At 49.0% G+C, this 57,671-nt stretch carries 46 protein-coding genes, 1 tRNA gene and 3 pseudogenes (2 of these 50 running past the window's edge); 15 read left to right on the forward strand and 35 right to left on the reverse strand.

All coding sequences use genetic code 11. The features are described from left to right. Nucleotides 1–585: the 5' portion of a magnesium transporter gene (gene mgtE / locus C7E00_RS11860; RefSeq protein ID WP_105304464.1), read on the reverse strand. Its footprint begins 828 nt before the window's first position; 585 of the gene's 1,413 nt are visible here — the first part of the coding sequence; it begins with the start codon at nucleotides 583–585; the stop codon falls past the left edge of the window. A gap of 176 nt (nucleotides 586–761) precedes the next feature. Then, nucleotides 762–1,838, reverse strand: a complete 1,077-nt coding sequence (locus tag C7E00_RS11865) for an endonuclease/exonuclease/phosphatase family protein (protein WP_105304951.1) — start codon at nucleotides 1,836–1,838, stop codon at nucleotides 762–764. 535 nt (nucleotides 1,839–2,373) lie between these two features. Here C7E00_RS11865 and C7E00_RS11870 point away from each other — a divergent pair. The 3 genes from C7E00_RS11870 to C7E00_RS11880 all read left to right on the forward strand — a co-directional run bounded on the left by C7E00_RS11870 (nucleotide 2,374) and on the right by C7E00_RS11880 (nucleotide 6,048). Continuing rightward, complete coding sequence (locus C7E00_RS11870; RefSeq protein ID WP_105304465.1) at nucleotides 2,374–4,092, forward strand: carbon starvation CstA family protein; 1,719 nt, start codon at nucleotides 2,374–2,376, stop codon at nucleotides 4,090–4,092. A 12-nt stretch (nucleotides 4,093–4,104) separates the two neighbouring features. Then, on the forward strand, nucleotides 4,105–5,130 hold the full coding sequence (locus C7E00_RS11875) for a branched-chain amino acid aminotransferase (protein WP_105304466.1): 1,026 nt from the start codon (nucleotides 4,105–4,107) through the stop codon (nucleotides 5,128–5,130). Between the two features lie 399 nt (nucleotides 5,131–5,529). Then, the gene (locus tag C7E00_RS11880) at nucleotides 5,530–6,048 is read left to right on the forward strand and encodes a hypothetical protein (protein WP_105304467.1); all 519 of its coding nucleotides are present in this window, start codon (nucleotides 5,530–5,532) and stop codon (nucleotides 6,046–6,048) included. Between the two features lie 48 nt (nucleotides 6,049–6,096). On the opposite strand, the gene C7E00_RS11885 is transcribed toward C7E00_RS11880, so the two are convergent. Together C7E00_RS11885 and C7E00_RS11890 are read right to left on the reverse strand one after the other, a co-directional pair. After that, the gene (locus C7E00_RS11885) at nucleotides 6,097–7,689 is read right to left on the reverse strand and encodes an ABC transporter ATP-binding protein (RefSeq protein ID WP_167836583.1); all 1,593 of its coding nucleotides are present in this window, start codon (nucleotides 7,687–7,689) and stop codon (nucleotides 6,097–6,099) included. A gap of 118 nt (nucleotides 7,690–7,807) precedes the next feature. After that, entirely contained in the window at nucleotides 7,808–8,320 is a 513-nt protein-coding gene (locus tag C7E00_RS11890; RefSeq protein WP_338022644.1) for a transposase, read from the reverse strand. Here C7E00_RS11890 and C7E00_RS11895 point away from each other — a divergent pair. Then, entirely contained in the window at nucleotides 8,255–8,746 is a 492-nt protein-coding gene (locus tag C7E00_RS11895; protein WP_105304470.1) for a transposase, read from the forward strand. The genes C7E00_RS11890 and C7E00_RS11895 overlap by 66 nt on opposite strands. 572 nt (nucleotides 8,747–9,318) lie before the next feature. Here the strand turns inward: C7E00_RS11895 and C7E00_RS11905 are convergent. The 5 genes and pseudogenes from C7E00_RS11905 to C7E00_RS11920 all read right to left on the reverse strand — a co-directional run bounded on the left by C7E00_RS11905 (nucleotide 9,319) and on the right by C7E00_RS11920 (nucleotide 12,843). Further along, entirely contained in the window at nucleotides 9,319–10,047 is a 729-nt protein-coding gene (locus C7E00_RS11905) for a rubredoxin-like domain-containing protein (RefSeq protein ID WP_476692367.1), read from the reverse strand. Next, nucleotides 10,027–10,293, reverse strand: a pseudogene (locus C7E00_RS16865) ([Fe-Fe] hydrogenase large subunit C-terminal domain-containing protein); the annotation flags it as partial. The pseudogene C7E00_RS16865 and the gene C7E00_RS11905, both read right to left, overlap by 21 nt. A gap of 36 nt (nucleotides 10,294–10,329) precedes the next feature. Next, nucleotides 10,330–11,355 (reverse strand): IS1/IS1595 family N-terminal zinc-binding domain-containing protein, encoded by a 1,026-nt coding sequence (locus C7E00_RS11910; RefSeq protein ID WP_105304167.1) that lies wholly within the window; start codon nucleotides 11,353–11,355, stop codon nucleotides 10,330–10,332. 103 nt (nucleotides 11,356–11,458) lie between these two features. Continuing rightward, on the reverse strand, nucleotides 11,459–12,406 hold the full coding sequence (locus C7E00_RS11915) for a [Fe-Fe] hydrogenase large subunit C-terminal domain-containing protein (protein ID WP_105304473.1): 948 nt from the start codon (nucleotides 12,404–12,406) through the stop codon (nucleotides 11,459–11,461). Nucleotides 12,407–12,585: 179 nt separating this feature from the next. Beyond that, entirely contained in the window at nucleotides 12,586–12,843 is a 258-nt protein-coding gene (locus C7E00_RS11920; RefSeq protein WP_105304474.1) for a hypothetical protein, read from the reverse strand. Nucleotides 12,844–13,168: 325 nt separating this feature from the next. Between C7E00_RS11920 and C7E00_RS11925 the strand changes: the two genes are divergently transcribed. Beyond that, nucleotides 13,169–13,354, forward strand: coding sequence for a hypothetical protein (locus C7E00_RS11925; protein WP_105304475.1), 186 nt, complete (start codon nucleotides 13,169–13,171; stop codon nucleotides 13,352–13,354). 144 nt (nucleotides 13,355–13,498) lie between these two features. On the opposite strand, the gene C7E00_RS11930 is transcribed toward C7E00_RS11925, so the two are convergent. From C7E00_RS11930 to C7E00_RS11940, 3 genes are all read right to left on the reverse strand, one after another. Further along, the gene (locus C7E00_RS11930; protein ID WP_105304476.1) at nucleotides 13,499–15,133 is read right to left on the reverse strand and encodes a putative manganese-dependent inorganic diphosphatase; all 1,635 of its coding nucleotides are present in this window, start codon (nucleotides 15,131–15,133) and stop codon (nucleotides 13,499–13,501) included. A gap of 109 nt (nucleotides 15,134–15,242) precedes the next feature. Further along, the gene (locus C7E00_RS11935) at nucleotides 15,243–15,779 is read right to left on the reverse strand and encodes a rhomboid family intramembrane serine protease (protein WP_105304477.1); all 537 of its coding nucleotides are present in this window, start codon (nucleotides 15,777–15,779) and stop codon (nucleotides 15,243–15,245) included. A 104-nt stretch (nucleotides 15,780–15,883) separates the two neighbouring features. Beyond that, nucleotides 15,884–18,676 carry an FAD-dependent oxidoreductase gene (locus C7E00_RS11940; protein WP_105304952.1) on the reverse strand — a complete coding sequence of 931 codons (2,793 nt, stop codon included), beginning with the start codon at nucleotides 18,674–18,676 and terminating at the stop codon, nucleotides 15,884–15,886. 140 nt (nucleotides 18,677–18,816) lie between these two features. Between C7E00_RS11940 and C7E00_RS11945 the strand changes: the two genes are divergently transcribed. Next, nucleotides 18,817–19,689 carry a LysR family transcriptional regulator gene (locus tag C7E00_RS11945; RefSeq protein ID WP_167836585.1) on the forward strand — a complete coding sequence of 291 codons (873 nt, stop codon included), beginning with the start codon at nucleotides 18,817–18,819 and terminating at the stop codon, nucleotides 19,687–19,689. On the opposite strand, the gene C7E00_RS11950 is transcribed toward C7E00_RS11945, so the two are convergent. After that, on the reverse strand, nucleotides 19,686–21,491 hold the full coding sequence (locus C7E00_RS11950) for an ABC transporter ATP-binding protein (protein WP_239928568.1): 1,806 nt from the start codon (nucleotides 21,489–21,491) through the stop codon (nucleotides 19,686–19,688). The genes C7E00_RS11945 and C7E00_RS11950 overlap by 4 nt on opposite strands. Beyond that, nucleotides 21,488–23,230, reverse strand: coding sequence for an ABC transporter ATP-binding protein (locus C7E00_RS11955; RefSeq protein WP_105304479.1), 1,743 nt, complete (start codon nucleotides 23,228–23,230; stop codon nucleotides 21,488–21,490). Before C7E00_RS11955 ends, C7E00_RS11950 begins: the two co-directional genes overlap by 4 nt. Nucleotides 23,231–23,331: 101 nt before the next feature. On the opposite strand from C7E00_RS11955, the gene C7E00_RS11960 reads away from it, so the two are divergent. After that, nucleotides 23,332–24,183, forward strand: coding sequence for a LysR family transcriptional regulator (locus C7E00_RS11960; protein ID WP_105304480.1), 852 nt, complete (start codon nucleotides 23,332–23,334; stop codon nucleotides 24,181–24,183). Here the strand turns inward: C7E00_RS11960 and C7E00_RS11965 are convergent. The 4 genes from C7E00_RS11965 to C7E00_RS11980 are packed head-to-tail and all read right to left on the reverse strand — an operon-like array spanning nucleotide 24,071 to nucleotide 29,874. Next, nucleotides 24,071–26,389 carry a DEAD/DEAH box helicase gene (locus tag C7E00_RS11965; protein WP_105304481.1) on the reverse strand — a complete coding sequence of 773 codons (2,319 nt, stop codon included), beginning with the start codon at nucleotides 26,387–26,389 and terminating at the stop codon, nucleotides 24,071–24,073. The two genes, C7E00_RS11960 and C7E00_RS11965, sit on opposite strands and share 113 nt — an antisense overlap. Before the next feature lie 10 nt (nucleotides 26,390–26,399). Next, nucleotides 26,400–27,734, reverse strand: a complete 1,335-nt coding sequence (locus C7E00_RS11970; protein WP_105304482.1) for an ATP-binding protein — start codon at nucleotides 27,732–27,734, stop codon at nucleotides 26,400–26,402. 1 nt (nucleotide 27,735) lies between these two features. After that, nucleotides 27,736–29,181 carry a TerB N-terminal domain-containing protein gene (locus tag C7E00_RS11975; RefSeq protein WP_105304483.1) on the reverse strand — a complete coding sequence of 482 codons (1,446 nt, stop codon included), beginning with the start codon at nucleotides 29,179–29,181 and terminating at the stop codon, nucleotides 27,736–27,738. A 30-nt stretch (nucleotides 29,182–29,211) separates the two neighbouring features. Next, nucleotides 29,212–29,874: a cyclic nucleotide-binding domain-containing protein gene (locus C7E00_RS11980; protein WP_105304484.1), complete on the reverse strand. Its 663-nt coding sequence runs from the start codon at nucleotides 29,872–29,874 to the stop codon at nucleotides 29,212–29,214. A 109-nt stretch (nucleotides 29,875–29,983) separates the two neighbouring features. Between C7E00_RS11980 and C7E00_RS11985 the strand changes: the two genes are divergently transcribed. The 3 genes from C7E00_RS11985 (at nucleotide 29,984) to C7E00_RS11995 (ending at nucleotide 32,776) form a co-directional block, all read left to right on the forward strand. Next, nucleotides 29,984–30,913, forward strand: a complete 930-nt coding sequence (locus C7E00_RS11985; RefSeq protein WP_105304485.1) for a nucleoside hydrolase — start codon at nucleotides 29,984–29,986, stop codon at nucleotides 30,911–30,913. Between the two features lie 106 nt (nucleotides 30,914–31,019). Continuing rightward, nucleotides 31,020–32,345: a class II D-tagatose-bisphosphate aldolase, non-catalytic subunit gene (locus C7E00_RS11990; RefSeq protein ID WP_105304486.1), complete on the forward strand. Its 1,326-nt coding sequence runs from the start codon at nucleotides 31,020–31,022 to the stop codon at nucleotides 32,343–32,345. A gap of 128 nt (nucleotides 32,346–32,473) precedes the next feature. Beyond that, a complete protein-coding gene (locus C7E00_RS11995) occupies nucleotides 32,474–32,776 on the forward strand; it encodes a glutaredoxin (protein WP_105304487.1) in 303 nt (100 codons plus the stop codon). A gap of 148 nt (nucleotides 32,777–32,924) precedes the next feature. On the opposite strand, the gene C7E00_RS12000 is transcribed toward C7E00_RS11995, so the two are convergent. Together C7E00_RS12000 and C7E00_RS12005 are read right to left on the reverse strand one after the other, a co-directional pair. Beyond that, entirely contained in the window at nucleotides 32,925–36,767 is a 3,843-nt protein-coding gene (locus tag C7E00_RS12000) for a Cna B-type domain-containing protein (RefSeq protein WP_105304488.1), read from the reverse strand. A 294-nt stretch (nucleotides 36,768–37,061) separates the two neighbouring features. After that, nucleotides 37,062–37,766, reverse strand: coding sequence for a hypothetical protein (locus tag C7E00_RS12005; protein WP_105304489.1), 705 nt, complete (start codon nucleotides 37,764–37,766; stop codon nucleotides 37,062–37,064). Between the two features lie 80 nt (nucleotides 37,767–37,846). Here C7E00_RS12005 and C7E00_RS12010 point away from each other — a divergent pair, with 80 nt between their 5' ends. After that, nucleotides 37,847–38,098: a hypothetical protein gene (locus C7E00_RS12010; protein WP_105304490.1), complete on the forward strand. Its 252-nt coding sequence runs from the start codon at nucleotides 37,847–37,849 to the stop codon at nucleotides 38,096–38,098. 88 nt (nucleotides 38,099–38,186) lie between these two features. On the opposite strand, the gene C7E00_RS12015 is transcribed toward C7E00_RS12010, so the two are convergent. From C7E00_RS12015 to agaV, 3 genes and pseudogenes are all read right to left on the reverse strand, one after another. Next, nucleotides 38,187–39,050, reverse strand: a complete 864-nt coding sequence (locus tag C7E00_RS12015) for a PTS system mannose/fructose/sorbose family transporter subunit IID (RefSeq protein ID WP_105304491.1) — start codon at nucleotides 39,048–39,050, stop codon at nucleotides 38,187–38,189. After that, nucleotides 39,040–39,834: a PTS mannose/fructose/sorbose/N-acetylgalactosamine transporter subunit IIC gene (locus tag C7E00_RS12020; RefSeq protein WP_105304492.1), complete on the reverse strand. Its 795-nt coding sequence runs from the start codon at nucleotides 39,832–39,834 to the stop codon at nucleotides 39,040–39,042. The genes C7E00_RS12015 and C7E00_RS12020 overlap by 11 nt, the downstream gene beginning before the upstream one ends. Before the next feature lie 52 nt (nucleotides 39,835–39,886). Beyond that, nucleotides 39,887–40,362 (reverse strand): annotated as a pseudogene (gene agaV, locus C7E00_RS12025) (PTS N-acetylgalactosamine transporter subunit IIB). 242 nt (nucleotides 40,363–40,604) lie between these two features. Between agaV and C7E00_RS12030 the strand changes: the two are divergent. After that, a complete protein-coding gene (locus C7E00_RS12030; RefSeq protein ID WP_105304493.1) occupies nucleotides 40,605–41,777 on the forward strand; it encodes an AraC family transcriptional regulator in 1,173 nt (390 codons plus the stop codon). Nucleotides 41,778–41,866: 89 nt separating this feature from the next. On the opposite strand, the gene C7E00_RS12035 is transcribed toward C7E00_RS12030, so the two are convergent. Together C7E00_RS12035 and C7E00_RS12040 are read right to left on the reverse strand one after the other, a co-directional pair. Beyond that, complete coding sequence (locus C7E00_RS12035; protein WP_105304494.1) at nucleotides 41,867–42,313, reverse strand: PTS sugar transporter subunit IIA; 447 nt, start codon at nucleotides 42,311–42,313, stop codon at nucleotides 41,867–41,869. A gap of 14 nt (nucleotides 42,314–42,327) precedes the next feature. After that, nucleotides 42,328–43,503, reverse strand: a complete 1,176-nt coding sequence (locus C7E00_RS12040) for an SIS domain-containing protein (protein WP_105304495.1) — start codon at nucleotides 43,501–43,503, stop codon at nucleotides 42,328–42,330. A gap of 193 nt (nucleotides 43,504–43,696) precedes the next feature. Here C7E00_RS12040 and nagA point away from each other — a divergent pair, with 193 nt between their 5' ends. Both nagA and C7E00_RS12050 read left to right on the forward strand, forming a co-directional pair. Continuing rightward, nucleotides 43,697–44,845 carry an N-acetylglucosamine-6-phosphate deacetylase gene (gene nagA, locus C7E00_RS12045; RefSeq protein WP_105304496.1) on the forward strand — a complete coding sequence of 383 codons (1,149 nt, stop codon included), beginning with the start codon at nucleotides 43,697–43,699 and terminating at the stop codon, nucleotides 44,843–44,845. A gap of 34 nt (nucleotides 44,846–44,879) precedes the next feature. Next, nucleotides 44,880–45,410 carry a hypothetical protein gene (locus tag C7E00_RS12050; protein ID WP_135358221.1) on the forward strand — a complete coding sequence of 177 codons (531 nt, stop codon included), beginning with the start codon at nucleotides 44,880–44,882 and terminating at the stop codon, nucleotides 45,408–45,410. A gap of 76 nt (nucleotides 45,411–45,486) precedes the next feature. On the opposite strand, the gene C7E00_RS12055 is transcribed toward C7E00_RS12050, so the two are convergent. The 9 genes and pseudogenes from C7E00_RS12055 to C7E00_RS12095 all read right to left on the reverse strand — a co-directional run bounded on the left by C7E00_RS12055 (nucleotide 45,487) and on the right by C7E00_RS12095 (nucleotide 55,661). Continuing rightward, entirely contained in the window at nucleotides 45,487–45,837 is a 351-nt protein-coding gene (locus tag C7E00_RS12055; RefSeq protein WP_105304498.1) for an iron chaperone, read from the reverse strand. Nucleotides 45,838–45,843: 6 nt separating this feature from the next. Beyond that, complete coding sequence (gene buk, locus C7E00_RS12060; RefSeq protein ID WP_105304499.1) at nucleotides 45,844–46,962, reverse strand: butyrate kinase; 1,119 nt, start codon at nucleotides 46,960–46,962, stop codon at nucleotides 45,844–45,846. 57 nt (nucleotides 46,963–47,019) lie between these two features. After that, nucleotides 47,020–49,347: a CocE/NonD family hydrolase gene (locus C7E00_RS12065; protein ID WP_105304500.1), complete on the reverse strand. Its 2,328-nt coding sequence runs from the start codon at nucleotides 49,345–49,347 to the stop codon at nucleotides 47,020–47,022. 188 nt (nucleotides 49,348–49,535) lie between these two features. Next, on the reverse strand, nucleotides 49,536–50,420 hold the full coding sequence (locus tag C7E00_RS12070) for a LysR family transcriptional regulator (RefSeq protein ID WP_105304501.1): 885 nt from the start codon (nucleotides 50,418–50,420) through the stop codon (nucleotides 49,536–49,538). A 23-nt stretch (nucleotides 50,421–50,443) separates the two neighbouring features. Next, nucleotides 50,444–51,886, reverse strand: coding sequence for an MATE family efflux transporter (locus C7E00_RS12075; protein ID WP_135358222.1), 1,443 nt, complete (start codon nucleotides 51,884–51,886; stop codon nucleotides 50,444–50,446). A 273-nt stretch (nucleotides 51,887–52,159) separates the two neighbouring features. Further along, nucleotides 52,160–52,303, reverse strand: a pseudogene (locus C7E00_RS16790) (hypothetical protein); the annotation flags it as partial. Nucleotides 52,304–52,417: 114 nt separating this feature from the next. After that, nucleotides 52,418–52,975 (reverse strand): flavin reductase family protein, encoded by a 558-nt coding sequence (locus C7E00_RS12080; RefSeq protein ID WP_105304503.1) that lies wholly within the window; start codon nucleotides 52,973–52,975, stop codon nucleotides 52,418–52,420. Between the two features lie 368 nt (nucleotides 52,976–53,343). Continuing rightward, nucleotides 53,344–53,416, reverse strand: a tRNA-Lys gene (locus tag C7E00_RS12090). 85 nt (nucleotides 53,417–53,501) lie between these two features. Beyond that, nucleotides 53,502–55,661 carry an LTA synthase family protein gene (locus C7E00_RS12095; protein ID WP_105304505.1) on the reverse strand — a complete coding sequence of 720 codons (2,160 nt, stop codon included), beginning with the start codon at nucleotides 55,659–55,661 and terminating at the stop codon, nucleotides 53,502–53,504. A gap of 86 nt (nucleotides 55,662–55,747) precedes the next feature. Here C7E00_RS12095 and C7E00_RS12100 point away from each other — a divergent pair, with 86 nt between their 5' ends. After that, the gene (locus C7E00_RS12100) at nucleotides 55,748–57,055 is read left to right on the forward strand and encodes a M18 family aminopeptidase (protein WP_105304506.1); all 1,308 of its coding nucleotides are present in this window, start codon (nucleotides 55,748–55,750) and stop codon (nucleotides 57,053–57,055) included. A gap of 265 nt (nucleotides 57,056–57,320) precedes the next feature. Here the strand turns inward: C7E00_RS12100 and C7E00_RS12105 are convergent, their stop codons facing one another. After that, on the reverse strand, nucleotides 57,321–57,671 hold the 3' portion of the coding sequence (locus C7E00_RS12105; protein WP_105304507.1) for a hydratase. It continues 1,899 nt past the right edge of the window; the window shows 351 of its 2,250 coding nt (coding positions 1,900–2,250); the start codon falls outside the window, past its right edge; it ends in the stop codon at nucleotides 57,321–57,323.

Genomic DNA, 57,671 nt, shown 5'->3' on the forward strand with positions numbered 1-57,671 from the left:
CTTGAGATCAATTTCACCACGATAGTTCTTACGCTCATCGACGACGAAGATCTCAGCAATATTATCATGATCTGCCGCCTGGGCAATGACTGACTTCATCGCTTCCGGCACGCTCATATGCATGTATACGGAGACGAAGTTCGTAGTCATGCGGGATCCGATGACATCTTCATCATATGCCGCCATCCGCCTGAGCTGTGCCCCGGTTTCCGGAGGCATCTTGCTGAGAACGCGGTCTGCATAATCCGGTCCGCATTCCTTCAGCAGGTCGACTGCTTCATCGCTTTCCATGCCAGCCAGAATATCCGCTGCTCTGGCATCATCGAGTTCCTTCAGGTAATCATCCGCATTGTCCACGTATTCCATGACTTCGGCAATACGATCTGCTCCGAGGATCTCAAGCAGATGGATGCGTTCTTCCTTCGTCAGCTGAGGAAGAACATCAGCGATGTCGTTTTCATGATATTCATCCAGCTTATCCCGGATTTCATCTTCCGGGAGATTGCTGCAGATAATCTTCAGAATGTCTTCTGAGTAATTATGATGGGTTTCCTGATTTACTTCCTGTTCGGTATTTTCTGCCATATTCCGTTCCTCTTTTCTTTCAGACAGAAACCGACGGTCTTTACCCTAATAAAAGGCGGTTTCTGCATGTATTGCTTATTCGACCCGACTCACCGCCAGCCATGCAGAAACCACCTCTCTTTCCTTTGTCAAAGGTAGGATATACTCGAACCAAGTCAAATTCAAGAAACAGATTGTCAGTTTAATGTAAAATCCAGGATCACCGGATTATGATCCGTATTCTGAAAGCCTGCATCCTCCGTATGACATGCATGAACCGTGACATTCGGGGAGACGATGAACCCATCAATCACATAGAACTGAAACTCATTCACATCAGCTCCATCGAGAGCCTTGTCCAGCGAACGGCAGGTCGGCACGGATGGATCCATGCACAGCTGCCACCCTTCATCAAAATCAGAAGCCTCGATGATACCAGGCTTCCACATCCCCTCTTTCAAGGGATAAGCAGAAAGATCTGCCGAAGAGAACGTCTGATTGAAATCTCCTCCGGCAATCACATAGTTTCCGGCTTCATACTGTTCTTCCAGGATTTCCTTCAGCATTGCTGTCTGAGCCGCTTTCCCCTCGCCATCGTCATACGCTTCCAGATGCAGGTTCACCAAGACCAGACTATGCGTGCTTCCGGAAATCGGAATCGTATTCACGACTGCACACCGCTTCAGATTGCCGAGCCGCTCCGGCCAGGAAAACGGAACCGGCAGCTGATGCCTCACTGCAGAAGTGATTTCTGAAGCAGACATCGACAGAATCCCGCTCTCGACTTTTCCCATCGGCGGAATCGGGTAGGGAATAAACGGAACTTTATAATTATAGGCAAAGTCAGAAATCGGATTTCCGAGCTGCTCTCTCAGGTATTCCTCCTCATTGATCGAATAGGACCGAGCAGAATTGCGATCCACTTCCTGAAGGATCATGAAATCCGCATCCAGATTCTTCAGCGTATCCGCAATTCCTTCCAGATTTTCCTGAACCCGCTCTTTGTCAGAAGGGAATACGCTTGTTCCTCCATCCATGAAGAAGTCCGCATTCGATCCCAGGGCTCCATAGCCGCAATTCCATGTCACCACCCTCAGCGTGCTTCCGGCTTCGATCGATTGCGATGCCTCTCCTGCTGTTTCCAGCGTTTCCTGTGCTTCCGGCTGGTATTCCGCGATCGTCAGCCAGGCAAACAGACAGGCAATGATCAGCACGAGAACCAGCACAATCCTTCCAAGAAGGCGCAGAACTCCTATCTGATGTTTCTTGTTCATATGATCTTTTTCCATCCATTCTGCTTTCAGAATAGCATGTAGTCCTTCTGTACAGGGCCGAACTTCTGGACATCTCTTCGGAAGTGTCCGCACCCAGAAAACAGTTTCGTGAAATATTTTCCATCTTTTTCATGCTGAAAATTTCATTTCATGAAAAATAGTGTAAGAATCCGTTGACTCGTTTCATCACCATGAGTATCATCTGAACTATCAGAAATGAAATGCGACGAACAGAACACGCTGCAGTCTTCTGATCCATAACAGAGAACGGTAGTCAGGTGAGAAACCGTATGGAGAGCGACTGTAAGTATCCTCTGCGAGCAGCAGCCCGAACAAAGTAGGCGTTGCCGGCATCCGGCCGTTATCCAGGAGCCTGTTGATAGACAGGTAAAAGTGCCATGTAAAACCCATGGAATGCAAAGTGGTACCGCGGAAGAGCTGAACGCTTTCGTCTTTGCGCACAGAAATGTGCCGATTTCGAAAGCGTTTTTGTTTACACGATCTCCATTTCATTTCTCAAGAAAGGGGAACTGTCATGAACAGTCTTGTGATCTTAGTCTTTGCAGTTGCAGTACTTCTCTGCGGATACACCTTCTATGGTAAGTGGCTCGCGAAAAAATGGGGCGTTGACCCGAAAGCACCGACACCGGCCGTCGTCCATAACGACGGCGAGGATTATGTTCCGTCTTCCCGTCTGACCGTATTCACCCACCAGTTCTCTTCCATCGCCGGTGCCGGCCCGGTCCAGGGACCGATCCTTGCGGCAGTATTCGGATGGGTTCCGGTTCTCGTCTGGCTGCTGGTCGGCGGAGTCTTCTTCGGTGCAGTCCAGGACTTCGGTGCCCTGTTTGCTTCAGTCAAGAATGACGGCAAATCCATCGGTCTTGTTATTGAGCAGTACATCGGCAAGATGGGCAGAAAATTCTTCACGTTATTCTGCTGGCTGTTCAGCTGCCTGGTCATCGCTGCCTTCACGTCCATGACTTCTTCCACGTTCAATGGATATGTCACCGCTGCAGATGGCACCGTCACGCAGAATTTCAATGGTGCTGCTGCCGCAACCATCTCCTTCCTGTTCGTCGGCTTTGCCTGCGTCTTCGGGCTCATGCAGAAAGCACTTGGCAAGAAGATGACAGAACGCTGGAAGTTCGTCACCGCCATCGTCTTCATCGCTCTGATGTTCGCACTTGGCATGAAGCTTCCGGTCTACCTCACCGCTTCTCAATGGAACCTCGTCCTGATGGTCTATCTGTTTGCAGCAGCTGTCGTTCCGATGTGGATTCTGATGCAGCCTAGAGACTACATGACCACATTCATGCTGCTGGGTATGATCCTCGGCGGAGTCATCGGGGTCGTCGTAGGCCATCCGGAAATGAAGCTGAATGCCTTCAACGGATTCGTTCTCACCTCTTCTACCGGTTCCAAGAGCTATATGTTCCCGACGCTGTTCGTCACGATCGCCTGCGGTGCAGTTTCCGGATTCCACAGCCTGGTTTCCAGCGGAACTTCTTCCAAGACCATCTCGAATGAAAAAGACATGCTGCCGGTCGGCTATGGTGCAATGCTCACTGAAACTCTGCTTGGCGTCATCTCTCTGATCGTTGTCGGCGCAGTTGCAGTCAACGGAACGGTTCCTTCCGGACTTACTCCGTTCCAGATCTTCTCTGCAGGTGTTGCCGGATTCATGGAACAGCTCGGTGTCCCGGAAACCTTTGCAAATGTCTTCATGACGATGTGCATCTCTGCCCTCGCTCTGTCCACACTTGATTCCGTCGGAAGAATCGGACGTCTCAGCTTCCAGGAACTCTTCATGGATGAAGACGAAGAACAGCCGGCATGGAAGAAATTCCTCACGAACCGCTATGTCGCTACCGTCTGCACGCTGGTTCTCGGCTATGCATTATGCCTTGGCGGATATCAGAATGTATGGGCACTGTTCGGGGCTGCCAACCAGATGCTCGCTGCCCTGGTTCTGCTTGGCATCGCAGTTTTCCTGAAAGCAACCAAGAGAGAGAATAAAATGGTACTTGTACCGATGGTGATCATGCTCGCAGTTACCTTCACGGCAATCATTCTGAATGTTGTGAACAATGTCCAGGCTTATATGAATGGCACAGCAGTATTCCTGGTCAACGGCCTGCAGCTGATCCTGGCGGTATTCCTGATCATCCTTGCAGTTGTCGTGGTAGTGACCTGCATGAAGACACTGCTCAAGCCGAAGCAGCAGGATGAGATGAGAAAGCAGACGGCTTAAGAAGGAGAAACTATGAGCAAGAAAGATCTGAATTGGAGCAACCTTGGATTTCAGTATCGGAAAACCGATGCACGCTATGTCTCGCATTTCAAGGACGGTGCCTGGGATAAAGGCACGCTGACCGCGGATGCGACGGTAAAGCTGAACGAATGCGCTGGCATCCTTCAGTATTGCCAGCAGGTATTTGAAGGTCTCAAAGCATATACCTGGGCAGATGGTTCCGTTGTCTGCTTCCGGCCGGATCTGAATGCTGAACGTATCTACAACTCTGCAAAACGCATCGAGATGCCTCCGTTCCCGAAAGAACAGTTCCTGGACGCAGTCGATCAGGTAGTAAAGGCAAATATCGACTGGGTACCTCCGTATGGCTCCGGGGCATCTCTCTATCTTCGCCCGTATGAATTCGCAATAAGTCCGGTCATCGGCGTAAAGCCTGCTGAAGAATATGAATTCCGTTTCTTCTGCACTCCAGTTGGTCCGTACTACAAGGGCGGTGCAACCCCGATTGCATTGCAGGTGTCTGACTTCGACCGGGCTGCTCCACATGGCACCGGTGCAGTCAAAGCCGGCTTGAATTACGCCATGAGCATGCACGCTTCCGTGCTCGCCCACGCAGCCGGCTTCGCTGAAAACCTCTACCTAGATCCGGCAACCAGAACCTATGTTGAAGAGACGGGTGGTTCCAATGTCCTGTTTGTTGACCAGGAAGGACGTCTGGTGGTTCCGAAGTCTGATTCCATTCTCCCCTCCATCACCAGACGTTCCTTCGTTTACATCGCAGAGCATCTGCTTCATATGACAGTTGATGAACGCCAAGTCGCATTCGAAGAAGTAAAAGGCTTCAAGGAATGCGGACTCTGCGGAACTGCAGCAGTGCTTTCACCAGTCGGCCGCATCGTCGATCACGACGAAGTCATCGACTTCCCTTCCGGCATGGAGCATGCAGGTCCTGTCATGGCAAAGCTCTACGAAACCATCACAGGCATCCAGGGCGGAACGATCGAAGCTCCGGAAGGCTGGATTCATCACGTCTGCTGATCATCATTACTCAGAAGACTGTGCGATCGCACAGTCTTTTTTTGCATACGTCAAATAGAGGATGCTCTGAAATAAGAATCCCCTCCAGGTAGAATGATTGTGATTATCAGTGTTAGTTGTAAAAACCGTTCGGGAATAAAACCAGCGGTCAGAGCTCTTTAACGCAATCAGCGTACCGAGACGCTTTTCAGACTTGCCGGTAAGTTCTTGGAATATGGTTATGTAGTGTCCAGTTTTTTTAGCAAGGCAAGAACGAAAGGCACAAGAGACATCAGTATTCTGTATGCATTTGATCTAGAGAAGGAAGAGCCGATCTGCTCCGTAACGAAGGACAGCTGAAAGGCCATGGAACAATCCTTTTCAAGCGGGTAAGAAAAAAGAAGCTGCTGTACTCCTGCTATGATATTACCCCAGGCGCATGAGGAAGCATTCGGGCGGCTGCACAGCACAAGCAAATCCGAAGACTACAGCCAGGAGACTTATGAAGAAGACAGGAAGAAGTTCGAAACGCTGCTTCTGGGAAGCGATCTGGAGATGGATGCAGAAACCGACTATCAGGCTTTTGCATGCAGGTGGATAATCGATCTAATCACGCTGTATTACAGGCAGGCGTGCGAACTGGATGAAACACATCTTCACAGTGATTATTCCGTAATCGGAAGTGAATTCTGCATCTTCCTTTCCAGTGTGATTACCCATCGCCTTCTCAATCGGTTTAAAAAAGAAGAACTGTTCGACACGCTCACCTGCAAGAAGATCATGCATGTACTGACACGGGCAAAGAAGGTGAACGCAGGCACTTCAGAATGGCAGCTGATCAAGATGAACCCTTCCCAGATAGACACATCCTTCAGAAACTGGGACTGCTTGAAACCGCCCAAAAAACGAGGCAGGAAGTATAAGAATCAAACGATCTAGTTTTACTCATTGGAAAAGTGGCAGTCTAACAAATTGGAAAATTTCATTTCAATGAAGCATTTCATTCGGTTTGTTTAAATTAATAAGTGTTGTACAGTTTTGTATTAGTGCTGGATCATGAGTGATTACAATAACCTTCCTGGATTTTGCAATATCTTTTATTAATTCGATAAGTATTGCTTTAATACGTTCATCCACAAAGTTAGTCGGCTCGTCATATATTATCATTTCCTGATTGCAGCTAAAGCTGCGGCATATTTCAATGATCTTCTTTTGCCCATTAGAAATATTACTGCCATTTTGTTTCAAGCATTCATCTTCATTTAGCCCAACTAACGCAAGCAATGAATTCACTCTATCAGAAAGTTCTCCTTCAGAGAAAAAGAGAATGTTGTCCCTTATCGTACCTTCAAATAAATAACTATCTGCAGGAACTAAAAGAATCCGGCTTTTTATATCCTGTTCAGGAATATCTTCATACTTTATATTGTTGTAATAAATATTTCCAGAAGTCGGAACTATACTTTTATTAATTAACTTAGCTAATGTGCTTTTTCCTGAACCGTTCGCTCCGATAATTCCAATGACTTCTGATTGACCAAAAGATATTAATGAAGAATAATTCGAAAAAATCAGTTGAGAATCAACCGCATAACTCATTTTTTCAAATCTGATGGCCTTTAATGCTGGAAGCAATCTCGATTCTGAATTTGGCAAATTTTCCTTACCCGAGTACAGAATTTCATTTATTCTTTTCAGGGAAACATTAGCGATTATTGTTTTTTTAGGCAAGGACATTATTGAATTGGCAATATCCCACAGTCTGTAGAAATACACAGTGTATGCAGTTAACATCCCAATTGTCATTTTTCCCAGAATAATATGATATCCGCCAATCCAATTAATCAGAATATCTGCTGCAGTTAAGACTGATGTCATCATGCCAATATCATAAAGAGTTTCTATGATTGTATTTTCTTTATATGATTTATAAAGTCTGATTTTTCTGTCACTGAACCTATTGAGAAAATTATTGCTTTTTTTATAATTGCGGATCGTCTCTTGCCCGCTAACATACTCCTCAAAAAAGCAATTCATGTTCTCATCGCTCTGAATAGTATTCGTCTGCCTTTTTTCAATTATGGGAAGCATTATTTTCTTGAGGATAAGGAAAAAGAATATGAGAATTATAATAATCAGCGACAGTTCCGGAGACATTAAAAACATTCTTAATAAGAGCAGTATCAGAAAAATTATATTGCAGATTTCGGTAACCGCTTTCTCATAGAATAGGAAGCGGCATTCCTCTAAATCTTTCGTGAATCTCTGATAATAATACGAGATATTATGGCTTTTATGCTTATCAAAAGGCTGATCACGGATACTTAGAATAATTCTTTCTTTAATACTTAATGTCGTTTCTTCCTGAGCCATGTCTAGCTGAAAGGAATAAAAAGCTTGCAGCAGAATGTTTGTAATAGAAAAAATACACATTAACACTCCATAATAATTAAAAGTACTAACGCTCTTTGACACTGCAGAATCAATCATTCTTTCTAAACAATATGGAGTGAAAATGACAAGAATTTTGCTTAACATATTAAGCAAGATCAGAATAACCAGTTTAGATTTCTTCTCCATGGAGTTTTTTTTGAATGAGTTCATTGATCATTTTCACTTTTTCATATTCACAAAATATTGTTTGTATAGAACCATAATAAATTAAAAAGCCGTATTTGCACAAGGGCTGAGGATCTTATCAATCTGGTTTACTCTTGCAATATAGCTCTCTGTAGCGAAGTGTTTTTGGGTTTTCAAAACTTAAATCCGGCAGCTGGTCTAATGGAGCATTGAAACTGAATGCAAATAAGTTAAGATAGCTCGGAAGTTCATCTCTCCTGAAGCCGCTGTGTGCTCTTAAAAACTTCTGCAGCCTATTATGAACCTGGTTGATGGGATTCATCTGATTCTTATTGTCGGGCAACCCTTTCATTTTCTTGGAATCATATTGGATGTTTACCAGTTCCAGCTTCCTGACAAGCATGTTATGGCATGGATCTTTATCAGTTATCAATCTTGATCCTTTCCTGATATGATCCTTCAAAGCTTCATATACCTGTCTTCCGGCTGGCTCGCCCAAGCTAATGTATTTTACAAACACGGTTTTACCATCTGTAATGGTCGCAATGCACATCTTATTGATAGAATGGCCTCGCAGTTTCTGGTTATTTTCAGCTATTTTTATTTCGAAAGTCTTCGGAAAACCTGGCAGTACGAAGTAGCCCGCTTGATGTCAGAACATTTCGGCACTCAGTTCAAGACCCTGAAAAACCTCGCCTATCGGAAAAACACAGATGGGTTTTACGTATATGCCAAGGAGCGCGATCCGGATGAAGAAGGACAGAAAGAACGCGATCATTCCAGAGACGTTCAGGGCTGTGTCAGTTATATGATGCGATATGCCTCACGGCCGGCAATGGCGGAAAGCCGTATTATTTCCTATAGCAAAGAAACCGATGAAGTGGTATGGCTCTATGATGACCACACGACCGGAAAGAGAATCACCGTTCACGAAACCGGTCTCGATCTTCTCAAGAAGATGATCATTCATATCCAGGATGAAAACTTCAGGACCGTACGCTACTATGGTTTTTACAATCCCAGATCAAAGGACCATCTGGATAAATCTATGCATTGATCAGTCAGAAACGAAATGATGCCAGGACTAAGGAACAGCGGAAGAAGCAGCTAACCTCCCGTCTTCATAAGCTTCGTTTCCGTACGATGTGCCTTGATTCTTATAATCGAGATGTTCTCCGCTGCAGATGCGGCGAGATCATGTTATATGCGGAAACTTATAATCCGCTGGAAGGAATATCCAATGACAGACAATACCGAGAAAACTGTATTGATGAAATGCGAGAGATGCGGTTACGAAGAAGAAGTACCGCAGAAAGATCTCGATCTCCTTCGTTCAGTTGATAAAGACCCTGAGCATTGTGAAGACCATCTTCTATGCCCTTTCTGCTTAAGCGACATGTACCGCAAAGATTCTTATCATTTCAGAAATCACAATCACTACTGACAAAGACAGATCAATCCTAGACATGTTTTTGTCGTACCGTCTCATTTTAGATGACCTTGTGGTCACCTTATTCGTTTTATCAAACCGAATTGAAATTCTTATAAGATCAGAAAAGCCGGAGAATCCTGAAGCTGATTCCCCGGCAGATCATAAACCGATCGTTTTTCTGAATCGACTAATGGCGATCACATCGCGATAAATACGCTGCTCCCCTGATGGCAGATCGGGCATTCCGCCGGGGGTGCCGTCGCGATTACCACTTCCTCGCACACGGTGCACCTCCAGGCACAGACCTGGGCAAAGTGGCTGCCATCCTGATGGCAGATATGACATTCAGAAGGGCGCTCCTCTCCTTCTGTCATATAATGGCAGACATCACACTGCCAGATCTTCCGGCCTGTTCCGTTTTTCCGCAATGTCACCTGATCAGTGATGTCTTCAAACACATCGCTTCCCTGATGGCAGAACGGGCATTCCGCCGGCGGCAGGATGCCGATATAGACATCACCACACACTCTGCACTTCCAGACCCTGACATTTCTGAATTCTTCCGGTCGGAAATGAGCAATCACCTCGCCTGCTGGGGCATTGTCTTTTCTGGTATTTTCTGTTTCTTCTGAAGGCTTCAGATCGCGGTACTGCCGATACTTTCCAGCTTCTTCGCCTAGCAGATCGCTGCGATCGGTATATTGCGTATGCAGCATCTTTTCAGCAAGATCGCTCAGCGGCTTGCCATAGAACTCCTGATAGAGTGCGATGATCTCCGGGTTTTCATGGCTTGACCGTCTTGCTTTTTCCATAGATGCATCTCGCCGATACAGCCCGTCAATCCGCTCCTGCAGCAGCGCATTTCCCTTTTCCTGGGTTCCCTTCGGCTGTCCGCCCCCGCCGATGCAGCCGCCCGGGCAAGTCATGACCTCAACAAATGCATAGTCTTTCGGTTCTTTCTTCTGCCGATCAAGGAACTTGCGGACATTCGCCGTCCCATAGATGACAGCAACATTAATATTCTTATCTGCAATCGAAAGAGAAGCTTCGCGGAACCCTTCCATTCCTCGAACCGGCTTAAGGTCATACAGCTTTTCAGGCGCCGGTGAGCCAGTCAGGTACGTATAAGCAGTCCGCAGTGCCGCTTCCATCACACCGCCTGTATTTCCGAAAAAATCCGTATTTGCAGCAGGGTGGTGCCAATAGGCTTAATCAGCGGACTTTTTTGACATCGCATCTCTGAATTTCACCACATGTGGCGACATTATTGCCCGTCTGATGAAAAGGTCGACCTTCTCATATCGATTACTAGGCTCTGACAGAACAAACCAGATCAGATTCATCCAGTCCTGAAGATTGTCCCTGTCATAACCGCCATGTGCACGCATATATTGCTTTGCCAGTGAATGCAGATTGTTAATCGGATCCAGAGGATTGTCTTTGTCCGATAATCCTTTGGTCTCACTCGTAGTATGTACTTCTTCTGTCAGATGGAGTCGTTCGACAAGTATTCCATGCGAATTATCTCCATCATGAATCAGTTTTGATCCAGGCTTGATATGTTTTCCGAGAGCTTCCCATGTTGTCTTTCTGGATGGCTTTGAGTTTCCCTCTACGGCCAGATACATATGCCCATGATCATCATAAGCAGCTGCGACACAGATTTTGTTACGAGAAATGCCTCTTAGCTTCTTCCCATCCACGATTTCTGTTTCGTGCTTGATTACCGGAAAGAACATCTCGTCAAAGTAGATGTTTCCTTCCAGCATTACCTCAGACTGTATTCCTTCAAGTACAGCAAATACCTTGATCAACCAGTATCTGCCTGTGCTCTCTGCATTTCTGTTATCGCGTGCTGCAGTGCTGATGGAATGGAATTCAAACAGATAAAGAAGATATTCAATCCACTCTGAAATCGGAATCTTCCGATCCTGAAAGATTGTCCCTGTAAGAACACTGAACTTATGGCCGCAGCTTATACAGCGATAGCACTTTGTTCCGTCTTTATAGAAGCCGTACCTGATAAAATGCTCGGATCCGCAGATCGGGCAATGACTGACTGGAAGAGAGTTCAGAAACTGAACTTCAGATCTTCGGACAGGAGGATGCTTTGCATCATACCATTCATGCACGGTATCTGAAATCAGCTTCTGGGATTTCGAAATATCCGGGTCTTTATCCCATGAAAGCGTACGCAGGGAATGACCCCACGCATCCTTATCATCATGATTCATTTGTTGGCGGCTTGGAGCTTCCAGGAGCCGAATGACGAAACCGCCAAGTCAGCGTCAATCGGTTCCTGGAAACTTCCTGATGTCCCTTTCTCGGACATAGGAATTATAGTCTATTTCCAGAAGACTGACGGGAATTTACCACCCTGGTGCAAATGACGATTTTTCCGAAAATGACCCCGGCACCGGATGCCTGTGACATCAGAGGATCATAAGGGCTGTCACTCAAGGACGGAAAATCAATATGCTCTTCCCTTGCCCATGCAGCAAGCTCCCTGGTTGTGATCACATAATCCATATCGCGCATGCCATCAATGCCAAGATATCTGCCTGCCGCATTCATTTCTTCGCGGCGGATCTCATACTTCTTTGCCGTGCACGGCGTCAGCGCGACATTGACAATTGCCTTCGGATCAATGCCCATCTTCTTTGCAAAATAGGTCTTGATGGTCGGCCCCTGCATGCCGATCGGGCTCTTGGCTGAAGAGATATGCGGAAGAAGCTCCGGATAATAGATCTCTGCGAATTTCACCCATGCCGGGCAGCACGAAGTAAACTGAGGCAGCGGCTTCGACGCATCCGCATGTGAAAGACGCTCCACCAGTTCGCTTGCCTCCTCCACGATCGTGAGATCTGCTGCAAAATTGGTATCCAGCACATAATCAGCCCCCAGACGGCGAAGCAGTGCAACCATCTTTCCTTCCACAAAGCTGCCATCCGCCATGCCGAATTCTTCTCCGAGCGAAACACGCACAGATGGCGACGTGCTGAAAATGACGATCTTCGAAGGATCCTTGATCGCCGCTTTTACATAATCAGCTTCCGGAATCTCCTGAATCGAACCAGTCGGGCATACATTTGCACACTGCCCGCAATGAATGCAGACTGCTGTGTCTCCTGTCTTAGCAAGATCGTAATATCCCAGAACTGAGATATAGTCTCTGCATACATCACGGCAGTTCCCGCACTTGATGCACTTCTCCTCAATCCGTTCAATCGAAGGATTTCCCGGCTCAATCGGAACACGAACTTCAGGCGATAAATGCTTGCTCATAAAACCTCCTCCTGTCAGCAGATCACATGCTCAGAACCCTGCATCTCTGCATGATTTGATTATGAAAACACATACTCTTCCAATGCAAGTATTTTCTTTGCATGATCATAAAAAACCGCAAAGAGCGAATACTCGATGCGGTTTCTGCAGAAATATGAATGGATTGTTCAGCGAGAAATTCAGTTCTTAGCTGCAGCAGAAGCAGTAGCCTCTGCAGATGCGCTTGCTTCAGCGGTTGCTTCAGCAGATGCTTCAGCAGACTCCTTTGGAGCAGCAGTCTCTTCCTTGACAGCCTCTTCCGTAGCTTCAGCGGACTCCGAAGCAGCCGGAGCTGAAGTTGCAGCAGATGCAGCACTCTTGGAAGCAGTATTGCTTCCGCAAGCTGCCAGTGACATCGTCATCACAGCAGCAGTAACAATTGCAACAATCTTTTTCATATTCTTGATCTTCCTTCCAGTTTTTTAATCTGCGTTGAATATTTCTGCAGCGTGTTCTGTTCTACCACCGTCATTCTGCATAAGCAAGGTCTGATATAAGCCATGCATGCATAGTTTTCCGCTTGTTGAATGAATTGAGGATTCCCGCATGATCATGCGTGTTCCAAGCACATCGTCTGTTCCAATGACAGCGCTTACTTTGAAATTGTGAAAAATTCTTAAGATATTCTTTCAATTCTTAAGAATTCATGAGGATAACCACCGGAATTCACATAGAATTCACTTCTGGTGTATACTCTGTAGCCGTGATTCAGGAGGTAGCTGAATGATAGAGCTGATTGCATTATGCGGGCTTGTCCTGACAGTATGGATTGCAAGTATCCAGATCCTCGGAAACCTGGGCATTACGATCGGATTGATTTTCACCATCCTCTGTGCAGGATTGCTGATACTGAATATTGCTGAAAACCGGAAAGAAGAACGGGAAGCCAGAAAAAGGTCTCTGCAGTAAAAACTGCTGGTTTTCACAAGTCTGACACAAACGCCTGGTAGAATACTCTTGTCTTCAGAAAGAAGACATCAGATCTTTCCTCCCAGACAGACTGATTATCATTTCTGAAAAAGCTTCTGCAGTGCAGAAGCTTTTTTCTGGTTTCTATTCGGATATTGCCCTGGTAAGCGCTGGCAGGATCTGACTCTTGCGTGAAAAGATTCCCTTCTGCAGATCATGACCGCCCTCAGAATGATCCGGGAATGCCTCCTGGCACTTTTCTCCTTTTTCTCCTGCAGAGAAGAAGATGGAGCCTTCATCTGCAATCGAAGTAAAAGCAACCACAAGTAAGTCCAGGCCTTTCTGCTTCACGAGACGATCAATGGCTTCCTGGATTTCTTTTTCTCTGCCCTTCACATCATTTATCGAAGCAACCATGCACTGGCTGATCATCGAACTGCATCCTGAGATGTCATAGTATTTGATATCTTGCACGATCATCTCATGAATGCTCTGGTTCATATTGGCTGCGGAAGCAGAGAACATCTCACGGCCGAACTGATCAATATCAAGATCCGCAAGAGCCGCCAGGATATTTGCAGTGTCAATATCCTTCTTCGTCGTAGTCGGAGACTGGAAGATCAGCGTATCCGAGAGAATCGCGCCAAGCATCAGACCCGCAAGTTCCCGGGGAATCGGGATCTGATTCTCACGGAACATCGTGGCAATGATCGTTGCGGTAGAACCGACGATCTCATTGCGGAAGGATACCGGCTGGGTTGTTGCGAAATCATTGATGCGATGATGATCCACGACCTCAAGAATCTGCGCTTTCTCAACTGCCCTTACGGATTGGGAGAACTCATTATGGTCGACGAGAATGATCTTCTTATTCTTGTATTCCATGATATGGCTGCGGGTCACATAGCCGACCAGATGGTCTTCTTCATCAATGACGGGATAGCTGCGGAACCGGGTCTTGGCCATCTTTGCGCCAGCTTCTTCCGCAAGATCATCTTCATGGAAAACGACCGGCTTTCTGCGCATGACCAGTTCAATGCGCGGCGCAAAGAAGATATAACGGGACGTATTCATACTGCCATGTCCGGAGATGATGACCGGACAGTGATACTTCTTGGCTTCTTCCAGGACTTCGGATTCGATTTCCTCTGCCCATACGACAATCAGCATCCCGGCGCCTTTCTGAATCAGCTTCCGTTCAGATACCGGATCATTGCCGACAATGACAATTCGATCTTTGATTTCGTAGTTATCCGTTCCGGACTTTGTCATCGCAATGATCGAGACTTTGCCGTTCAGATGCGTTTCAGGATCATCATAGATGATTCTGCCGCTGATGGTCTTCGCAATATCTTCCGTGGAAGTCTGCTGCAATAGATCAATGCCGACTGCGGTATCGCCAAGTCCGATCTTGGCAAGATCGCTCTTTGACACGAAACCGATGACCTTTTTCTCGTGATCCGTAACTGCAAAGGCAGAACGTTCCGTTTCATGCATGAGACGGATCGTCTCGTAGACCGTAGTTTCCGGAGAAATCGCCTCCGGAGAATCGAGATTGATTTCCTTCAGTTTCTTTCTGGCATCTTCCAGCAGCATCGGTTCTTCAAACCCGAAGCGCTTCAGAAGATACTTGGTTTCATTGCTCAGCTTGCCGAGCCGGCAGGGAATTGCCTTGACTCCCATCGCCCGCTTGAAAAGCGCATACGCAATTGCCGAAGCCACGGAATCCGTATCCGGATGCTGGTGGCCGGTGATGTAAACAGGATCCTGCTGTTCCATTGTCTGAACTCCTTTTCGAATATGAGCCTGCTTCTATTTTAATGATACCGAAGGTCCCGGCAAGTTACCGAGACCTTCAGAACATTGTATAAATTTACAAATTCAGGAATCAGAACACATAAATTCTGAGCACTGCTAGCAGAATTCCAGTGATCAGTCCGCCCAGATGTCCGGTTCTGGAGATATTCGGCATGAAATTGATGATCAGGTTGGCAATGCACATTCTCAGCACGCTGGTCAGCACATACGGATTGCTCAGGGAACCCGAACGGACGAGCAGAAACAGATAAGCACCCATCAGTCCGTAGAGGCCTCCGGAGATTCCGATCGTGCTTGTCCCATCATCTCCGAAGAACGTCGTCACCAGGGAACCCCCGATGATGGAACCGAACAGGATGATCGAGTACCAGAACAAACCGAACATCGATTCCATGTAAGAACCGAGACTGTATAGCGAATACATGTTCATGATAAGATGCCAGGGCTGCACATGCAGAAACCCTGACGTGATCAGACGATACCATTGTCCCCGCTTTACCTGCATCGGAATCAGCGTGTATTTGTAGATCTGATCACTGCCCGATCCGAAATGGATCCACAGGAAATTCGCAATGCAGATGATCAGAACAATCATGGTTATACTCATGAGAATTCCTCCGATGCCATAATCCTACCATGAAACCACGGATCTGGCATTCATTCAGAAAACGCCTCCGTTTCCGGAAGCGCCTTCTCTTCAGTGCTATCTGATTACTGTTTCTTGCTGAACCTGATCTTCAGTTCCCGCTTCAGTGCATATGGCAGAATTGCCTTGACCATGCCATCTTCTGCGGAATACATCCTGGTGTTCTGAGGCATATCACGCTGCAGATGAATCGCATCAAATTCACACCTCGTCGTGCATAGACCGCATCCGATGCAGCGATTCACATCAACCGTTGTAGCGCCGCACTTGAGGCAGCGGTTCGCTTCTTTTCTGACCTGCTCTTCGGTGAATGCCAGACGGAAGTCTTCATAGCTGTGCGCTGCGTCACCAGGCTTCATGCCCGGTGCCTGACGCTTAGCGTTATCGTAGCTTTCGAGGTGAATATCCTCCCGGTCAAGCTCGATGAAATTTCTGAGATCTCTTCCCAGCTTCAGATCGCCCTGTCCTGGATGCACGAACCGATGCATGCTCACCATGCCTTCACGGCCATCCGCAATCGCATCAATCGCAAACTTCGCACCATGATTGATATCGCCGCCCACAAAGATATCAGGCTCTGCGGTCTGCAGCGTTACCGGATCTGCAACTGCAGTTCCGTTTCTTCTGAGCTCCACTTTTGTTCCATCCAGCAGATTGCCCCATACCGGTGCCTGACCGATCGAGATCAGCACATTCTCACATGGGACTGTAACGATGTTGGTTTCATCATAGATCGGATGGAATGCATGGTTCTTGTCGAACACTTCCGTGCACTGCTTCAGAACGATGCCGGTGATCTTTCCTTCTTCCGCAAGGATTTCCTTCGGTCCCCAGCAGTTATGAATGACGATTCCTTCTTCCTTCGCTTCTGCCACTTCATCGGCAGCGGCAGGCATCTCAGAAGGGCCTTCCAGGCAATACAGATCTACAGATTCTGCACCGGCACGGAGAGCAGTTCTTGCCACATCGATGGCGACATTTCCGCCGCCGATGACTACCGTTTTTCCGCTCAGGATCTTTCCATGATCTGCTTCGCTGTGTCTCAGGAAGTCAACGCCGGATACTGCCAGCTCTTCATTCGGTATGCCTGCCTTTCTTCCTGTCTGCATGCCGATGGCAACAAAGAATGCCTTGTATCCTTCTTTTCTCAGCTGATCCAGGGTCACATCCCTGCCCACTTCAGTATTGAAGCGGAATTCAGCTCCCATTGTGCGGATCACATCGATCTCGGCATCAATCACCCGGCGGTCGAGGCGGAATGAAGGAATGCCATATCTCAGCATGCCTCCAGGCTCAGCATTCTTTTCGAATACGGTGACCGGATATCCCTTTTCTCTGAGATAATACGCAGCACTTAAGCCGGCCGGACCAGCTCCGATGACTGCAACCCTGAATTCCTCTCCCCACTGATCGCCATGTTCATTGCAGCACTCCGGTATATACCGGTTTTCTGCTTTCAGCTCCTGAGCAGCGATGAACTTCTTGATCTCATCGATCGCAACTGGCGAATCAATCAGTCCTCTCGTGCAGCGATCCTCACACCTGCGATTGCATACCGCTCCGCATACTGCCGGCAGCGGATTATCCTGCTTGATGAGCTTCAAGGCATCCAGGTATCTGCCCTCTGCAGCCATGCGCACATAGCCCTGAACGGCAAGATGCGCCGGGCAGGCCGTCTTGCAGGGCGAAGTTCCGGTCTCATAGCAATTGATCTTCGCATCATCGCGGTAGTTCTTATTCCATTTTTCCGGACCCCATTTCACTTCATCAGGGAGTTCTGTCTTCGGATAGATCACCTCAGAACCATCCTTCCGGCAGAGCTTCTGACCAAGCTTTGCCGCACCGACGGGACACACCTCAACGCACTTTCCGCAGGCAACGCACTTCTCATGATCCACGTGCGCCCGATATGCACTGGCAGAGAGATTCGGCGTATTGAACAGCTGAGAAGTACGCAGCGCATTGCAGGTCGTATTCGAGCAGTTGCAGATGCCAACGATCTTATCTTCGCCATCGAGATTGGTGATCTGATGCACGAAGCCGCTCTTCTCAGAACGTTCCAGCAGAGCCATGATTTCCTCATAGGAAGCAGGTTTCGCATCTTTCTTCGTATCAATCAGATACTGCGCCATATCGCCGACTGCTATGCAGTAGTAATCCTCGATGTCACCACCGCCTTCGCCGCGGATGCGCTGCTGTCTGCGGCAGGAACACACATCCACCGCATACTTGTCATACTTATTCAGCCAGTGCGAAAGCTTTTCCAGAGATACGGATTCACTGACATGCTCGATCGCCTTCTCGACCGGGATAACATGCATGCCCAAGCCTCCGCCGCCAGGCGGAACCATATGGGCATTCTTGCCCACCGGAACCATGCTTGCATAATTGAAGAACGTTGCGACTTCCGGGTGCTCTTCTGTGAGTCTGCCATTCATCATCATGTATTCGCCGGAGCCGACTACCCACTTCGGCACGAAATACTGCTTTTCATGATCCTTGTTCTCGAAGTCGAATTCCAGAAGACCGATCTCTGCAATGTGCTCTGCGATCGTCTCTGCCCGGTAAGTGCTCATCAGGTTGCGCTCGCCAAGCTGAGCAGCGGTCAGCTTGACGGCACGCTTCTTGCGGAAGCTCAGCATGAACTTCACTTCCTCTTTCGTCAGCAGCCGGTCCAGCAGCCAGAAATCCGGAGTATTTTCCGTCACATTTTCCGCTTTGTGCAGGTCTCGGTCATCCGCAATCATCATGACCAGCTTCTTCAGAAGCGCGGCCTTCTCCGCATCATCGCAATGATAGTCCTGAGGCAGAAAGTCATTGTCATTGAACAAATAGTTCCTGTACTTTTCTGGGATCATGATCATGTTCTCCTTTTTGTGAAACTCTTCACCTGATTCCAGCATAGCATCCCATGCTCTGGTTTCCGCGTCATTTTTCGCTGATTCATGCCTGTTTCAGCTTGATTATTGCAGCTTCTGCATAAATAATGAAATCAGCTATGGATCTTGCCTATATCAGAGAGTTCGTCGCATTAGCTTCTTCGCTAAGCTACCATGAAACTGCCGAACAGATGCATATCTCCCAGTCTGCCCTCAGCCGTCATATCCAGGCCCTGGAGAAAGAACTCGGAGAACCGCTTTTCATCCGCTCCACCCGGAAGATGGCACTGTCAGATCTGGGAACCCGGCTGCTGCCGTTTGCCGAAGACATCACGAAGTCTGCTGAACAAGCCGAACAGCTTCTGAGCCAGGATCGGAATTCCATTCTGATCGGAACGGCCCATAACCCTCACCTGTATCTCATCACGGATTCCATCATCCGCTTCTGCAGCGAATACCCGGATATCCATATCAGAATGATCGAAAAGGATCTGGATGAACTTCAGAAAGACTTTCTGGAACACCGTCTTTCACTTGTCACGATGGGCTTCCGCAGCGGTGAAAAGATTCCTGCCCCGTTCATCCAGGCAGGCATCAGCAGGATTGCTGCCCTGGTTCCAAGACAGCACTTCCTTGCTGATCGGAAAGTCATCAGCATTCATTCCCTTAGCGGCATTCCGCTGATCATTCCTCCGGAAAACTCGCTTCTGACCGAAAACCTTCTCGATTGCTTTGAGAGGGAAGGAATTTCTATGCGCATCATCTATCAGGGAAGCACGCAGGGAGGCATCCGGTTTCTCAAGTTTCATATGGGCATCATGCTTGCCGATGAAAAAGAAGCAGGCCAGTATCTTGCCGATGATCTGGTTCTGCTTCCTATTGCAGAAGATATCAGTTATGTATTCGGGCTGGAATATCAGTCCCGCCTTTCTGTTCCCGAACAGAAGTTCGTGAGTTTCATCCGCCATCTCTTTGAGACACCGCGCACCTAATTCACTCTTGCAAACTGGCTGTTGTACAGACTGGTATAGAAGCCATTCTCTGCCATCAGGGAATCATGCGTTCCCTGCTCGATGATCTTTCCATCCTTCATAACCAGAATCAGATCCGCATTGCGGATCGTGCTCAGGCGATGCGCTACCACAAAGCTTGTGCGTCCGGTCATAAGCTTATCAAAAGCATTCTGAACCAGCAGTTCCGTACGGGTATCGATGGAAGAAGTTGCTTCATCCAGAATCAGCATCGGCGGCAGGCACAGCATGACTCTGGTGATGCAGAGCAGCTGCTTCTGGCCCTGGCTGAGACCGTCATCCTTCAGCACCGTATCAAGGCCTTCAGGGAGTCTGCGGATGAAGTCCCAGCTGCGTGCTTCCTTGCACGCATGAATAATCTCTTCATCAGACGCATCCGGTTTTCCGAACCGGATGTTTTCTCTTACCGTCGTATTCTTGAGCCATGTCTCCTGAAGCACCATGCCGTAGTTCCTGCGCAGGCTTCTGCGGTTGACCTGGTAGATTGATTTTCCATCTACCCGGATATCACCATGATCGGCATCATAGAACCGCATCAGGAGATTGATCATCGTGGTCTTGCCGCATCCGGTCGGACCGACAATCGCAATCCGCATGCCTGGTTCTGCATGCAGGGTATAGTGTTCAATCAGCTTCTGGTTCGGCACATAGCTGAAATACACATTGTCGATATCCACCGTTCCCTTCGCAGCTGGAAGATCCGGCAGCGTTTCGGTTTCTCCTTCCAGAGGAATCGCATCCTTCTCCGGGGCTTCATCAATCAGGGCAAAGATTCTTGCCGCACAAGCCATTGCATTCTGCAGTTCCGTAACCACGGAGCTGATGTCATTGAACGGCTTCATGTACTGATTGGAGTAATTCAGCAGCACCGACAGCCCGCCGACCGTCAGCCTTCCATCCAGGATCCGATAGGAGCCAAGCAGTGCGACTGCCGCATAGATCACACTATTCACAAAACGCGTGGAAGGATTTGTCAGCGAAGAATAGAAGATTGCTTTCTGGCTGTAAACTCTGAGTTCTTCATTGATCTTCTCAAAGCGCTCGGAGCTTCTCTGTTCATAACCGAAGGCTTTTACCACTCTTGCCCCGCTGATCATCTCCTCGATCAGGGCGGTTTCTGCTCCTCTTGTTTCACTCTGTTTCCGGAACATCGTATACGAATGCGTCGCAATGAAGCGGGCTACAAAGAAGCTCAGCGGCGTCAGAACCACGACAAGCAGCGATACTTCCAGCGACTTCCGGAACATGAAGATCAGCGTGACGAGAATCGTGATGACACCGGAAAACAGCTGCGTGAATCCGAGCAGCAGTCCGTCGCTCAGCTGATCCGCATCCGCAATCACGCGGCTGACCAGATCACCGGTGCTGTGACCATCCAGATACTTCAGGGGAAGACACTGGATCTGCCGGATTGCCTTTGCCCGGATCTCCTGAACTGTCCGGTAAGTGATGCGGTTGTTGATGAGATTCATGACATACGTCGCCGCTCCAGCCGCAGCAACGAGCACGAGGATTTCCGTGAGAACCCTTGCAACTGAGGCGAAGTCTACTTTTCCGGCGGCGATGATGCCGTCAATTGCATCCCCGAAGAGAACCGGCACATACAGCTGCAGAATCACGGAAACAGCTGCCAGCACAATGCTCAGAATCACAAGCAGACGGTAATTAGAAATGACGCCGATCACCTTCTTCAGCACTTCTTTCGAAGAAACCTGATCGCCTTCCATCTCCACGGTCTGATTCAGAATCGATTTCCGCTTCATGCCAGCACCGCCTTTCCCTCAGGCTTCTTCTCAGGAAACTGAGAATAGAAGATTTCCTGATAGATCTCGCAGTTCTGCATGAGTTCTTCATGCGTGCCTTTTCCTGCCAGCTTTCCGTCATTGAGCACGAGGATCTGATCCGCCTGCATGATCGAGGAACATCTCTGCGAGACGATGAACGTCGTGCATGGATGCGGAAGGGAACGCAGAGATTTGCGCAGTCTGGCGTCCGTCGCAAAGTCCAGCGCACTTGCACTGTCATCCAGGATCAGGATCTCCGGCCGCCTCACAAGAGCTCTGGCAATGGTGAGACGCTGCTTCTGGCCACCGGACAGATTCCGGCCGTTCTGCTCCAGCATGTAATCGAGCTTTCCGGCTTTGCCATTGACCACTTCTTCCGCCTGCGCCGTCCGGACTGCTTCTTCCAGCTGCTCCTCTGAAGCATACTCATTGCCCCATTTCAGGTTGTCGCGGATCGTTCCGGCAAACAGTTCTGCCTTCTGCGGAACAACTCCGATCTTTGCGATCAGTTCGCCTTCCCCATAGTCTTTCACGTTCACACCATCTACACAAACCGTTCCGGATTCCGGATCATAGAAACGCGGAATCAGATTCACGAGCGTGCTCTTGCCCGAACCGGTGCCGCCGATGATGCCGATCGTGGAACCAGGCGCTGCCGAGAAGCTGATATCCGTCAGCGACTCTGCCCCTGCTCCCTGATAGGAAAACGAGACATGATCGAACACGACGCTGCCGCTATGATCTCCTGCTCTGCTCTCTTCCGGATACTGCATGGAAGACTTTACATCCAGGATATCTGCCACTCGGTCTGCACAGGCCAGAGATTTGTTCAGCGTGATGATCAGCGAAGCAAGCTTGATCAGCTCCACGATCATCTGCGCCATGTAATTGTACAGAGCCACGACATCGCCCTGCTGGATCGAACCGAGATTCACCTGAATGGCCCCTCTCTGAATCAGCAGAATCGTTGCCAGGTTGATCAGCACATACGTAACCGGATTCAGAAGTGCTGAAATTGCTCCGACTTTCTCGTTCTGCATCGTCATCACACGGTTGGCTTCATCGAATTCCTTCACAGAATCCCGTTCCCGCCCGAAGGCCCGGATGACTCTGACACCAGTCAGATTCTCTCTGGTAAGACCCGTGATGCGATCCAGTCCCATCTGCACCTTGCGATACATCGGAACCGTGACCACCATGATCCCGTACACCACGGCAAGCAGAATCGGCACCGCTGCCAAGAAGATCAATGCGCACTTCACATCGATCGTAAACGCCATGATCACCGATCCGAATACGATGAACGGACTTCTCAGCAAAAGTCTCAAGCCCATGTTGACACCCGTCTGCACCTGGTTGATATCCGAAGTCAGACGGGTGATCAGCGTTCCGGTACCGAGCTGGTCCAGCTCGGTATATGAGAGATGCTGAATGTGATCGAAGACTGCCTGCCGTACTTTCGTGCCGAAGCCGACTGCCGCCTTTGCGGCGAAATACTGAGCCGTGAAGCTGCTCAGCATGCCAGCTGCCGCCAGCAGGATCAGCACGCCTGCTTCCCGCAGAATATATGCCTGATCGCCTCCGGCGATGCCGATGTTGATGATCCGTGCGACCACGATCGGCACCAGGAGATCGAAGAACGCTTCCAGCATCTTGAATAGTGGTGCCAAGATGCTTTCCTTGCGATAATCATGCAGAAAAAGCCATAGCCGTTTCATAAAACTCCCCTTTTCTCTTCTCCAGCATACTCATGTTTCAAAAATACAGAAACTATTCTTTTTAATCATTTGCCATATAATTTCTGTATAGGAGGAACCTTATGGATCTGAAACAGTTCGAATACTTCGTGGCCATTGCGGATGCCGGCAGTATCAGCGAAGCTGCCCGCCGTCTGCACCTTTCCCAGCCGCCGCTTTCGTATCAGATGAAACAGCTTGAAGCCGAACTCGGCTGTCCGCTCTTTCTGCGCGGCCACCATGAAATCGAGCTCACTGCTGCCGGAAAGCTCCTGTATGAACGGGCCACCCACATCCTGTCCTATGCCGACAGCACGAAGCGCGAAGTCGCTGAAACCGGAAAACGCCGGGTGCTGCGCATCGGCGTCACGAGTTCCACCTCTGCCATCGTGCTGCTGCTCGTCCATGCATTCTCGCTTGCCCACCCGGATGTCCGCTATGAAATCACCGATGCCACTTCCTTCCAGATGCTTGATCTTTTGGAAGAACGTGTCCTTGATGCCGGCATCGTCCGCACTCCTGCCAAGCTGACCGGCCTGGAAACGATCCGGATTTCTTCGGATTCGATGATTGCGGTGGACCAGTGGTCTGCAGATGAAGACCCGCTGACATTAAAAGAGCTGTCAGAACGGCAGCTCGTATTATATCGTCGCTATGAATCTTTCATTCTGGATGCCTTCGCAGGAGATCATGCAGAACCGGATATCTTGGTTCTGACGGATGACGCAAGAGACTGTCTCAGCTGGGTAAGAGGCGGAACCGGAACCGCCATCGTTCCAAGTTCCATGAAGTCCTCCTGCACAGATCTTCGGGTCCACCCGATCAATGACTCCCGTCTTTCAACAGAGATCCTGCTTGCGGCCCGGAAAGATGAATATCCCTCCCCGCTGCTGAGTCAATTCTGTTCCTTTGTGCGTCAGCACAGAGCTGACTGACGCGCGCTTTCATCTGCTTCAGATCCAGCACGCCATACGCAAATCCCTTCCGGACAAGTTCCGGCGGAAGATACTGATCATACTTTTCAAATAACGGTACTTCTTCCGGATACAGCAGATCCATCGCATCATTCTCTTTCTCTGCTTCTTCTCCAAGTACCTGCCAGAATTCTTCTTCGCCCGCATCCATCGTGAACTGCATCCAGTACGGTCTCGCACTGTCAAAGCCCTTCAGGCCAAGACGGGACTTGCAGCGGATTCTCAGCAGTCTCTCCAGCGTCAGAAATGCATACGTGCCAAGCCATGGGAAAAAGCACCACATCCGTCCGCCCATATTCACTAATGGCTTTCTTGACAAGCCAGCATCCCGCCATTGCGTTCTTGCGGTGATCAGTCTGGAAGCGGCGTGTTCCATCAGATACGGATACATCGTATCTTCATCGAGCACCTGCTTCATGCGCTCGATGATCCGCGTATGGATATCTCCCGGCACATCTCCGAAATAAGCAGGAATCCTGCCTTTGACTTCATGCACGTATACCTGGAAATGCTTCAGATCCACTTCTTCGACGACCCAGACCTTGCCGGCAATCGCAATCTTATCGCCAGCTGGGGGCGGAGCCACAATCGTACCGAGCTCCTGGGAATCACAGCGCACATGAAACTCCTGATTTTCCTGGAAGACGGCATAGAACCTGAACGAATTCGTGATCCGCTCTCCTTCCAGTCCGACAATCAGGCCGCCGTTTTCCGTCTTCTCGATATGGTCGATCGATATCAGATGCCTAAGCAGAGTTCTGTAATCGTCCTGCGTGATCTTCCGGAACGGAGAAAGTGTCAGAACTCTGGTCGCAAGTTCGGCCGGTGACATCTCTCCATCTGCCGCCAGCGTGCTCATAGTCTGATGGTAGAGCAGGCTGTAAGGCAGACGATCCAGACGCGGCGGTTCCACCCAGCGCTCTTCCGCATACAGCTGCACGAGCGAGATTCCCTGAAGCAGTTTCCAGGGCAGAATCTCCGGCAGCAGTGCTCTAGGCTCGGGCTGTTCTTCCCGCATCACGAACCACATCTCCGGCGGTTCGCCTCGGCGCCCCGTTCTGCCCATTCGCTGCAGAAACGATGAAACCGTAAACGGCGCATCAATCTGGAATGCCCGTTCCAGTCTGCCGATATCAATGCCGAGTTCCAGCGTTGCCGTCGTGCAGACCGAAAGATTCCGGTCTTCATTCTTCATATCCTCTTCTGCCGTCTCCCGGAAAGAAGTGGACAGATTGCCATGATGGATCAGGAACCTGTCCGGTTCCTTCCTTGCCTCGCAATACGCCCTGAGAGACTGGCAGACACTCTCGCACTCTTCTCTGGAATTCGTGAAGATCAGGCACTTATGCCCCCTCGTATGCTCGAAGATATACGCAAGCCCCGGATCTGCCGCCTTCGGTGCTTCATCCGATGCAGGCTCGATTTCCTGCTGCACCTTCATCGGATCTGCCCCCTCTTCCTGAGGTCCGCTGAGATAGAAATGCTCCATCGAAAGACGCCAGGTCTCTTTCGGTGCGTTCAGCTTCGGGATCACCGTGCCTCTGCCCGTTCCTGCAGCCAGGAATTCCCCCGCCAGCTTCGGATCCCCGATTGTCGCCGATAAGCCGATTCTTCGCGGATTGACCCCAGCCAGATGACTCAGCCGTTCCATCAGGCAGAAACACTGCCCGCCTCGATCGCTGCGTAAGAGCGAATGCACTTCATCAATCACGATGAACCTGAGATCTCCGAACAGTCTCGGAATATCCATGTGCTTATGCACCAGCATCGCCTCGAGCGATTCCGGAGTGATCTGCAGAATGCCTCTCGGCTTTGCCAGCATCTTATGCTTGCGGCTCTGCGAAACATCGCCATGCCAGCGATAGACAGGGATATCTGCCTCTTCGCATAACTCATTCAGCCGGGAGAACTGATCATTGATCAGCGCCTTCAGCGGCGCAATATAAAGCACGCCGATGGAAGAAGGAGGATCTTCATCCATCAGCGTCAGAATCGGAAAGAATGCGGCCTCGGTCTTGCCCGAAGCCGTCGACGCAGTCAGCAGCACATTCTGATCCGTATTGAAAATCGCATCCCCGGCAGCCACCTGCACTGCTCTGAGGTTCTGCCATTGATGACGATAGATGAAATCCTGGATGAATGGTGCATATCTGGAAAACACATCCATAAGCTATTCCTCAGATCTTGAACTCCGCAAACGCTTCGTCTTTCTGATCGCTCACCGCATCCGGCTTGGCATAGCTGAACTGATCCGAATTCAGCAGCTCTTCCGCCGTCAGCTCCGGATGCTGGTAGAGAATATCAAGCAGCTCGATGAAATCCCGGATCACTTCGCGCGGCGTGATATTGGCATCCGCTCCGATCCGGCTGTATTCGATCCGGATGAACGTCTCCAGATCTTCCGCCTGCAGTTTTCTCTCATACCCGTATAACCCTGCATGCATATCAGCCAGCTTTTCGGTCAGCACCATCATCTCTTCCGCCGTCAATGGTTCGAGCCGGATCACAGGCGCCAGGAGATCTCTTGCCCCTTCTCTGGAGAACTTTCCTTCAGCTAATCTTGAGCGCAATGCCTCATAGCTATACACTCCTCTTCTAGGATCTTCGATGGCCTGCGGAGTTCCGCACATCAGGATGCCGAGATACTTTGCTTTGCCCTGCAGTGTATCGTTGTACATCATCAGAATCTTCTCGTAGTTGTACTGCCGGCTGATGGCATTCGGAATCTTCGAGATGTTCACGAGCTCATCAATCATGATCATCATGCCTGCATACCCAGCCTGGCGGAAGAAGAATGCAAACAGCTTCAGATACTCATACCAGTCATCATCTTCGATGATGATATTCACGCCGAGTTCTTTCTTCGCATCAGAACGATGCTCATATTCTCCGCGGAACCACTTCAGCACCGCTGCCTTCATCTGCTCATTGCCTTCTGCATAGCTGCGGTAGTACAGGATCAGAAGCCTCGAGAAATCAAAGCCATGAACCAGCTCGCTCACGCTCGACACAACCTGATAGATCTTCTGCTCCACGGCTTTTGAGAACGCCGGATCGTCTGCAGAGAGACCTGTCTCTTTCGCAATCTCCGTCTGCACAGAACTGATCCACCGATCCAGCACCAGTCCTAGAGCTCCGCCCTCAGGTCTGGTCTTCGTGCTGAGATTGCGAATCAGCTCCCGGTAAGTTGCAAGCCCCTGGCCATTGGTTCCCTGGAGTCTGCGATCCGGGGAAAGATCCGCATCCACCACAATGAAACCCTTGTCCATGACATAGTTGCGGATCGTCTGCAGGAGAAAACTCTTTCCTGATCCGTACTTGCCGACAATGAAGCGGAAGGAAGCACCTCCTTCTGAAATGATATCCACATCATGAAGCAGTGCTTCAATCTCATGCGTTCTTCCTACGGTAATATACGGAAGGCCGATCCGCGGAACCACGCCGCCCTTCAGGGAATTCAGCACCGTCTGCGCAATCCGCCGCGGTACTTTCCGATTCTTCTGTTCTTCCATATCAGTCTGAAAACTCCTTCTTCAGTTCTTCTGCATAGTCTTCGACGATCACCGGATCATCTCCATCAAAGATGATGACACTGTCTCCGAACTCCTCAAACAGCTTCTCATTCACGGCATCTGCAGCCACCGTCACTAAGAGATGCGCCTCCTTCAATCCGGTCTGATAATCTTTTCCCTCAATCAGATCCTTCAGGAAGCGCTGCTCGGCAGGGCTGAGATCATATTTCGTTTTCATCTCTGCTTCTGTCTCACTTGATTGCGAAGTTTCAATGGGTTCCGCATCGTCTTCCCGTTCTTCATCGGTCAGAAGGCGTTCTCTCGTGATGCCTGCTTCCGAGCGGATTCTGCCGAGATCGTCCATATGAATCTCGATCTTCGGCCGTTTCTTCTCTTCCTCTTCTTTCAGAAAGCGGATCGTTTCTTCATGAATGAGCTGCTGCAGTTCCTGGCTGATGCGCATCTTTCCGGGCTTCAGCACCTTGCCTGAACCGCAACACTTCCGCAATTCCTGGTCGATGGACTTCAGCACGTCTTTCAGGGCTTTCTCGGAATCATTCTTCTTCCGGAATGCCGAAGAAGTCCAGCGGCCGTTTCTGCATTCATAGATCCGGATCGGGCTGACTTCAAAGGTCCGGTCTTCCTTCTTCTGATCATAGAACATCGCATTCCAGAACATGGCTTCCGGATATGGTTTCAGGCTGCCGATCAGTTCTTCTGACAGATCGATTCCATGATTCTTCTGCCAGTCTTCTCCCAGCATTCTCCAGATCTCTGCTTCGGCATGTTCAAGAGCTTCCGGCTGATGTCTGTACCAGAGGTTTCCCTTCGGTTCATACATCGCATACTGTCTCAGCGACATCGACAGCATATGATCATCTGCTTCTTTCTTTCCGGATACCACGGAAGCCAGATCATCCACCTTCACTTCTTCCCGGAAACATTCCTGGACATGATCCTTCAGACCATAGTAGACCGTATACTGGGCCATCCATCTGCGCACATACTGGATCAGCACCGTCTTCTGAAACTGCAGCAGATACGTTTCGAGAAACACCTGGATCTTATGATATCCATCTTCCGGATCCTTCACGCCGATCTGATTCAGCAGCTCATACAGATAGACCAGGGCAAACGAATCGCAGGTCTCCCGGATTGTTCCATGCCGGTAGTCCGTACGCCAGGAGAAATACCCTCTGAGCTGATCGACCCGCATATCATGATAGACCGGGAAGGCCCGTTCAAAGAATCCGTTCCATTCATAATGGTCTTCATAGTTCTCCATGAACTTTCCCTGCACATAGAAGTTGCGTTTCCGATCTTCTGCCGTATCAGTTCCAGGCTGAAACAGTGCTTCCATATTACGGATCTGTACCGGCACGGTTCCCTTCTGCCAGGAAGCAGGAGCCCGGGGAATCGGCACATCCGAATAGCTATGATCATCCATCCGCACAGATCCCCCTTCCTTCCCTTCATGTTACTCCAGTTCGGTTTCTCTCTGCATCAGTTCAGAAAGACCATCTGACAGTTCCCGGAGTTTGGCCTCATCTCTGATCAGATACGTGCACCCCTCTTTCTGCAGCACCCCCTGCTTCACGAAATCATCCATCAGCTTCTCGATATGCCGGTACGACGCACCGAGGCTGTCCGCGATCTCCGTCTTCTTCACCCGGAACACGGAATCCCGGCAATGCTCGAGAATGAAGAACGCCAGCCGATCTGCCAGCGGATACGCCTCAGCACAGATCAGCTTCACGGCATTCTCATGTTCCTTGCGGATCGTCAGCACACTCAGCTTCTGCAGAAACGCATGATCTGCACACAGAATCCTCCGGGCCTCCTTCATGTCAAAGGCAAGCAGGCTGCACTCCCCGATGGCCCTGACGGTCATCATCGCCGGTTCATCATTCAGCAGCTCCATCTCCCCGATGAGACATGGCGCATGGGCGGTGCGGATCAGAATTGTCTTCCCATTTGATAAGTCGCACGAAATCCCGCACTTTCCATTCGTTATCAAATAGAACGTGTCCATATGACTGCCCTGTCTGACCAGACACTTTCCATCCGGAACCGACCGTACGGTTCCTCGTTTCAGAAATCCTTCCGGGAATAAGTCCCTGAGATGATCAGTCTGCTGCATAAGCCTCCGGAATCATCAGAAACAGGAGATTTCTCCTATTTATGAAGTTCTGACTCCAATTATACTGATCCCGTAAGAAAGAAGCCATATCGGCAAAGGAGGAGATCCTATGAAACCAACCAGAATCATTCTTGACTGCGATACCGGACACGATGATGCCATAGCCCTGATGACCGCTGCAGGAAACCCTGCGATCGATCTGATCGGCGTCACCTGCGTAGCCGGCAATGCAACCCTGGAGCACACGCTGCCTAACACCCTGCACGTCTGCCAGCATCTCGGCATCCATGTCCCGGTCTATGCCGGCTGCGATCGCCCGATGGTCCGCGACCGGATCACTGCCAGCGACATCCATGGCAGCAGCGGCCTCGATGGACCTGTCTTTGAAGAACTGACATGGAAGATGGAACCGGAGCACGCGGTACACTACATCATCCGCACGCTGATGGAATCCGACGGTGATATCACGCTCTGCCCGACCGGACCGCTGACCAACATTGCGATGGCACTGCGCATGGAACCGAAGATCGCTAAGAAGATCAGTCGCATTGTCTTAATGGGCGGTGCAGTCGGTCTTGGCAATACGACTCCGGCTGCCGAATTCAACATCCTGGCAGATCCGGAAGCAGCGCATGTCGTCTTCACTTCCGGAGTTCCGATCACGATGATGGGACTTGATCTCACCAATCAGGCCCTGGCAACTCCGGAGATCATCTCCCGCATGGCCGCCATCGGCAACAAGGCCGGGGCTTTATTCCATGACATCATGAGCTTCACGCTGAAGAGTCAGGCGCTCAACGGCCTTTCCGCCGGTCCGGTACATGACGTCACCACGATTGCCTGGCTGATCGATCCTTCCATCTTCCAGACCAGAGATCTCTATGTCGAAATCGATCTCACGCATGGACCATGTTACGGAAGAACGGTATGCGACTATAATAACCGTTTCCATCACCCCGCCAACGCAGCCGTCGGGCTCGGACTTGATCTGGATCGGTTCTGGGATCTCGTCGAACATTCTCTGAGAAATCTTGCCTGAGGCAGTTTTCGGCAGAACGTTTTTCAAAACTGAGCGAAAAGTACAACCAGATGAATCAATAGGTTCCTATCTTCCTCTTATAATGAAGAAGAAAGGAACCTTTATTATGCCAAGAGAAAATCCATTGAAGAACATCGTCCGGCTTCAGAAAGAAGGAAAGGCCATCGGCATCTATTCTGCCTGCACCGCCAACGACCTTGTCCTGCGCGCCTGCATGCAGAGAGCGAAAGAAACCAATTCCATCCTGCTCATTGAAGCAACCGCCAACCAGGTAGACCAGTACGGCGGCTATACCGGCATGAAACCGAAAGACTTCATCCGCTTTGTCGAGAAACTCGCAGCAGAAGAAGGAATCTCCATGAATCAGATCATTCTCGGCGGCGACCATCTCGGCCCGCTGACCTTCACGAAGTATGGGGAAGACAAAGCAATGGCAGAAGCCTCTGAGCTGATCCGCCAGTTCGTCGCTGCCGGCTTCACGAAGATCCATATCGATACTTCAATGAAAGTTGCAAGTGATGACCCGGATACCCGGCTCTCTGATGACGTGATCTCGAGAAGAGGTGCGGAACTCGCTCAGGTTGCAGAAAATGCCTACCAGGAACTTCTGAAAGAGAACCCGGAAGCCATTCATCCGGTCTACATCGTCGGTTCAGAAGTACCGATTCCAGGCGGCTCCCAGGAAGCCAAGGATATGGGCCTTCAGGTCACGAAACCGGAAGACTTCCGCAACACCGTTTCCATCTTTGAAAAGTCCTTCCGGGAACACGGACTCGAAGATGCATGGAACCAGGTCATCGGCTTTGTCGTTCAGCCAGGCGTAGAAGAAAAAGACGCAGGCTGCACCGAATATGATCGTTCCAAAGCAGTTGACCTGATGGCTTCTATCAAAGACTATGATTCCTTTGTCTTCGAAGGACATTCCACCGACTATCAGACCAAGTATAAGCTCCGCGAACTCGTCGAAGACGGTGTCGGCATTCTGAAAGTCGGACCAGGACTCACCTTTGCCATGCGTGAAGGCCTGTTCTCCCTTGCCTATGCAGAAAAAGAAATGCTGAAAGACAAGCCACAGCAGCAGTCTCACTTCATGGAAGTGCTGGATGCTGCAATGGTCCGCGATCCGAAGTATTATCAGAAGCATTATCACGGAACTGATTCCGAGATTGCCTACAAGCGCAAGTTCTCCTTCAGCGACCGCTGCCGCTACTACCTGCCGCAGGAAGACGTTCAAGCCGCGATGCAGAAGATGTTCGATAACTTCAAGGGCGGAGTCCCGTTAGGACTGCTGAGCCAGTTCATGCCGGATGCTTACACGAAAGTCCGCGAAGGCAAGCTGTCCAATGACCCGATCTCCATTGTCAAGGACCGCGTCATTCATACCGTAGACGAATATCTCTACGCAAGCCAGCAGCAGGAAATCAGATTCTGAGCCCCTCTCTTAAGACAGTGCGAACCTTCTTCACACTGTCTTTTTTCATGCAGAGGCTGAGCATTTTCTATGCAGAAGCAATCTGATTTCCTTAGAATGAAGTTAGAAAGATCAGAGGAGGAACTATTATGATCAGAATTTACGGAATGCCTACCTGCCCATACTGCAGCTATGTAGAAGCACAGATCAAGGGCAGCAGCAAGTTTCAGTATATTGACATCGGCTCTGATGTCAGATATATGCATGAATTCCTGGAACTGCGCGACCACGACCCGGTCTTCGATCATTCCAAGGCAATCGGAGATGTCGGCATTCCTTGCTTTGTACGAGAAGACGGCACCGTCTCTCTGAAGCCGGAAGACTTCGGTCTGAAGGAATATGGCTCAGAAGAAACCGGAAAGGCATGCAGCATTGACGGAAAAGGCTGCTGAACACCCCTGAACAATGAAATGCCCGCAGACAGCCTGTCTCCGGGTTTTTCTTTCCAATCTTTTTAACATTTCCATACATACAAAAAGCCGCCCGCTGCTTCAGATCTTTCCGATCCCAGAAGCATCCGGCGGCTGATATTCTATCTGATTATCTCCGGAACAGTTCTTTTCTCCACTTTGTCAGCATCATCAGAATCACTGCAGAAGAGACAAGGAACATGCCTGCATAAAGCGGCACTGAAGTCTGGTCGCTTGTATTCGGAGTGTATGGACGCGCAGCAGAACTTGTGCCTGCAGCTGCCGAAGTGTTCGGCGTATAGATCTTCCCGCTTTCCGGATCTGACGGAGACGGAACCGGAGAGCTTGGGGTACTTGTCGGCGTCGGAGCTGGAGTCACCGCATGCGTATTCGTCAGTTCCTCACCATTTCTGACAGATTCCTTGTCCGCAGTATATCCGGAAATGGAATTTTCTCTCACGGTGTAGATAATTGCAGATCCATCTGCATACTCCGGGAGATCGCTGTAGGTCACAGTATACGTGTTATTCCCGTTATCCGTTACAGTCGGTGTCAATCCGGTCACTTCCGTATCACCGCTATACAGATGAAGCGCTGCTGCAAAGCGCTCTGCGCTCGGCCGAAGACCATCCCGGTTATTGCTGTCATTCCAGATCTTCGTTATAGTCACGCTGGTCTTTCCAGGGGTATAGCTGTTCGTGATGTGATAACCTTCAATCGTGGTGCTGTAGTCTGCAACCGGTTCTTCGGAAATTGTATAGATAATCTCTTTCCCATCCTTGTACTTCGCCAAACCAGCAAAGGAATAGGTCCAGCTTCCATCCGCTCCGGCTTTTACCACGGTGCTGTCAATTTTTGTACCATCCGCAAGCAGGTTCACAGTGATGCTCTCAGGGCGTTTTCCATCCTGATTATTTCCGTCATCCCAGGTTTTGGTTCCTGAAATATCAACTGTTTCAGGAGTATGGGAATTGGTGATGGTGTAGCCAGCTTCGGCATTTCCGGTAACGGAAGAAGTATATCCGGCTATCTCAGTGACTTCTTTAACCGTATACGCGATTTTAGAACCACTCTTCTTCTCATCCAGGCCAGTCCAGGTATAAGTCCAGCTGTTGGCATCATTCAAGGTGATTGCATCTCCAGACTTTTCGCCATCTGCATAAAGCTGTACCTGAACACTTGCAGGACGAATTCCATCCTGGTTATTGCTATCTGCCCATGCCTTGGATACCGTTACGCTGGTCTTTCCAGGGGTATAGCTGTTCGTGATGTTAAAACCTTCAATCGTGGTGCTGTAATCTGTGATGGCTTCTTCCGAAACCGTATAGGCAATCTCTTTGCCGTCCTGGTACTTTGGCAAACCTGCAAAGGAATAGATCCAGCTTCCGTCTGCTCCGGCTTTAACGACGGTGCTGTCAATTTTTGTACCATCCGCAAGCAGATTCACAGTGATGCTCTCAGGGCGTTTTCCATCCTGATTATTTCCGTCATCCCAGGTCTTGGTTCCTGAAACAACAACTGTTTCAGGGACATGCGTATTCGTAATGGTAAAACCATCTGCTGCATTTCCGGAAATCTCTGGAGAATAACCAACAGGTACCTGTACCTCCTCAACGGTATAGACAATCTCTTTGCCAGAACTCTTTTCATCAAGATTGTTCCAGGTATAAGTCCAGCTGTTGGCATCATTCAAGGTGATTGCATCACCAGACTTTTTGCCATCTGCATAAAGCTGTACCTGAACACTTGCAGGACGAATTCCATCCTGGTTATTGCTATCTGCCCAGGACTTCGTCACCGTGACACTCGTCTTGCCTGGCGTATAGCTGTTTGTAATATTGTAGCCATTGATCTCTATGCTGTAGCCATTCACTGCATTTTCCGTAACAGTGTACGTGATTTCTTTCCCATTCTGATACTTCGGCAGATTCTGAAACTGATAAGACCAGATCCCATTTCCATCTGCCTTTACCACGGTGCTGTCAATCTTCGTACCATTCGCAAACAGGTTCACGGTGATACTCTCAGGACGCTTGACGTCCTGATTGCCCTGATCATTCCAGTTCTTTATACCCGAGATGGTGACCGTTTCCATACTATTAGTCAGTGTCCCGCCATTTTCAACTGAAGCTTTATCACTGCTATAGCCGAGGATATCACCTTCTGAAACCTGATATGAACTTCCGCTCCTCAGGCCTGGAAGCTGCTGATACGTAATAGTCCAGGTACCATCTCCATGATCCGTAATCACAGGCTCGTATCCGTCCATCTTGACTCCGTCTGCCTGCAGCGTAAGCTGAGAAGCAAATTCTGAAGCAAGCGGCCTGTTTCCATACTGATTGCCGTTATCATCCCATACCTTGGTGAATGAGAATGAAGTTTCTGCAGCTGACAATTTGAAGGAATTTGAAATAACAGTCTTATGGATCACCGCCCCGATCATGTTCTGAAATGCTTTTCTATCAGGAGCCGTTACATTGTTATCCGCCACATATACTTTCAGATCCTCATTCGGATCCATCCAGGGGATTTCTGCAGACAGCGACAAAGTGGCAGAGTCTGCCGGTTTCTGAGAAGAAACCAGAGAAAAGACATCACCATTCTGCAATTGTGTTTTGCCTGATTCTTCAGAAACACCTGCAGGCAGATCGAGCAAGAACAACGCATGATAATTCTCAGGAGCAGAGAATGTCAGGATGCCAGTATGCCATTTCTGATCATCCGGATTATAGTAGAAAGTCAGATTTCCCAGAACTGTTAAGCGATTTGCGTCAGGTGTTTCTTTTAATACAGAATCCTTTGCAGTGCTCGAATTAGCAATCTTTTCTGTCAGATCTGTATTCAGAACCTCTGTTCCATTATTTTTGAGACCAGCATTCTTCAGAAGAGTCCAGACTGCATCACGTGTGCTCCCATATGCCTGAGCCTGCGTAACATAATAATTTGCCAGATACGTGCCAGAGTAACTGGCGATCGGATCTCCCGAAAAACCTGCCATGGAATATGCCGCACGCCAGAACGGAAGCTTGATCAGCTGCTGATAAGTCAGCCCGGAAGGAGTCGTGCCTCCGGAATAATAGCTTCCAGCTTCCACAAGGAACTTTGAAAGGAGCCCCATCTTGGCGCTGTCTGTACGATCCGCATAAGTAAAGGTATTATTCCCGATACTATCAGGGAAATCATCTCTCAGATACTGCGGCGGAACAAGCAATGCATTGAAATCAGCTTCAGAAATAACCGGGGCGGTCTCAACTACCTGATATAATCCAAATCCATTATACGGATAGCCAGCATAGAGAACATTCTCAATCCAAGTTTTCAAGTCCTGAACATTAACATTAATCGGATTCGCATTAAAGAAGTCTTCAAAGGAAACCTCTGTATAAGTCGGAACAGCTGGAATCGAAGGAGTAGTATGCGGCCAGTGGAGTTCATTATTCATGCAGAAAAGGATAATGGTATTCCCTGACTCATCCGTAATGGAATGAATATCCGTTTTCTGATCATAAGCAATGGTTAAACCGCTATTTGAAGTGCCAGATGACGACAGCAGGTTTACGACTGGTGCTTCAGAATTGCTCTCAGCATCTCCGGCTGAGGTATCTGTTTCTTCAGTTGCTGTTTCAGACTCTGCATCAGGTTCTTTGTCAGAACGGTTTTCCGAATCAGAAGTGTTCTGATTCAGTTCATTGCTATCTTCTGAAGTTCCTTGAGACCCATTTCCATTCTCTTCTGAGGAAGAGGTATTTTCAGCAGCTCCACCTGCTTCCGCAGAAGAAAAATCCGAAGAACTGCCAGTGTTCTCGCTGGTCTCACCGGTTGAACCTTCCGTATGGTTCTCTTCTTGTGAACCGGCTGCTGTCTCAGCAGCGGACGGGTTTGAATTTTCAGTATTCTCTTCTGCAAGCACGCCTGGCTGGAGGCCGCCCGACATCAGCGCAAGAACCATTGCCAGCGTCCTCAGTTTATTCATCTTTTTCAAGTTATTTTCCTCTCTTCTGGATCATTCAGAACTTTGCAGTCATTTTTTTCGGTAACATCATAGCGAAAACAGAAAGAATGATGCAAGTGATTTGCAATCGGGTTTTTTCATTATTTACTTCATTTCCGACATGATGCTTTCTCACGTAAAATCAGTCTTCAAAGGTGAAAAAATCCTTCAGAAAATTCAGCTTGATCAGACCGGATTTGACCGTGCAGAAAATCACAAGTTTCAGCTTCTGCAAGAAAGCGTTTTAAAGCCGGAACTCTCCGGCTTTCTGGATATCTAGATGACTCTCGGATCAAGCAGGTCATCGCTGATTCCGTCTTTCAGCAGACGATTGATCTTTGCTTCATAGGAAGTATTTTTCAATCTGGTCTGGGCTCTCTTCAAAGCATCGGTGCACTTTCTCATATCTTTTTTCAGATAGTAGGATTGTGCTGCTTTGTAGTAGTAGACCCCTGCAGGAATGTCATCCTTGAGTTCTTTGGCCTTCCTGACAAGGTCATCTGCATACTTGCCGCTATGTTCCAGATAGATCGCATTCATGTAATCTGCTTCCAGGAAGGAGTCAGTGTACCGTTCCCGGTTCTTTTCCTTCATGCGGCCTTTCAGATCCTGGATTCTTGCATAGACATCTGCCGCCTTGTCCATCTGTCCCAGTCCGAGTCTCCAGGACATTTCTTTCTGCAGAACAAGAAGCTTATCGCCTGCTGCCATCGGCTTATCATCCACCTCGCCGAATACCGTTTCCAGTGCATCATTATCATTCTTCTGCAGATAGGCATCAATGGTCATGAGCGTGCGGAGGCGCTTTCCGAAGAAGAACTTGCTGGAAAAAGAATCAAGCTTCTTCAGATACGCATCTGCGTTTCCCTGCTGATAAAGCAGGATGGAAAGATAAGCAGCCTGTCTCTGAGAGAAGAAGAGATAAGCAACTACCAATGCTGCACCTGCAGCAAGTGCTACCCAGAATACTGTCCAGTTCATAAGTTCAATTTCCTCCGTAAGGACATTTTTGGAAAACATGCCTTCTAGTGATACACTGTCTCTGAAAGGCAGAAGCTGATATGAATAGTGCTGTAATCATTGCAGCGATCCTGTTTGTGCTCATTCTGCTCTCGTTTGCGAAGAACCGCAAGAAGCAGGAACAGCAGGTAGAACAGAAGAAGACCGATTACAAGGTTCCGCTGAGCGATGATGTTCAGAAGATCTACTTCGAGAAGTATGAGAAGCAGATGCAGGAAGAACAGAATGCTCAGAAACAGGAGCCGAAGGAAGACCGGTCTTCTGAAGAACACGATTCCCTGCAGGATCTCTAAGGAAGAAAGGCAGATGATTCTGTCTTTTTTCTTTAAAGAAAGAGCAGCCTCAATCTGAAGCTGCTCTTCTCCTTTTCACTGAAGTGAATTATGCGTGCCAGGGAACCGGAACCAGAGAGGTATAATTACCGGACCAGATACCGAACATGCAGCCGACAACACCGATGACAAGGAACAGAAGGATGCACTTGGTTGGAGTCCACTTCTTGTTCTTGATCAGCTGGTAGCACATCAGCGTGAATGCCAGCGGGATGAGAGCCGGGAGAATTCCATCCAGTTTCTCCTGGATGACAACCGGAGCATCACCATTCAGGACAGACATTCCGAGCGTCGTAGCACCATAGTTGCAAGTCAGAGCACCGACAACGAAGACACCGAGCAGAGAAGCAGCGTGCGTGAATTCACGTGCGTTCTTCGTGAGCACTTCGATTGCGCTCATGCCCATGTCATAAGACCAGTACATCAGGTAGAAGCGAAGCAGCATTTCTACGCCGAAGACGATGATGAAGAACATGATCGGTCCAGCCCAGCTGCCGTTGATTGCCTGATTAGCGGTAATACCAGCAGTGATCGGAACCAGTGTGAACCAGAACAGTGCATCACCGATGCCGCCCAGAGGTCCCATTGCTGCGACACGTACGGCACGGATGGAGTTGATATCAGCCTTGTTCTGCTCCATGGAGAGGACAATACCCATAACGAACGTTACGAGGAACGGGTGAGTATTGAAGAACTCCAGGTTATGCTGCATGGAGATCGAGAGATCTTCCTTGTTGGTATGAATCTTTTCCAGACCCGGAAGAATGGACCACAGCCATCCTGCAGCCTGCATGCGTTCGTAGTTGAAGGACGCCTGCAGCATCAGGCAGCGCCAGACCATCTGATTGAGGGTCTTCTTATCAAGCGGCTGTGCCGGGGTAAGATCTTTATAAGTAAGTGCTTCAGATGCCATCTTCGTCTCCTCCGTTTCCGCCAGCTCCCTTGAGCTCCTTGATCTTTACGTTGGTATTATAGTCATACAGCGCAATTGCAATACCGATGAATGCAACGAGGATCAGGGTAGCACCAGAAGTAGCCGATACATTTCCGAACAGTGCTGCTGCAGCGAAACCAGCAAGGTAGATACCCCACATATCGTCTGCAAGCATGATCTTCAGAAGAACTGCAAATCCGACATAACGCATCATTCCGCCGGCTGCACCGAGACCACCCATGAACCAGGAAGCACTCTCAGAGAAGTTCTGCAGAGCTGTTCCTGCAGCTTCACCGCCGAAGTATGCAACTACAGCAATGATTGCGAACAGACCGCCGAGAATGCAGCAGGAGATCACATTGACACGAGTGATTCCCTTCGGATCTGCCTTTTCAGCAGCTTCATCAGCCTGCTTCATGAGACCAGACATAACCGTGAAGGTCAGAGTTACAGCGTACTGTCCGAAGATGGAGAATACGACTGCAAGACCGAGAGCCTGATCAACCGGAAGCTGAGACTTGACTGCGAAGATCATTGCAACGATGGAACCTAATACCGCATTGGGCGGCTGAGCTCCGCCGACAGGCATGTTGCCGATCATCATGAGTTCGTAGGTACCGCCTACGACCAGACCGGTCTGTGCATCGCCGAGAATTGCGCCGATAATCGGGCAGGCGCAGATCGGACGATACAGTGTTTCTGTCAGCGAGAACTGGTCAATTGCAAAGATGAATGTTACTATTGCGAGCAAAATAACCTGCATTTGATTCAATCCTCCTCAAATAAGATGAATTATCAGAACTGCTGTGAGAGTGTTACTGGAAAAGCTTTTCGACGTCTTCAGCTTTTTCCTGCGGAACTCTGCGGATCTCAAGTTCAACACCGAGATCGCGAAGCTTGCGGAATGCTGCTACATCTTCATCGTTGACCGCAACGGATGTTGCCACCTGGCGTTTTCCCTCTGCCATGTGCATGTTTCCGATGTTGACTTTCTTGATCGGAACACCACCTTCGACAAGTTTCAGTACGTCTTCCGGGGTCTCGCAGATCAGGAAAATGTGCTGCTTCGGCGAAGCCTTATGAATTGTGCTGATGGTCTTATCCAGAGTCCAGTAGCGAGTCTGTGCATAAGACGGAGCAGCCATATCCATCAAGCCCTGCCGCAAGGAATTGCCGGCAACCGCATCGTTTGCCACAAGAAGCAGATCGCTCCCACCGATCCGGCCCACTGAGTTGCCACCTGACCGTGGATGAGACGGTTATCAATTCTTGTAAGTACAATGTCGGGCATTCTTGCTATCTCCTTTCTTTGATTATCACGTGATATTCTGGACTGCCTGCACCCTGTCAACTTCGGGGGTAAGCGCTTTCCATGACCATATAGTATTCCAAAGGCAAACCTGAATCTTTATCTTTTTTATTGTCGAGTTTGCAATTTTCGGTACAAAAAATATTTTTATTTTCGATTCTTTTATTTTGTGGGAATTTTGTGTTATATTTCAGTCAGAAAGGTTCACTTTTCGGTATTCTATCATGCTCGCAAAAACAACAAGTGCCACATTCCTCAAATTCGGCGCTGTATCCAGCGCTTTTCGCGGACAGCAAGGGTTCATCAAGAAGGAATATACCTTAAGTGATGATACGATCTACCGTCTCTATTCCTATAATGAGCCTGTCTATGTAGAACCAATGGAAGGCATGGCAATGCTCCGGATCACCCGGAACCCGGAAATCGAAGAAATTGAAAACTTTGCCCTGCACCGGGACATCCGGATCAATAAAGGAAACTGGTTTGCCCTCGCCCCGATGAGCAGCTACACCATCTATAACCTCTACATTTCGGAGAATGCAGAACGCCAGGTTCTGAAACTGGATAAACCCATTCTGTACAATCACATCACTCCGACTCTGCGGATCAATGAGATTATTGCCTACTATTACGTCGTCAAGCGGCCGGGATACGTGTTCCCTGGCGAAGTGCATAATTACTTCGAGCTCACTTATGTAGATCATGGCTCGCTTCTGACCCACGTCAACGGAGTCGATTATGAAATCAGCAGCGGCCAGGTCATGATGTACGGGCCAGGGCAGTTCCACAATCAGCAGGTTACTTCCTCGGAAGCATGTTCCTATATGACGGTCATCTTCCAGGCCGACGGGATCAACCGTGACAAAGTGCTCAATCGCGTCTTCACCTGCAACCGGGAAATGGTCAACGATCTGAACACGTTCGTCAAAGCAACCGATGATACCGGCGAATATCACAATGATGCGATGATCATCTCACTCCAGTATATTCTCATCGAAATGCTGGTCTCCAATCAGGAAGAATATCAGCCGAAACCAATCTCTCCGATCAACCAGCACTTTGAAGACAACCTGATGGAAGAAATCATCGACTACATCAATCACCATCTCTATGAACCGCTTCCCATCGAGCAGATCTGCGCCAAGTTCTCAATTTCCCGCAGCACGCTTCAGAATCTGTTCAAGAACAACCTGCAGATTCCGCCGAAGCAGTACATCAACAACGCCAAGCTCAGTCATTCCAGAGCTATGATCCGCAAGGGTGATCATACAATCTCTGAGATTGCCTCGATGCTCGGCTTCACCTCAATTCATTACTTCTCCAGAAGATTCACGAGCTATTACGGCATCACCCCATCCGAATACGCCCGCAAGATCTATCCGGGATCAGAAGAGTAAATAATCCTGCATGCAGGTATCATGCACGCAAAGGAAAAGGCATCCGCCGCAGAATATCATTTCTGAAGCAGGATGCCTTTTCTGATGGTTCAGATTCCGTCTCCGTCTTCCGGTTCTTCATGAGCCGGAGCGGCAAACTCATAGTGAATGACCTGTGTCTTGCCGGTTTCGACCAGGCTGTCTGCGAGGTCATTCAGATCTTCCATGAAGCTGCGGGACATATTGCCTTCCACCAGCATGCCGAGGTTTGTTCCGGAAAGCACTGCAATCGGAACAGAATCCTTCAGTTCAACGGAGAGTTCTGCGCTGACCTTGAAAGGAGAGCCGCCGACCAGGTCCGTGAAAATCAGGATGCCGCTGCAGGAAGCTTTCAGAAGATCAATTGCCTCACGCAGTTCGCGCTCAAGATCATCCGTGGACTTATCCTGGGTGAAGTCTACCGGAACATAATTTTCCGGAGAACCGGCAATCAGCTTGACCGAGGAGGTCAGACCGGTTGCGAAGTTGCCATGGCCTGTGACAATTACTCCAATCATTTCTTTATTCTCCTTTATTTTGTGTACGGATACAGTGTAACACCCTTGACGACACGGTTCACTTCGCCAGTCGGGCATGGGTTATCCGGAGTGTTCTTGTTCTGCAGCGAACGGAACAGCGCAATCAGCTGAGCACAGACGACATAGTCCAGTCCGAGGAAGACATTATCCTTTGCAGAAGTATTGAAGCAGTAATAGTAATCTGCGAGCTCTTCTACCTCCTTGCAAGGCGTATTGCACACCACCATGATTTTGTTGCCTTTACGCTGGCCAGCCATCTCGCGGATCAGATCCGTCTCATACTGTCTCTGATATGCGCTATCAGACAGATAGACAACTGTGAGGGTCTCATCGTTGACGATGGACTTCGGGCCATGACGGAATCCCATCGGTGTATCGTACATCGTGACGATCTTGCCGGAATTGAGTTCCAGCATCTTCAGAGCAGACTCCTGGGCAATTCCCTTGAGGCAGTTCGTGCCGAGATATACAATGCGGCTGTACGCAAAGTCTTCATCAACCTTCAGCATCTGTCCGTAATTCTCATCCAGCAGCGTGCGAGCCGAGGAAATCACCTCACGCACCTGTGCGACCGTCTCATCGAAATGATCAAGGCTGAAGCACAGCAGGCAGGCAAGATACATATTCGAGAAGCTGGAAGTCATCGCAAAGCTCTGATCCAGAGTTTCCGGAGTCAGATCGATGGCCAGGCAGCGATCTCCCTCTTCTGCAGCACGTCTGGAAAGCGCCCCATCCTTGTTGCAGGTGATGAACAGATGATAAACCTGATCATTCACTGCTTCCACGGACTGAATGGCCCCGATGGATTCCGGAGAATCACCAGAACGGCCAAAACTGATGAGCAGCGTCGGCTTATGCGCACTGACGAAGTTCTCCGGAGTCGGAGTCAGATCCGTGCTTGCATAGCTCTTCACTTTATAGTTCAGCGAACGATTCAGATAAGAATACAGTGCATTTCCGACGAATTCACTGGTTCCTGCACCGGTCAGAATGATGTCATAATCCGGCTGATCGAGGACCTTGGACAGGAATGTCCGGATCTCGTCTTTCATGGAACCGATCTGGGCAATGGTCTTCTCCCAGGTGTCCGGCTGCTGATGAATCTCAGTTGCAGTGAATACTGCTTTCATTTCCTTCAGCTCTTCGGGTGAATAATTGAAAATCTTCATGATCTCTCCTCCTGATTACTTGCACTCGCATTATAGCAATGCCATTTTGCTGTGGGAACATTTCAATTGAAAGATGCTAAAGGTATACCGAAAAGTGCAAGCAGCATCAAAGACAAACGGAAAAACTCATGCTACAGTGATAGCAGAAATCATGAATCACCAAGAAAAATAAGAAAAAAAGGAGGCATATGAAATGTTGATTCAGAGCAAACGTGTATGGTATGCCGGGAACTTCATTCCGGCAGAACTCGAATTTGAAAACGGAAAGATCGTCAGAGTATACGGATATGGTGAAAAGCCTGCCGACAAGGATTACGGCAATCTCAGAATCGTTCCGGGATTCCTGGACATCCACTGTCATGGATATCATGGCTGGGACACCAACTATGCAACCCCGGAAGGACTTCAGAACTGGGCAAAAGGAATTGTCCGTGAAGGCGTGACCGGATTCCTCGCTACGACCGTCACCGAAAAGCATCCGGTCCTGGAAAAGGCAGTCCGCAACGTCGCTGCGGTCAAGAAGAATCACATCGCCGGGAAAGACGGTGCTGATATTCTCGGTATCCACTTCGAAGGACCCTATCTCGATATGAAGTACAAAGGAGCTCAGCCCCCGGAGGCAATTGTTCCGCCTTCCGTCGAAGAATTCAAGGAATATCAGGACGCTGCTGACGGCCTGATCAGGATCATCACGATGGCACCGGAACATGACCCGGACTTCGCCCTGACCCGCTATTGTGCAGAACATGGCGTTGTTCCTTCCATGGGCCACTCCGGCGCTACCTTGGAACAGGCTTCGCTGGCAATTGCCAACGGTGCCAAGTCCATCACGCATACATTCAACGGCCAGTCTCCGTTCCTGCACCGTGCAAACGGTCTGGTCGGAACCGCATTCCGCTATCATGATCTGTACAGCGAAGTCATCTGCGACACGCATCACAGCACTCCGGAAGCCCTGAACATCTTCTTCACCTGCAAGGGCAAGGACCATGGCATCATGATCAGCGATGCCCTGCTCTGCAAGGGTGGAAAGCCAGGCGACAAGTTCATGTTCGGCGGCCATGAAGTCGTGATCGATGAAACCGGGACTGCACGTCTCACTGAAACCGGCGGCATTGCCGGCAGCACGATGCAGATGAACGTCGGTCTGCGCAATCTCGTTGAAGTTGCTCAGGTACCGTTCGAGACTGCGATCAATTCCTGCACGATCAACCCGGCAACCCTGCTTGGCCTCAATGATCATCTCGGCAAGCTCCAGGTCGGCTATGACGCAGATGCAGTCGTCCTGAATGACGATTACACCGTAGCAGAAACCTACGCAAAGGGAATTGCACAGTTCTGAACTCTGCTATAATCATTCCCAGGGAGAGTTTGCAATGACTCAGAAGAAGACAGACAACCGCCGTATCGTATCCGGCAGAAACATCTATATTGATGACAAGGGACAGGCAGTCCTTTATGACAAGAAGACGAAGATCGGCTACGTCATCAAGGAAAGCGACGCAGAAAGCTACCGGCTCTACCAGAACCGCATCGCCATCTCGATCGCCGTATTTATGCTGCTGACAAGTTTCCTCAATGACTGGAAGCTTCCGCTGATTGCCGGCGTGATCCTTGCCGCCCTGCTTGAAGTCCGCTACCGCAGATGGCTGCCGACCCTGACCAAGCGCACGAAGTTCCGCCCCGAAAAGAAGAAGACATTCCTGCAGGGCGTCATTGAATCCAATGACAGCGGCCGCTGCATCCTGCTCGGCTTCCTGTATATCATCTTCGGCATCCTGCTCGTCGCAAATGGCTTTGTATCCAATCAGCCGTTATTTGCAATCATCTGCGAATTCGGCGTCCTGGCATACTGCCTTTACATGGGCATCACCTACTTCTACGCAGTATCAAAGATGAAGCACTGAAAAAGCACTGCCCATCCGGACAATGCTCTTTGCCTAAGCCTGAAGCAGTTCCGGAACAAATCCGGAGCTGCTTTTCTTATTTCTCTTCTTCCGCCCGGTACCGGATCATCTTCCGGATCAGTTCTTCCGGAAGAGGCTTCGCATATGGAAACTGTACTGCTCCCTTCGAGGTATGGTACTCCTTCAGCTCTTCTGCAAATTGTTCAATCGGGCCTGGCGTGGGATAGAATCCGAGATGATTCTTTCCTGCCGCAAAGTAGACAAGAACCTTCTTTCTCCGATATGCAGGCATGTTATAGGAAATGCATTCCTCTGCATCCGGGAGCTCTTCTCGGATCAGTGCTCTCATCTTCTCCAGATATGGCTTCTCTTTCTCATCCGCCGCATCCAGATATTCCTGCACACTCTCCCACTTTCTCTTTTCCATAAAGAATTACTTCGCTTCCTCATCATGGAAGCCTGTCCATACCGGCTTTCCGGTATAGTGCTTCGGCTCCATCTCGCCTCTTAACACCTTAAGCGCATTATACGCCAGTGCTTCCTGCTCGAATTCTCCCGGATACACTGCAATCGGTGCAATCCACTCACAGGACTTCCGGATGCCTTCTGTGATGTCATCAAACCGCATCAGTCCGCCAGTCAGAACAATGCCATCGACCTTGCCCTTGAGTACCGTTGCCATCGCTCCGATCCACTTGCAGATCTGATAGATCATCGCATCCCAGACTCTGGAAGCTTCCGGATCCTTCGCATCTACTCTGGCATGGATCTTATCGGAATCTGACGTATTAAACCAGCTCGAGAAGCCTCCGCCTGCACTGCATAATACCTTCAGCTGATCCCGGGTCACGTCTTTCATATCGGCCAGCAGGGTCGTGATTGCCATGGAGCCCATTCGCGTCGGCGTGAACGGTCCTTCGCCGCCGCCTCCGTTATTGCCGTCAATCATCTTGCCATGCGCATGTGCCGAGATCGTGATGCCGCCATCGATATGGCAGATGATCAGATTCAGATCTTCATACTTCTTCCCGATGGATGCTGCATATCTTCTGCCTGCTTCCTTCGTGTTCAGCACATGCGAAGCAGGACGGCGATAGACTCCTTTCACGCCGGTGATTCTTGCCAGATCACAGTATTCATCCACAACCGTAGGATCCACCGTGAACATTCTGGCCCCGTACTTCTCATGAATCACTTCGGCCATCTGAACCCCAAGCATGGATGCGTGATACAGTCCTGCCACATGATTGCGGGTATCTTCCACCATCTGCTGATTAATCTCATACGTCCCGCTCTCCAGCGGATAGCACGGTCCGCCTCTGCCTACTACCGCATCAAGACCCCTCAGATCGATATGATGTTCCTTCAGGAACTCCTCAATGACCTCCATGCGGTAATTCAGCTGGTTATTGATATCACCCAGGGATCTCAGAACCGTTGAATCATGGAACACATTGTCCTCAAACACTTTCTTCTCATTCTCGAACAATGACAGCTTCGTCGAGGTAGACCCTGGATTGATCACGAATATCCGATAGACTTTCTCTGACATGACAGCCCTTCTTTCCAGGGAACATTCTAGCACTGCAGAACAGTTCTGGTCTTTCTGCTATTCGATGAGTCTCATAGAAACATCAGGTTCTTCTTCACATGGAATCTTGATGGAAACAGATTCTTTCCGGATCGCAAAGGAATACGGTTCTTTCTTCAGACCGCTCTGATGACCGGGGGCAGACAATACGAGGACCAGTTCATGGCCCGCCGGGACGTGATAGACCTCTGGCTGCAGACAGATCTGATACGTATGAACCTCGCCGGTCACGGGCAGGATAGATCGTTCTGAAGAAGCACTCTCATAACCAGACTCCGGATTGCAGAGATCGATCCATCCTTCTGTGATGACATTCCAGTCTGTCTCTGCAGTCTGCAGCCTGATGAGATCCAGACGGGGTAACTGTGCCCCTTGCCAGCAGGCATCTTCACCGATCCTTTCCTTTGCTATTTCTGCTGATCCTGCTTCTTTTCTCAGAATCGGAAATGGTTCGTCTGCCGTATCAATCAGTGCTGCCTTCACAATGAGAGCATCCTCAGCAGTTCCTTCCATGACCGCCGCATCAAAAGCAACGGATGCACTGCCACGGATCGTGATCCCCTGCTTCATCCTCCCCCGCCAGGCAGCATGATCCTCCGAGAGAGAAGGACCGGAAGAAATGATCCGGTCTGCCCTTTGTTCTGCATGCATGGAAAGCACCTGTGCCGCCTGAAAGGTATCATACGCATCCCATTGTTCCGGATCATGGCCATTCTGAACAAGCATAGCGGGCATCTCTTCAATCCTGTTTTCAATTCCATAAAGAAAATGAGAGAACCAGCGATTCAGAAGGTCTTCATAAGGCTCCCCATTCACCAGCATCGTCCAGCCTCCGGTATGAGAAACCGGGGCTACATGGGCATCCTGATGCAGCAGAAGCTTCACCGGCATCCCTGCCTTCACAAACGCTCTTGCCATCAGATCTGCCTGTTTCGGTTTCACATTGTCATCATTGAGCCCTTGCACGATCAGGGCAGAACAATTCAGATTCTCCGCATGCACGGTATAGTCTCGTTCTTTCCAGAACGCACTGTAATCACTGCCATGAGCCCTCTGATCCCGCTGAAGCTGATGGAGATAATCTCCATAGTTCTTCTCAATGGTCTTCCAGTCTTCCGAGTCCAGATATCTTCCTGCACAATACAGTGCCAGACTGCTGAGCTGATTGCCCGGGTTCCCGACGATCGGTGCTCCCTGGCTGTTTACGTACTCGTACCAGCTGGCAATCCCCGACACCGGCACAATCGTCTTCAGTCCACTGACGCCTGTTCCTGCCACCCCGAACTGCGTCGCTCCGGCATAGGACATTCCCGTCATACCGACTGAACCATTGCACCAGTCTGCCTTGATCTCAAGATCAGAATCCAGGTCAGCATATGCTTTCCGATCTTCAATCAGCCATTCAATGACCGAACGGAATGCTGCAATCTCCAGTTCTGAACCGCAGGTCTGAAACCCTTCCGACTGATACGTCCCCAGCCCTGCGCACAGGACCACCGCATACCCTCTGACGAGAAAATAGTCATACCAGTCCAGATCTTCATACATATATCGATCTTCATATGGATTGTAATAATACCAGTCAGAAACATCTGCGTTCCTGGCCGCTTCGAGAGTGCTGATCTCTCCGACAGGCACTCTTGGAGCGGGTTCTGCATAGAGCTTCTTCAGATCATAGGAATCCCCTGAAATCTCATCAATCTCATAGAAAGGCGTGCAGCCGCTGCTGTATGGCCTTGCCTCATAAATCACAGCAGCCTGATAATCTCCTCTTGCCGCAGCTTCCGGAAGCTGCACCACTGCTTTGATGAGATCCCGCTTTCCGTCTTTGTCCGTGTCATAATCCGTTTCTACATAGACACAGAACCGGATCACTGCATGAGCTTTCTTTCCGGCTGTGCCATCTGAATATGGAAAGATCGGCTGAGCCATTCCATTCAGAAACAGCGGCTGCAGAGACTCTGAAGACATCGCCGCCTTCACCTGCTCTGCAATCTCCTTCATCTTGCTCAGCCTTTCTCTGCTGCAGATCAGGTTCGGATCTTCATTTCCAAGCATTCCGAGACTATGGGCAAGCGCCAGCCGATCTTCTTCCGATACTCCAAGCACTTCTTCTGATAATCCTGTCCAGTTCAGAAGAAGCTCTGCAGCATCTCCTAATGTCAATGGTTCCCCTGGTTTTAGCACGGTTTCCGATTCAGACAGGTCTGATTTTCTGCAAGCCCATAAGCTTCCGGCAAGCATGCAGAACGCAATCATCTTCTTCAGAAATGTTCTGAGTTCCTTCAGTCCTGGTTCCATCAGAGACATGGTAAGAAGAAACGAATGCCAGAACAACCGGAGCATATGAAGTTTCCGGATTCATACCACAGCAGGAACAGAAACGGTCAAAAAAGTTTCTTTATATTTATGACAGATATAACTCAATGTCTAATCCTACCAGAGCTATTTAAGCGCTTTCATTATGGAAATGCAACTGGTATTTTTGACACTGTTCAAATAACAAGTTCATAATTGCTGTAAATAAAGCCTTTTCATTGTTCATGATAAATTGCAGAAATTTTTTTTAGAATATCCATATGTTCAAAACCATTTGGATAAACAATATCTATTTCACGATTCATACTGAGATTTTCAATTGGAAGTGCCACAAGCTTCTTCTTCCTGATTTCACTCTGGCATGCACTTCTGGCTAAAACGGATGCCCCATACCCATGTCTGACAAGGTCTTTGATGGTGGCCACATTATCTATTTCCAGAATGACATTAAACTCTTCAATGGACATGTTCTGCCCTTCCAATGCAGCCATAAAAAGATCTCTGGTGCCGCTGTTAGGCAGGCGCAGGATGAGTTTCTGAGAGCGCACATCGTTTATTGTCACCATGGATTTCTGAGCAAGCTCATAACTCGGCGGCACAATCAGAACAAGACTGTCCGTATCCAAGGGCATACTGATAAGAGAAGGATCATGAAAAGCACTGTCAATAATAGCAAAATCAGCTTCATAATTCTTGATTTTCTGCAGCAGATGAGCCTGGGTATCTGTGATTAATCTCATCGTCACACCTGAGTTTTCCATAATGTACTTGGCAAAGACTTCTGTAATGCGGTTTGCCTCAACCGTATGAGTAATGCCGATATTCAGGCTCGTGATTCCATTTGCCTCATCCTGCAGTTCCTTACGCAGCTTGATATCAAGTGCAACCATGGAGCGGGCATACTTGACTACTTTTTCACCCTGCCTGGTCAGCTTCAGGTGCATGCCGGTCCGTTCAAAAAGATGAATGTTAAGTTCAGACTCAATCGCATGAATATGCTGGCTGACGGCCGGCTGTGAAAGGCCGAGCTCATTTGCAGCACGTGAATAATTTCCTGTTTCCACTACTTTCAAAACGGTGTATATCTTTGCATCAATCATTCATTCTCACCTTATTGTTCATATTAAAAACTGTTCGCTGGTGCTTTATATGAAGCTTTTGTTTCAAACTTTTGTTCAAGATAAAGCAGTGACTGTTCAAACAAAATGACAGCTACAGCGCAGCTCAGAATATCCGTGATCGGCGTAGCCCAGACAACAGCATCTGCAGATCTGGTTAAGTTCAGAATAAACATCAGCGGAATATCAACAATTCCTTTTCTTAATAATGCAAGTATAAAGGATTTTCTTCCATTGTTAACAGCCTGAAAGAAAGAAATAATGGAATATGCAAAGGCAGAAAAAGGACAGCCTATCGTCAGAATGCGCAGAAATTTTTCGGCATAGATCAGAGAAGGTCCTTCCGGCAGAAAGATACCGGTCAGCTCCCTGGCAAAGATAAGATTGATTGTCATTGCGGCCAAAGCAAATACAACTGCCAGGGTTGAAGAGAATCTGATGACCGACTTCATTCTTTTGAAATCACGGCTGCCATAGGCATAGGCGATTAGCGGAAGAACGCCCTGCGATATACCGCGAGCAATGGAATGAGCAAGCATGTTGACTTTCTTTGCCACACCGATGCCGGCCTGTACATCCGTCCCGGCTGAAGCAATCAGGGCATCCAGAACGGCATAGGAGATATTTTCCATCAAAGTCATCGTAAATGCCGGCATGCCGGTCATGAATATCTCCCGGAATGTTCCGTCCTCAAAAGCAGTGCTGTTTAAATGAAACTGAATGCAAGAGCCTTTCTTCTGCAGAACATGAATCAATATGACAAAATACAGAAACGAAATAACATTGGAAAGAGCAGTAGCGATACCGGCACCGAGAACTTCATTTCCTTTTGGAAGAATGACAAACATGAATAACGGATCAAGCAGAATATTCAATACACCGCCTAATACAATGCCGGCACCGGATTCAGCCGATCTGCCTTCTGCCCGGACGAGATTTGCCAGCATGGAGCTCATGGAAGTAAATAATCCGCCGAAGCATACTGTCACCACCATGTATTTCACAGCCTGTGTGTGGACAACTTCATTTCGCCCACCAAGTACATTCAGAAAGGAGTCACGCAGCAGCCATACGCCTGTGCAGTACAGTGCCGTAACCAAGAGGCAGCCGTAAAAGGCAAATGCAGATGCATTTTCTGCTCTGCCCGTTCTCTTTCTACCCAGGGCTCTTGAAATTGTTGTGGAACCGCCGACGCCGAATAAATTGGCAATGGCAGAAAGAAACATAAAGGGAGGCATGCAGATGGTTACGGCAGTAATGCTTGTCACCTGACCGGTAAGCCCGATGAAGAATGTATCCGCCATATTATAAATAACCAGTATAATCTGACTGATTACCAACGGCAGAGCCAGTTTGATAACCGCTCTGGACACAGGCGTATTATCAAATAATTTTTTTGTATCTTCTTTCATGCTCTCTGCCTCCATTTCTTGAAAACTACGTTCCAATCATAGATGTAAGCCCTTACAGCATCAAATAAGATCATTTGATCAACTTATAAATTTTTCTTATAGTTTATGTCATTTCTGGTTTTTATAAGCGAGTTTATGCGACATTGTCAAATTCATATCATAAGATTTTCTTATATATTTATTGAAAATTATTATTATTTGTTCAAAAAAACTGGCTGAATGAAAAGCATCTTAACATTCAGGCAGGTTTATCTGACTATGCTTATATTATTGGCAATTGCGCTTGCTACTGCACAGAATTGAAGTTTTCTACAGCTGATTATCAATAGACTCAATAAGCCAGTCAAGTCTCAAGCCATTTTTGTACTTTATTCGGTATTCGTTGAGACTCATAAAATTCGCGCCAAGTTCTATCTCAAGATCCTCTTCCTGTGCTTCATCATCTTTCCATCCACAAACAGGACATCAGCCAATTGCTCTTGTGTCATATTCTTCTGTTTCTGGTAATAAAGAATAAAAAATCCTCGTATGCTTTACGAGGATTCAGGAAATACGCTGATCAGAAACTTACTTTTTCAAGGCAAGTCCATCATGGAATGCCTTGCCGACCACCGGCCCGATGACCCGATAGGAATTGGTACCCATATCAAACACAATCGGCTTCAGCTTGTCTGTATCCACTTTTCCATCCGTAAGCACGGATTCCTCAGCGAGCATATCTACGATCTCACCGACCAGAATTCCGGTCTCCTCATCCCAGGACTTGCACGTACATTCCAGGGTAACCGGATATTCTTCAATCACCGGAGCATTCACATGCGGCGCCTTATGCACACGAACTCCCGCAGCTTCAATCTTATTGACCTTAGCACCTGTTTCCACTCCAAAGTAATCAGAAATCGCAACCGTGTCTGCAGTCGCAAACGCAACCGTGAACGCCCCGGTCTTCCTGATGTTCTCCGTGGTCTTATGATGAGCCAGGAAAAAGGTAATCTCACCGTAATCAGACTGCTGTCCCCATGCGGCATTCATCGCATTCGGAACTCCGTTCTCATCATACGTTCCGATAATGAATACACCCTCCGGCATGATCACTGCCTGTTTTGAACTGAACTCCTTTGTCATATGCACTAGCCTCCTCTTTGTGCATCATAGCAGTAATTCTCCCTCACCACACAAAAAAACTCAGCATCTGCTGAGGTCATCTTTGTATATATACTCAGGAGCATCTCCCGAGGAACTGCTGTATATCAATCACTGAACAGATTCTTCAGTGATGCTCGCAATTCTCTGCCGCAAGTCTTTCTGACTCAAGGCAGGTATGATAATAGCACATCATTTTCGAAAATCAAGCCCTTTTGAAAAAATATGTCAGAGTGTAATAAAAGCTGATGATCAAAGCGCTTTCATGTCATTCATGCATGATTATTCCGCAGCTTGTTCCGGCTTTCTGCTAAAGCAGAAAAAAACCGCAGAACCTGCGGTTATCGAAGTGGTTCCTGAGGGACTCGAACCCTCGACCCACTGATTAAGAGTCAGTTGCTCTACCAACTGAGCTAAGGAACCATGTGTTCTTCCGAACGCTTAGATATAATACCTCACTCAAAGCGGCAATGCAACACTAAATTTAAAAATCAGCAGATCAGATTTCTCACGATTCCTGGTCCAATTCTGCAGAAGAACTCTCTTCCGGCAGCGCATCCGCAGATGACTCCGGTTCCAGGGCAGGCGTCGGAATGGGGGAAGGCCCTGCCGGTTCCTCGCTGCCGAAGACATGTGCATAGTAATCCGTGCTCAGCACTCCATTGCAGTAATTGATCTTATTGCGCACCAGAGTCCGGATGCGGTCCACATAATCATCGCTGACTGTCACCCCTTCATTCGGATAGAACGTGCCTGATGCGGACAGATAATAGCCCTGATCTGTCTTCCAGTTATAGTTCATATTGAATACCAGGGGTTCAGCATCCGAGAACACATCTCTGCCTGGCAGAAGTCTGGAATCCCATTCCGTACCGAACAGATTGCTGAGCGTCGGCAGAATATCAATCGAAGAAACCGGCGTATCCACGACAATCGGGTCCATGTCTTCCAGGCATCCGCTCCAGAGGATCAGGCGGTTATGATCCCGTTCCAGATAATTCGTGACCGTATAGCCATAGAGATTATCCAGGTTCGTGCTGTTTTCCAGACTCTCGTCATAATCCAGCCCATATGGAAAATGATCCGCGCTCAGCACGATGACCGTATCATCGGCAATACCCGCCTGTTCCAGCCGATTCACCAGATACGTCAGCGCGTCTTCCAGTTCGAGCTGGCTGGCAATATATGCCTTGACTTCATCATTGTACTGATCCAGGCCGCTGACCTCATCCCAGTGCTTCGCCGACATCGCATTGCCGGATACCGAATACGGATTATGTCCGGATACGGACATGTAATAGACATTGAACGGCTGATGGCTGAGATAGAAGTCCACCGTACCTTCCATCATTTCCAGATCTGATTGCGGCCATTGCGAAGTGACATAGTTCTCCATGCCATTTCCAAAGCCCATGAAGCCATTGGAATAGCCAAGATTGTTATGAGTCAGATTCCGGCTGTAGAACGTGTAGTCATTGTTATGGAATGCCCAGCCATTGTAGTTCAGACGATTCAGCTGGTTTCCCATCGTGAAGTAATTGTTGTAATCCGCTGTGATCTTCACGGAAGAACCGCCCTTGGTCGGCATGAGCCCGAACAGATTCTCGCACTCTCCGCCTGTTGTTCCCGCACTTGCCGGCTGATAGTAGTCCGTGAACTGAATACCCTTGCTGGCCAGGCGATACAGCGTCGGCGTGAGGTCTGGATCGATGATATCTCCTGAGAACGCTTCTGCACTGATGAAGATCAGATTCTTTCCCCTGAACAGACCAGTATATTCATTCTGCTTTGTCGGCGTCAGAGAGCTGACATACCGATCCAGCTCCTGCTGAGCGCTGGTGCCAGTCTGCTCGAGAGCTTCAAAGTCGATATCCATCTCGCTGTACCCATAAGCAATCGGTTCTTCTGAGGCTTCTGCAGAAGCTTCCGGAGTCACCTCCGGTGCGACGGTCTCAAAGCTCAGTGAAGCTTCCGAATCCGCATTGCGCACCAGATCGATGCGGAATGCACTGAGCAGTCCGAAATCCGTCACTGCATTCTGGAAGTTATATTCATCAGAATAGGCATTCCAGTACAGCGGATTCATTGAGATCAATAGGAGATTCAGAACAATGGCAATGACCGCAGTCGCCCCGTTCAGGAACTTTTCGAGGGAAGAAGACTGAAGGCCGTCATCAAACCGCTTTCGGAATTTCAGATACAGCACGACCGGCACCCAGAACAAGAGAAGCCTCGTGACTCCTCTTGCCGAAAAGATCAGTGAGAAAATCAGGCTCTGAAATTCCCCTACCGCATCCCCGGCTCCGGCAAACACCGTATTCAGGTCATAGAACACCTTGAACTGCAGGTACACAAAATAGAAGATACAGAACAGCACAGTCACAAGAACTATGGCAATCGTGCGGATTCTGCGATTTGCTTTCTCATTTCTGCTCAGCGAACTGAGAAACCAAACAATCGCTCCGTATCCAATTGAAAATAAAAAGATATACAGCAGATCGATGTTCCAGTTCCGGTTTACCGTGGAAGCCTTGAGAACCAGCTCATCATAATAAAAGAACAGTGCCGGCATAGAGGCCGCAATCATCCGATTCCGTTTTCTCTTTGTTTCCTGCTGCTGACGCAATTCTCTTTTCTCTCTGGAAGACAGTTTCCCGGTTGTTTTCATAAACAGTACTCTCAATCAATAACCCCGCTATTATAAACAGTTTTTGTGCCTCATGGTATAATTCCGACGGAAAACGAGGACACCATATGTACGAATCAGTAAACGAAGAACTGCTGGACTTTCTGAATGAAAGCCCGGACGCATTTCACGCCGCAGATCAGATCCGCAGGATTCTGAAGCAGAACGGCTTTGAAGAACTTGCCGAAGGCAATGTATGGAATCTTGCGAAAGGCGGAAAGTATTTCGTGCTCCGCAATGAGAGCTCCGTCATCGCCTTTGCAATTCCGAAGACAGACTTTCAGGGCTTCATGATCGGAGCTGCCCATAGTGACTCCCCTTCCTTCAAGATCAAGGAAAACCCGGAAATCAAGAAAGAAGGATACATCACTCTGAACGTAGAGAAATACGGCGGGATGCTGATGAGCACATGGTTTGATCGGCCATTGTCTGTGGCAGGCAGAGTTCTGGTCAGAGACGGTAACCGGATTATGACAAAACTTGTGAACGTTGACCGGGATCTGGTGCAGATCGTGAACCTGGCCATTCATATGGACCGCACGGCCAACAGCGGCCATGAGATCAATGTTCAGAATGAGATGGAACCCATTCTGGGACTGGAAGGATCAGAAGGATCTTTCATGAAGATCATTGCCGAAGCTGCCGGCGTGAAGCCGGAAGACATCCTCGGCCATGATCTGTTTCTCTATCAGAGAGGAAAGGGAACGATTTGGGGTGCCAATCACGAATTCCTGTCCGCAGGCCATCTGGATGACCTGCAGTGTGCATTCGGATGCCTGCAGGGATTCCTGCACGCTGCACCGGAGAACAGTATTCCTCTGCTTGCAATCTTCGACAATGAAGAAGTCGGCTCCGGCACCAAGCAAGGCGCAGACTCCACCTTCCTGGAAGACGTCGTGCGCCGCATCTGCACGCTGATGGGAAAGAATACTGAGGACACGGAACGGGCCCGCATCAGCTCGTTCATGGTCAGCGCCGACAATGCCCATGCCGTTCATCCCAACTACGCTTCCAAAGCAGATCCGGTGAATCGCCCGAAGATCAATGAAGGCATCGTGATCAAATACAATGCCAGCCAGCGCTACACGACCGACGCCGTCAGCGCGGCAGTATTCCGTGAGGTATGCCGCAAAGCAGAAGTTCCTCTGCAGGAATTCACGAACCGTTCCGATATGGCCGGCGGTTCTACCTTAGGCAACATTTCCAATTCCCATTTCTCGCTCAATACGGTCGACATCGGCCTGCCGCAGCTGGCCATGCATTCATGCTGGGAAACGGCCGGCACGAAAGACACTGCCTACCTTGCCGAAGCCATGCAGGAATTCTTCTCCTCTTCGTTCCGGGATCTTGGCGGCGGCAGCTGGGAGCTGGACTGAATCGCAGAGAACGAGCAGCTATCTTCATCAGCTGTTCGTTTTTTATTTCTCCGATGATTCAGTATCCGTCACTTTGCCGGATGCTTCGGTCATCCTGGAGATCACTTTCTGCAATGGGCACCCTTGCCTTCAAGTGACCATTCCTGCTGAAAGATTCCAGGCGTTTTCAAACCGCCTGGCTGCAGTCCATGCGGGGCACACGAAAAAAGTGCAGCCTGGCGTAAGACTGCACTTCATTTTTTCCAGGTATCATGCCTGGATTCATTCAGATTGTTTTCCGATAATGATTGATCAGACAGCCATCCGAGAGAATCTCACGCTCCTCCATCTCCGTCGCGCCAAGATGGACTGCAATCTCTTTCACGCTGCCATCTGCTTTAACTGCAAATGCCTGATAGTGATCGTTTCCTTCTTCCAGAGAATTCCGCACTCCCTTCAGGAATACATAATCGCCATTCTCAATCTCTTCCGGCTTCTCAATGAGAAACGGCAGGATGCCCCAGTTGATGCAGTTGGTACGATAGCGCTTCGTCGCATAGCTGACCGCAAAGTTCGCTGCCCCGCCAAGCACTCTCTGACAGGAAGCTGCCTGTTCTCTCGCACTGCCATCACCAGG

Source organism: Anaerolactibacter massiliensis (genome assembly GCF_900290205.1).
GTDB classification, from domain to species: domain Bacteria; phylum Bacillota_I; class Bacilli_A; order Erysipelotrichales; family Erysipelotrichaceae; genus Bulleidia; species Bulleidia intestinalis.

Excerpts from the sequence above, each read along its gene's own strand:
- C7E00_RS11880 (WP_105304467.1), top strand. The coding sequence starts at position 5,530 with ATGATATTACCCCAGGCGCATGAGGAAGCATTCGGGCGGCTGCACAGC.
- C7E00_RS11945 (WP_167836585.1), top strand. The coding sequence starts at position 18,817 with ATGGATCTTGCCTATATCAGAGAGTTCGTCGCATTAGCTTCTTCGCTA.
- C7E00_RS11975 (WP_105304483.1), bottom strand. The coding sequence starts at position 29,181 with ATGGATGATCATAGCTATTCGGATGTGCCGATTCCCCGGGCTCCTGCT.
- C7E00_RS11870 (WP_105304465.1), top strand. The coding sequence starts at position 2,374 with ATGAACAGTCTTGTGATCTTAGTCTTTGCAGTTGCAGTACTTCTCTGC.
- C7E00_RS11980 (WP_105304484.1), bottom strand. The coding sequence starts at position 29,874 with ATGCAGCAGACTGATCATCTCAGGGACTTATTCCCGGAAGGATTTCTG.
- C7E00_RS11910 (WP_105304167.1), bottom strand. The coding sequence starts at position 11,355 with ATGAATCATGATGATAAGGATGCGTGGGGTCATTCCCTGCGTACGCTT.
- C7E00_RS12080 (WP_105304503.1), bottom strand. The coding sequence starts at position 52,975 with ATGACAAAGGAGTTCAGTTCAAAACAGGCAGTGATCATGCCGGAGGGT.
- C7E00_RS11865 (WP_105304951.1), bottom strand. The coding sequence starts at position 1,838 with ATGAACAAGAAACATCAGATAGGAGTTCTGCGCCTTCTTGGAAGGATT.
- C7E00_RS12065 (WP_105304500.1), bottom strand. The coding sequence starts at position 49,347 with ATGCTCCGGTTGTTCTGGCATTCGTTTCTTCTTACCATGTCTCTGATG.
- C7E00_RS11955 (WP_105304479.1), bottom strand. The coding sequence starts at position 23,230 with ATGAAACGGCTATGGCTTTTTCTGCATGATTATCGCAAGGAAAGCATC.
- C7E00_RS12050 (WP_135358221.1), top strand. The coding sequence starts at position 44,880 with ATGACTCAGAAGAAGACAGACAACCGCCGTATCGTATCCGGCAGAAAC.
- C7E00_RS12020 (WP_105304492.1), bottom strand. The coding sequence starts at position 39,834 with ATGCAGGTTATTTTGCTCGCAATAGTAACATTCATCTTTGCAATTGAC.
- C7E00_RS11875 (WP_105304466.1), top strand. The coding sequence starts at position 4,105 with ATGAGCAAGAAAGATCTGAATTGGAGCAACCTTGGATTTCAGTATCGG.
- C7E00_RS11990 (WP_105304486.1), top strand. The coding sequence starts at position 31,020 with ATGCCAAGAGAAAATCCATTGAAGAACATCGTCCGGCTTCAGAAAGAA.
- C7E00_RS12055 (WP_105304498.1), bottom strand. The coding sequence starts at position 45,837 with ATGGAAAAGAGAAAGTGGGAGAGTGTGCAGGAATATCTGGATGCGGCG.
- C7E00_RS12000 (WP_105304488.1), bottom strand. The coding sequence starts at position 36,767 with ATGAATAAACTGAGGACGCTGGCAATGGTTCTTGCGCTGATGTCGGGC.
- C7E00_RS11985 (WP_105304485.1), top strand. The coding sequence starts at position 29,984 with ATGAAACCAACCAGAATCATTCTTGACTGCGATACCGGACACGATGAT.
- C7E00_RS11950 (WP_239928568.1), bottom strand. The coding sequence starts at position 21,491 with ATGAAGCGGAAATCGATTCTGAATCAGACCGTGGAGATGGAAGGCGAT.
- C7E00_RS12035 (WP_105304494.1), bottom strand. The coding sequence starts at position 42,313 with ATGATTGGAGTAATTGTCACAGGCCATGGCAACTTCGCAACCGGTCTG.
- C7E00_RS12010 (WP_105304490.1), top strand. The coding sequence starts at position 37,847 with ATGAATAGTGCTGTAATCATTGCAGCGATCCTGTTTGTGCTCATTCTG.
- C7E00_RS12095 (WP_105304505.1), bottom strand. The coding sequence starts at position 55,661 with ATGAAAACAACCGGGAAACTGTCTTCCAGAGAGAAAAGAGAATTGCGT.
- C7E00_RS12015 (WP_105304491.1), bottom strand. The coding sequence starts at position 39,050 with ATGGCATCTGAAGCACTTACTTATAAAGATCTTACCCCGGCACAGCCG.
- C7E00_RS12070 (WP_105304501.1), bottom strand. The coding sequence starts at position 50,420 with ATGATTGATGCAAAGATATACACCGTTTTGAAAGTAGTGGAAACAGGA.
- C7E00_RS12030 (WP_105304493.1), top strand. The coding sequence starts at position 40,605 with ATGCTCGCAAAAACAACAAGTGCCACATTCCTCAAATTCGGCGCTGTA.
- C7E00_RS11940 (WP_105304952.1), bottom strand. The coding sequence starts at position 18,676 with ATGATCCCAGAAAAGTACAGGAACTATTTGTTCAATGACAATGACTTT.
- C7E00_RS12005 (WP_105304489.1), bottom strand. The coding sequence starts at position 37,766 with ATGAACTGGACAGTATTCTGGGTAGCACTTGCTGCAGGTGCAGCATTG.
- C7E00_RS11935 (WP_105304477.1), bottom strand. The coding sequence starts at position 15,779 with ATGAGTATAACCATGATTGTTCTGATCATCTGCATTGCGAATTTCCTG.
- C7E00_RS11925 (WP_105304475.1), top strand. The coding sequence starts at position 13,169 with ATGATAGAGCTGATTGCATTATGCGGGCTTGTCCTGACAGTATGGATT.
- buk (WP_105304499.1), bottom strand. The coding sequence starts at position 46,962 with ATGTCAGAGAAAGTCTATCGGATATTCGTGATCAATCCAGGGTCTACC.
- C7E00_RS11915 (WP_105304473.1), bottom strand. The coding sequence starts at position 12,406 with ATGAGCAAGCATTTATCGCCTGAAGTTCGTGTTCCGATTGAGCCGGGA.
- C7E00_RS11885 (WP_167836583.1), bottom strand. The coding sequence starts at position 7,689 with ATGGAGAAGAAATCTAAACTGGTTATTCTGATCTTGCTTAATATGTTA.
- C7E00_RS11930 (WP_105304476.1), bottom strand. The coding sequence starts at position 15,133 with ATGGAACAGCAGGATCCTGTTTACATCACCGGCCACCAGCATCCGGAT.
- C7E00_RS11995 (WP_105304487.1), top strand. The coding sequence starts at position 32,474 with ATGATCAGAATTTACGGAATGCCTACCTGCCCATACTGCAGCTATGTA.
- C7E00_RS12040 (WP_105304495.1), bottom strand. The coding sequence starts at position 43,503 with ATGAAGATTTTCAATTATTCACCCGAAGAGCTGAAGGAAATGAAAGCA.
- C7E00_RS12100 (WP_105304506.1), top strand. The coding sequence starts at position 55,748 with ATGTACGAATCAGTAAACGAAGAACTGCTGGACTTTCTGAATGAAAGC.
- C7E00_RS11960 (WP_105304480.1), top strand. The coding sequence starts at position 23,332 with ATGGATCTGAAACAGTTCGAATACTTCGTGGCCATTGCGGATGCCGGC.
- C7E00_RS11905 (WP_476692367.1), bottom strand. The coding sequence starts at position 10,047 with ATGACTTGCCCGGGCGGCTGCATCGGCGGGGGCGGACAGCCGAAGGGA.
- C7E00_RS11970 (WP_105304482.1), bottom strand. The coding sequence starts at position 27,734 with ATGGAAGAACAGAAGAATCGGAAAGTACCGCGGCGGATTGCGCAGACG.
- C7E00_RS11920 (WP_105304474.1), bottom strand. The coding sequence starts at position 12,843 with ATGAAAAAGATTGTTGCAATTGTTACTGCTGCTGTGATGACGATGTCA.
- C7E00_RS11895 (WP_105304470.1), top strand. The coding sequence starts at position 8,255 with ATGGCCTCGCAGTTTCTGGTTATTTTCAGCTATTTTTATTTCGAAAGT.
- C7E00_RS11965 (WP_105304481.1), bottom strand. The coding sequence starts at position 26,389 with ATGGATGTGTTTTCCAGATATGCACCATTCATCCAGGATTTCATCTAT.
- nagA (WP_105304496.1), top strand. The coding sequence starts at position 43,697 with ATGTTGATTCAGAGCAAACGTGTATGGTATGCCGGGAACTTCATTCCG.